We start from the raw sequence: 54940 nt of genomic DNA, 5'->3' as shown, positions 1-54940 counted from the left end.
CGGGAGGTGCCACCCCGCACTAGACTCAACTGCAAATCTATCCGTCGAACCGGGTCAACCTCAGACGGCGCTGACTCGCAACGGCGCCACGTTCTTTGGAGAACTGCGCCCTGGCCTGTTCGCATCGCTCGGTTGCAATGGCGCGGGCGTGCTGAAAGGTACGACATACGGCAAGTTGTTGGGGGAGATGGCCATGGGTGCCCAGTCCTCGCAACTGTCAGATGCGCTCAGTCTGGAGGGCCCTGGCTGGCTGCCTCCAGAGCCTATCAGGCGCATTGGCGTCGTTTCGTCGATCAGGTATCAGGCCGCACTCGCCGGACCTGAGCGCTGATTTTCCATTGCCAACGTCACTCCAGAGGAATGAAGATGCCTGAAATCAAGCGTAGCCATGTAGGCAAGCGTCTGTCTGAGGTCGCGGTCCATCAGGGAACAATCTATCTTGCAGGTCAGGTGCCCGAAGACATCACTCAGGATATGGCCGGTCAGACGCGTCAGGTGTTGGCGTCGATAGATGCGCTGCTTGCGGAACATGGATCGGACAAATCCCGCATCCTCTCATGTCAGATCTTCCTGTCTGACATGTCACAGGCCGCTGCGATGAACGAAGTGTGGGACGCATGGGTGATGCCTGGGCAGACGCCACCCCGCGCTACTGTAGGGGCGACCTTGGCGCAGCGGGAGAAATTGATCGAGGTCGTGATCGTGGCTGCTGTCTAGATTCATATATCTCGCTGGTTGTCGCCGCGCTGTGCGGCGATCGAGGCAGTTTGCACTTTGGACACGGCACGGCGGATTGGTGACTTTGCGGGCTGCAATGATGGAAAGCCGAGTAATTAGTTGGCGCCAACTGGTTTATAGTTTGGAAAACTAAATATATGTGCGGCTACTTCTCTTACCAGGCACGGCATTTCGGAACGTGCGAGGGTGTGGCAATAGCCACGTATACTGCGAAATTATGACTGCCTCGATAGGGCCGACCGGCCCCGATCTGTGGGGCCGGTCAAGGAAAAGCCGTGAGGCGTTAGAAGGCAGTGCGCAGGCCGATTCGCGCGATGGCTTGTGAAGCGCTGCTCGAGGATCCTGTTGGATCCATGATGCCGTTGATTGCCGCCTGGACGCCTGAGTTCGCGCGTTGGTAGACGCCTTGGGCGTACACCATCGTTCGCTTCGACAACGAATAGTTCAACGTTGCGCCAATCTGGTTGGCGTGATTGTTGTCGAGAACGTCGTTGCCCTTCATATACATATAGCTCGCACCGAAGGACCAGGCAGGCGTGATCTGCCAACTCGCGGCGACCTGTGCGGCGTACGCCGCAGCGCCCGAAAACGAATTGCGCACGGTCACGAAATCAGCCACGGTGTAGACGGGTCCGAGAACGTAGTGTGCTCCAACGCCCCAGTTCCAGATGGGGATTTGCGGCGAACCATTCGAGGACCCCGGATATTTCTTCTGTGTGTAGGCTGCTCCGAGTCCGAACAGACCCGCTGCGTAGTTCAGGCCAAAGTTCATCGCAGAGTTGGACCCAAACGAGCCGGCGACGCCGCCGGATGCAATCGGCCAACATGCACTTGTTGTCGATTTGCGTAACCCTGTCTGGTATCAGTGTAGTGGGCGCGCAATCAGTTCTTTATGTGCTCGCGGCCACGCGCTACCCGTTTGCCAATCGCGGCACGGGAGTAGGGGCAGCAGTCGGTGTGGGGCGGTTCGGCTCGATCGTAGGGCCGGCAGCGGCTGGGCAGTTGCTCGCGGTGGGCAAAACGGCTGCGATGGTCATTGGTGCCAGCGTCCCTGTTGCCGCCATTGCCGCAGGGGCTGCTCTGTTTGCGCTCAATTGGCCCGATGAGAGGGATTGATGTAGAGGGAGGCCGTAGCCCCGCGCTCGCCGCCAGACAAAAAAACAGCCGGAGACGACGCTAGCTCATCCAGTACTCATCTGGAATGCTGCGGTCCGCTTCGGAAAGGAAAGGGTTATCGAGCGAGAAGGTCAGCCGTGATGCGATCTTTGCACGTGCGAGCGCATCCTGAATGTATGGATGGGAGTTGAACAGTCGCATATACGCGCCATTGCGATACGCAGCGACGAGCCCGTTTTCGATCGTCTGCGCCAGCGCTTCCTCGCCCGCGGCGACATAGAAAATGAAATCCGATCGATACTTCAGCAGGAGCCGGTTCTCGACCACGAGATCCGGCTCCTGCTGATGGCGGCCATCGAGTTCGGTAAATGCTTCAACCACGCCGCGTGGAAAATAGTCGACCCGGCCACCCTCGGTCATCTCGAACATCGTGTCATAGGTCGAGGTCTGGACATTCAGGCCTGCCGCTTTCAGGATCTTCGTGTCTATCCATCCAAGTCCCTGCCCGCACATGAATGCTTTCAGATCGGAGAAGTGCTCCACCCTGTCGAAATCGGCCTGGCGCTCCTTTCTGATGACGAAGACCCGGTAGCCAATCAGTCCACGATGTATTGGAATGCGCACCACGTTCCTGCCGCGCTCGGCTTGCGCCTCCATGCTGGTCCAATGCAGATTGATCATGCCATTGGGGGCCGACAATTCGGTTAGCGCGCGAGCGCGCTCCATTTCGATGTCGGCCGAGCGCAACGTATAAGATGCGTTGGCCGTTTTCAATGCCAGGTCGAGGACCGCGAGCGCAAACGCGGCGTGCGCGTCGCGGGAAGGCCGAATGCGCGGATAGACGATATCGAAGTGGGCGGCAAGTGCAGCATGTGCGCGAAGCGTTGTACCCGCCGCTCCCAGCGCCGCCGCACCCAGCGAGGCCAGTAAAAAGCGCCTGCGATGCATGGTCGGAATGTTGTGTCGACACAGGAGTGGCGTGCCCAAATAGGCGCTTGTCCGTCCAAACTTTCCCCCTGATCGTTGTTCATCCTGGCACGTCCTGCCCACGCTGACAAATCGTGGAATCCCGCAGTCGCGGTGTACGCCGGGCGGTTCCCGACAAGGTCGGTGCATCGCGTCAAACATCGGTTGACGCTCCGCTCCGGGAAACAGACAGGTTTGCCTTTCGCGTAGCTCGTGTCGCGCGGGGGCGAAGCCCGTAGAGCCGCCACGCGTTGGATTCAGGATTTCCTGACGGCACATTCAGCAGATCTGAGCCGTATTTTTCCGGGCTTCCTGACTGTTGAACGCCATTGGCTTCCGTACGATGATTTACCGAAACCGTCTATTTCAGCAGGCCCGTTATGAACGGTCATTCAGAAAGCCGCGAAGTCGCGGTTGAATTCCTGAACACCGCGTGTGAGCGCCTGTTCGAAATCTGGTGTGAACGCAGAAGCGTCATACCGCTTAGCTACCTGCTGCACTGCTGGCCATTGCCGGACAAGGGGTACGCGTCCGTGAAACGATTGTCGGAAGGATTGCGCGAGTTGGGCCAGGCGAATCCCGATGCCCTCAGCGATCGCATCGGGCCGATCCTTGGCGAGCTCGCTTCATGTATCGAGGAGATTCTGCAGCATCCGCGGATCTGCTTGCCGCGGGCGGTAAGCGATTCGCCGTCTGTGCGGCCGCTCCAGTACGTCATTTAGATTTTCGTCAGATCGATGAGGGCGCGTTTGATCCAGATCGAGCGCCGGCGCGGCCCAGCAAAAGTGAAAGCGACTGGCGGGCCTGGTCGGGCAAATGCTGAGGCGCCATCCTGTCGATGCGGCGGCCGGCGGTTCAGTACCGCGCAGCGGCAACGAGTGCAGAATAGACGAAACTAGAACCGTAGCGCTCGCGGGGATGTATGAAGCACAATCTGTTCGACGCATGGTGGAGTTTGATCCGCGACTTCAGGAGCAGCCTTGTGTGGCGGCTTCTCGTGACCGTGCTGCTCGTCAGTTGCCTGGTCACTGTGTTGCTGACCGCGTTGCAGCTTTACCGCGACTACCACCGTGGCGTGCAGCAGATTGAAAATCGCCTTGTGGACATTGAACGCAGCAATCGCGATAGTCTTGCAGAAGCGCTCTGGCGATTGGACGGCGACCAGCTACAACTGGAGTTGAACGGCATTCTGCGTCTCGCGGACATCCGTGCGGTGGAAATTCGCGAGACGGGGGAAGACGGGCCGTCCGTCTACTTGAGCGCTGGTCAGCGCTCCGCCGGTCCTGTTGTCGCCCGCGAGTTTCCGCTTCTCTATGACGTGCAGGGCAAAGAGCGGCAGATCGGCAAGCTCTATGTCGAGGCGACGCCCCTCAACCTTTACCATGATCTGATGCGAACCGCCGCGGTGATTCTGGTCACTCAGGCTGCCAATACCTTTCTCGTCTCGCTGTTCATCGTCTACATCCTGTCGCGTCTGGTGATGCGGCACGTCGCCGCCATCGCGCGCACGGCGGAGAACTACGATTTCCGCGAAGCGCCCCAGCCGTTCAGTCTCCAGCGCCGCAAACCGCGTCAGCCAGATGAACTCGACCGTGTGGCGAACGCATTCAATGCGATGGGTGCGCGGCTGTACTACGCGCATCGCGACGAGCAGGACGCAGCGGCGGAACGCGAAGCACGCGCTCTGGCGGAAGCGGCCAACCGGGCCAAGGGTGAATTCCTCGCCAACATGAGTCACGAGCTGCGCACACCGCTGAACGGCATTCTTGGCTACGCCCAGATCCTCGAACGCGACGCCACACTGAGCGGGCGGCAGCGCGAACGCGTTGCGGCGATTCGCAATAGCGGCGAACATCTGCTGACATTGATCGAAGACACGCTTGATTTCGCGCGGATCGAAGCGGGCAAGCTGCGCGTCGAAATTGGCGACGTAGCGCTGGCCGGGTTTGTCGATATCATTCGCGAGATTATCGAGGTGAAAGCGGAGCAAAAGCGCCTTGAGTTCGTCTGCGAAATCGCTGAGGATGCGCCCGACGGAGTGCGCGCCGATGAACGACGGCTGCGGCAGGTGATGCTCAATCTGCTGTCGAACGCGGTGAAGTTCACCGACTCGGGTTGCGTGAGCCTGCGTATCTCGAGGTCCGAGTCCAGGCGCGTTCGTTTCGAAGTGCGCGACACTGGGATTGGCATCGCCTCCGATCAGCTGAATACGATCTTCGAGCCGTTCGAACAACTGGGCGCGGCCGAGCGGCGCGCGGGAGGCGCCGGCCTCGGTCTGGCCATCAGCCGGCAGTTCGTGCATGCGATGGGGGGCGAGATCGAGGTGGAAAGCCGCATCGGGCAGGGCAGCAGTTTCCGGTTCGAACTGCCGCCGGCGAGCGGGTTGCCCGGGTTGCGCAAGGCGGCGGATGCCGCGCCGATTCCGTACCTGGCGACGGGCTACGAGGGGCCGCGCAGGAAGGTGCTGGTCGTCGACGACATCGAAGTGAACCGGGCAATTGCAGTGCATCTGCTGAGTCGTCTGGGCTTTGACACCGTCGAGGCGGAAAACGGTCGCGAGGGTTTCGAAAAGGCGCTGCGTGAGCAGCCGGCGCTGATTCTCACCGACATTGTGATGCCTGAAATGAACGGACTCGATTTGACACGCAAGCTGCGTGAATTGCACGAATTCGCGCACGTCCCGATCATTGTCATGTCCGCGAGCCCTTGCGGAACCAACAAGGTCTTGACCCTCGAAGCAGGAGGAAACGCCTTTCTGCCTAAACCGGTCGACCTCGACGCGCTGCTGGCCCAGATCGCCGCACTGCTCGGACTCAAGTGGATCTATGCGTCGTCGCTGCCGCCGTCCCAGCGCGCTGCCACACCCGAAATCAGCCTTGCAGCCGTACCTCGGCAACAGATGGAGGAACTGCATCATCTGGCACGCCTTGGCGACATGCACGAAATCATCGCCTGGGCCGAGAACATGGCGGTGCGCGATTCGCGTTATCGCTCGTTCACTACACCGCTCTGCGCACTTGCCCGCGATTATCAGTCCAAAGCCATACTCCATCTGGTCGAGCGACATCTGAATGGCGAGCCCAAGCCATGAACGATGCCAATCTGGCGGCCGGCGAACGGCCAACGATCCTCATAGCCGACGACACGCCGGCGAATTTCGGTGTGATCGTGGAGAGCCTGACGGAGCGCGGCTTTCGGGTACTCGTTGCGCTCGACGGCGAAGAGGCGCTCGAACGGGCGCTGTTTTCGCAGCCCGACCTGATCCTGCTTGACGTCAAGATGCCGGGTATCGACGGCTTCGAGACGTGCCGGCGACTCAAAGCGGATCTGCGCACCCGCGATATCGCGGTGATTTTCATGACGTCGTTGACGGGCGCGGAAGACATGGTCGAGGGCTTTTCGGCAGGCGGCGTCGATTACGTGGCGAAGCCAGTCCGTGTCAACGAAATGATGGCCCGCATCGAGACCCATCTTGCGCTGCGCGTGATGCACCGGCAGCTCGTCGCGCAGAACCGCCAGCTTCTGAACGAGGTGGCGGTACGCCAGCAGGCGGAGGCCGAATTGTCGCGTGCGCGCGATGCACTCGAGCAGAAGGTCGAGCAGCGTACGAGACAGTTGGCGGAGTCGAACGTGCGGCTGTCCGCCCAGGTCGATGAGCGCCGCCGGGCCGAAGCGAACTTGCAGGCGAGCGAAGCGCGCTTTCGCACGATCGTCGAAACCAGCCCGAGCCCGCTGTGCATCACGTCGATGCCCGAAGGTGTCATCCTGTACGCGAATGAACCGCTGCGGGAACTGTTCGGCCTCGAAACGCGCACCGGCAAGCTGATCAACATCGTCGATTTCTATGTGAACCCCGCGGATCGCGACCGGCTGGTGTCGCATCTGCGCAGGGAGGGGAGCTTCAACAACCGCGAAGTTCACCTGCGGCGCGCGGACGGCTCGCCGTTCTGGGCCATGGCGACCGCGCGGGTCGCGACCTTCGGCGACGCCCCGGCGATCTACGTTGGCCTGAACGACATTACGGCGCGCAAGCGTATCGAGCAGGAGCTGTTCGAATCGCGCAATCAGTTGCGCGAGTTGTCCGGCTATATGGAAGCGATCCGCGAGGAAGAGCGCAAGCGCATCGCCATGGAAATTCACGATGAACTCGGCCAATTGCTGACGGCCTTGAAGATGGACGTTTCGCTGTTGAAAATGCGCCTCGGCAAGGACCCGGACGCGATGCGCAAAGCCGACGACATGCGCGAACTCGTCGAAAAAACGATCTGGATGGTGCGCAACGTCGCGAATCACTTGCGGCCGGTCGCGCTGAACTTCGGGATCGTGTCGGCGCTCGAATGGCTGGTCGAAGATTTCAACCGGCGTAGCGGCGTGCCTTGCCAGTTGCACATCAACGGGGGCGAGCCGGCGCTGCCAGAGGCTTGCGCGACTGCCGTATTCCGTATCGTTCAGGCGTCGCTGACCAACGTCGGCCGCCATGCCCAGGCGACGCGGGCCGACGTGACGCTGACCAGCACCGCGACGGCGCTTGACCTCCACGTGAGCGACGACGGTTGCGGTTTTGATCCGGTCGTGGCGCGTACCGGTTATTCGTATGGACTGCTTGGGATGCAGGAGCGCGCCCGCCTGATTGGCGGGGCGATGACGATCGACAGTGCGCACAGCATGGGCACTGCCATTTCCATTCACATTCCGCTTACAGGCTGGGCAAGAGATGATTGACGTACTGATTGCTGATGATCACGCTGTCGTGCGTGGCGGCCTGAAACAGATTATCGCGACCACCACGGATATCGTGGTCGCCGCCGAGGCCGCGCAAGGTTCGGAAGTGCTCGATCGGCTGCGCACGAGGCGATTCGATCTTGTACTGTTGGACATGACGATGCCCGGCATCAGCGGGGTCGACCTGATCCGGCGCGTACGTGCCGAGCAGCCGCCGTTGCCGATCCTCGTGCTCAGTATCCACAACGAGGCGCAGGTCGTGTCGCGTGCGCTGCGCGCCGGCGCGACGGGTTATGTGACGAAAGACAGCGATCCGGACGTGCTGCTCGCTGCGATCCGCAAACTGGCGGCAGGCGGACGGTTCATCGACCCGAAGCTGGTCGATGCGATGGTCTTCGAAACGCATTCCGGCGACGCGCCACCGCACGAGGTGTTGTCCGACCGTGAATTTCAGGTATTGCGGATGCTGGCCGCCGGTCAGAGCATCAACGAGATCGCCGAGTCATGTTCGCTGAGTGCCAAGACCATCAGCACCCACAAGATGCGCCTCATGCAGAAGCTCGGCCTCAACAATAACGCTGAGCTGATCCGATATGCGATCAGGCACGGTCTAGTGACGGAGTGACCGTACTGTAAGGAAATCCTGAGCCCTGAAGCAGCGTTTCCCGAATCAACAATCCGGCGCCGCTGACTGAAGAATCCTCGCCATTGTCCCACGATAGTCAAATGCGAACCTGAAGTGCGGGGGCAGATGTGGTTGCGACGGAAAGCTCATTACGCGGATTGCGGGAGAAATTGCAGGCAACGGCAGGCGAGCTGCCAGTGCATGTGCTGACGATGCATGGGTCGCCGGACGGTGCGACCTGCCGGGTATGCGTCGAAATCAGGCGGCCGGATGGCCCGATCCGGCTGTTCTTCTTCCGGCACGGCGACGGTACCTGGCACGTCTTTCCGCCGCAAGACAACCTGTGCAGGATGGGCTTCGACCGGCTCGTCGCGTGACATGACGGGGCCGGACAGGATTAGAGAAGGAGATCGAGGATGAGCGCTGGCAACCTGGGGACACTGTCGACGCACGAGACAGCATTGCGGGCGTGGTTGAGCGATTGGTACGACCACGCATTCGCGATCGGCTTCATCCGGCCGCCTTACATACTCGACGACGCGACCGCGGTGAGACTGGAAGGTTATTTCGACGTGGGGCTCACGCCTGCCGAGGGCGTCAACGCGATCTTTGGTGTAGTGCACTGAGCCGTGGCCGCGCGCTGGCCGGGCGCGTCGACCAGGTTCCACGGGGTGTTGCCGAAACGTTCGCCGAAGTCCAGCGGCGCATCCGCACGTTGAGGATGCGCTGGCCCGCGCACGCCTGTTTTCGCGTCAGTCGTGCGGACGCGCCGTCGGCGACTTGCTCACCCGGACCGGACTTTCTGTTGCCGAACGCCGCTTGCCACTTCGTCGGCGTCCTCGCTGTCTTCACTGCTTTCCTTGTCGATCCATTCACTGCTTTCCTTGTCGATCCATCGCCGCGCCCATTCGAGCGCGTATTGCTGTGCTGTCTCGCAGTATTCGAAGCTCGGACCGATTAGCCCGGAACGGGCGACTCGCCGTTCGTCCCGTACGATCTCGGCCCATCCGCGGAACTGGCCGTTCGCCAGCCGATCTGCGGCAAAGTAGATGACGTAGCCGCGCGGATCGGACCCGGTTTGGCCTTTCGACGGCAGGCCCATCCACGGCAAGATAGTCCGGTGAATTTGATGGGGGGGCGCCGGGGCGCGGGATTCGACGCGCTCAGGTGCCGCATGCGCGGAATCAGGCCGCTGCGGCGCGACTTGCCTGAACGTATCCGCCGTATGGGACGGCTGCCATGCGTCATGCGGGTTCTGCCAGGATGCCTGGTCTTTCCAGAGCACCTTGCGAAGTTCTTCATAGCGGGTCCGGCGGGCAATGGTGTGCGCGGGGACATGCCGGTGTCCCAGCAACAACTGCGGGCCGCAACGGAACTTGCGTCCGGTGCTCGACAGAATCCGGTACATCTCCGCAAGAGCACCGCTCGAACGCCACGTCTCGAAGCGTTGCCGGCACGTCGGCGCCGACGGATAGCGGCTCGGCAGCATCGACCAGGATTCGCCGGTCGTCAGTACCCACAGCACGGCGTTGGCCACGATGCGAACCAGTGCACGCGGCCGGCCACGCCGCCGTTGAGCAGCGGGGGCGTCCGCCAGGACAGGCGCGATCAGCAGCCACTCTTCGTCACTGAGTTCATTGAAATGCACGCTGTCCTCCACACACCCATTGCATTGCGCGGGCTCGGGTGTCGCCGCACGCGCTACCGGCCGCTCGTCGCCCATGCCGGGAGGGACGCTGGAGCCAGCAGTTCCTCGACACAATCCGATAGCTCGCAGACTTTCTGAAACGATGCATCGTTGGAATCGTGCAGATGTTCTCGTCTGAGGTCGCGCAACGCGGTTCCAAGACGCCGGAGGGACTCGGGGTCGCTGTTCATCAGCGGCCAGCCTCTCAATAGATGTCTCAGCGGCACGACGCTTCTGGCCTCGCACCACCGATCGAAGAGCTGCAAGCACATCACGTTGATGTGCTCGATCTCGTTTTCTCTCCCGGACAGGTGGGGAACCATGGCGACACTCGGATAAAAGACGATCAACGGTCGCTCATCGTATGCGACCAGTTTTCGGGCTGCTGTCAGGAGATCAAGAAAAACCAATGGGTGTCATGCTGAACTTCGCGTCAGGGAATCCTTATGTGGAGCTTTTTTCGGTTGACGCTGACGCGCCGCGTAGCGTCGGCGCTGGGCTCCTGGCCGACGCAACTCCCCTGGCGAGGTCTTCCATATCCCGGAGCCGCGACGGATTGGCGCCACGTTAAGTGGGCGCGGATATTATGGTATTCCATAATATTGAAATGCTTGCTCTGGGAGCTCCGGTGGAATACCGTAATACCAACCGCAGCACATCGGCGGCCGACACGAGGCGACAGCATTCCTGACGGAGAGCTGTCGTGGCAGGACCCACTCTCCAGCTTTCTGAAGACAGGTCGATCATGAAATTCTCGCTGTTCCTCCACATGGAGCGTTACGAAGCCTCGACGCCCCATCGGCAACTCTTCGACGAGTTGACCGAACTTGTTCAGATTGCGGAAAAGGGCGGTTTCGAAACCGCCTGGATCGGCGAACATCACGCGATGGAGTTCACGATCGCGCCGAACCCGTTCGTCAATCTTGCCTATCTGGCCGCGCGCACCGACAGGATTCGCCTCGGCACCGGCACGGTGATCGCGCCGTTCTGGCATCCCGTGCGTCTCGCCGGCGAAGCCGGCATGGTCGATGTCGCGAGCAACGGGCGGCTGGATCTCGGCATCGCACGCGGCGCTTACTCGTTCGAATACGAACGGATGTTGCCGGGGCTCGATGCGATGGGCGCAGGCGCACGGATGCGCGAACTGGTTCCCGCGCTGCGCCAGCTTTTCAAGGGCGACTACGCGCATCAGGGCGAGTTCTGGTCGTGGCCGTCGACCACGCCGGTGCCGCGCCCGATTCAGCAGCCGCATCCGCCACTGTGGCTCGCCGCACGCGACCCCAACTCGCACGAATTCGCGGTGCGCAACGGCTGCAACGTGCAGGTCACCTCGCTCGCCGCGGGCGACGGCGAAGTCGTCAGCCTGATGGAGCGCTTCAACGGCGCGTGCAAGGCGAACCTGGACATCCCGCGTCCGCAGATCATGATGCTGATGCACACCTTTGTCGGCGCCGATTCCGCCGAGGTCGATGCGGCCGTCGCAGACCTGGCGCGTTTCTATTGTTATTTCAGCAAGTGGTTCAAGAACGAACGCCCGGTCAAGCAGGGTTTTATCGAACCGCTGAGCAACGCCGACATTGCGTCATTCCCGCAATACGCACCGGAGCAGATTCGCAAGAACCTGGTGATCGGCCAGCCGGGCGAGGTGATCGATCGGCTCAAACAGTATGAAGAACTCGGCTTCGACCAGTACAGCTTCTGGCTCGACAGCAACATGAGTTTCGAGCGCAAGCGCCGCTCGCTCGAACTGTTCATTTCGGACGTGATGCCCGCGTTCGCCGCGCTCGCCTGAGCGCCGCCATCGAACCGACGTTCCACACCCGGGAGCCGAAGCCATGTTGAAGTCGTTCCAGCATTACATCGACGGTGAATTCAGCGATGCAGCGACCACCTTCGAGAGTGTCGATCCGGCGACGGGCGTCGCATGGGCGACCATGCCGGCCGCCAGCGCGGACGATGTGGACCGCGCCGTCAAGGCCGCCGACCGCGCCCTGTTCGCGCCCGAGTGGGCCGGCCTGACGGCCAGCCAGCGCGGCAAGCTGCTGTACAGGCTCGCCGATCTGGTAGCGGCCAATGCGCAGGAACTCGCGCAACTCGAAACGACGGACACCGGCAAGATCATCCGCGAGACACGCAGTCAGATCGGCTATGTCGCCGAGTACTACCGATATTACGCGGGCGTCGCGGACAAGATTCAGGGCGCGTGCCTGCCCGTCGACAAGCCCGACATGGACGTGTTCCTGCGACGTGAGCCGGTCGGCGTGGTGGCGGGCATCGTGCCGTGGAATTCGCAACTGTTCCTGTCGGCGGTGAAGGTCGGGCCGGCGCTCGCCGCGGGTTGCACGATCGTGCTGAAGGCCTCGGAAGAGGGGCCTGCGCCGTTGCTGGCGTTCGCGCGCCTCGTCCACGAAGCCGGCTTTCCGGCGGGCGTGGTCAACATCCTGACGGGGTTCGGCGCCGACTGCGGCCGCGCGCTGACGAGTCATCCGTTGGTATCGAAGATCGCGTTCACGGGCGGTCCGGAAACGGCACGCCAGATCGTGCGCAATTCGGCGGGCAACCTCGCGGCGACCTCGCTGGAACTCGGCGGCAAATCGCCGGTGCTGGTGTTCGACGACGCGAACGTGGACAGCGTCAGCAACGCGGTGATCGCGGGCATCTTCGCGGCGAGCGGACAGAGTTGCGTCGCCGGGTCGCGGCTGCTCGTGCAGCGCGGCATTCGCGACCGTCTGCTCGCGCGGCTCGTCGAGAAGGCGCAGGCGATCAGGATCGGCGATCCGCAAGAGGTGGACACCGAAATGGGGCCGCTCGCGACCCGCAAGCAGCGCGATCACATCGAAGCGGTGCTGGCCGCCAGTCTGCAGGCAGGCGCCACGTTGCTGACGGGCGGCGGCCGTCCCGCAGGACGCGGCGAAGGCTTCTTCTTCGAACCCACCATCGTCGACTGTCCGACGTCCACCGTGCCGAGCGTCGCGCAGGAACTGTTCGGCCCGGTGCTGAGCGTGATGACGTTCGACACCGAAGCGCAAGCGATCGCCCTCGCCAACGACACGAAATATGGTCTCGCGTCGGGCGTATTCACCCGCGACCTGACGCTTGCGCATCGGCTCACGCGCCGTCTGCGCGCCGGCATCGTGTGGGTCAACACGTATCGCGCGGTATCGCCGATCGTGCCGTTCGGCGGCTACGGACTGAGCGGGCTCGGACGTGAAGGCGGCCTCGACGCCGTGCTCGAGTACACCCGCACCAAGTCGGTCTGGATTCGCACGTCGGACGAGCCGATCGCCGATCCGTTCGTGATGCGATAGGCCGCACATAACACGCAACCTGTTCAAGAGGTCCCATGTACTACGAAATCCGCACGTACAAGATCAAGACCGGCGCTGTGCCTGCGTATCTGAAGCTGGTCGAGGAAGAGGGCATCGAATTGCAGAAGCGCTATCTGGGCGAACTGGTCGGCTACTTCTTTTCGGAGCTCGGCCCGCTGAACCAGATCGTGCATATGTGGGCCTATCCGAGTCTCGACGAACGCGAGGCGCGTCGTCAGCGTCTCGCGGCGGATCCCGCATGGCAAGCCTTCGTGCCGAAGATCCAGGCGCTGATGGAAACCATGGAAAGCAAGATCATGAAGCCCGCCGCATTCTCGCCACTGAAATAGGCAGCGTCGGAAAGCCGAACTCACTTTTTCACTCTTCGTCCTCTCGAAGCCAGCCGTATCCTTTTTTCAAGGAGCAGTCGTCATGAAGCAAGCGCTTGGTTTGCCCTTCCGGGCACGCGCGATTGCCGTCGCAGTGACCGCCACGATCGTGGTTGCGTCGGCGTTGCTGAGCCACCAGCCGGTACACGCGGCCACTGCGCCGATCGTGTTCGCCAGTTGGGGCGGTACCACCCAGTCGGCACAGCAGAAAGACTGGGCGCAGCCGTTCACCCAGGCATCCGGCATTCAGGTGCTGATGGACGGCCCGACCGACTACGGCAAGCTGAAGGCGATGGTGGAGAGCGGCAACGTGCAGTGGGACGTGGTCGACGTCGAAGGGGACTTCGCGTATGCGGCCTTGCGTGACGGTCTTGTCGAGCCGATCGATTACTCGGTGGTGAACAAGGCCCAGCTCGACCCGCGCTTCACGTCGCCGGGCGCGGTGGGCAGTTTCTATTACTCGTTCGTGCTCGGCTACAACAAGGCCACGTACAAGAACGGCACGCCTTCGACTTACGCGGACCTGTTCGACACCAAACGCTTCCCCGGCAAGCGCACGTTCTACAAATGGTCCGCGCCCGGCGTGCTGGAAGTGGCCTTGCTCGCCGACGGCGTCGCGCCGGACAAGCTCTATCCGCTCGATCTCGACCGCGCTTTCAAAAAGCTCGACACGATCAAGAGCCAGATCGTCTGGTGGAGCGGCGGCGCGCAGTCGCAGCAGTTGATGGCGTCCGGCGAAGCACCGATCGGCGTGTTCTGGAACGGCCGTTTGCACGCGTTGCAGCAGACGGGTGTGGACGTCGGCGTGTCGTGGAACCAGAACCTGACCGCCGCCGACATGCTGGTCGTGCCGAAGGGTTCGAAGCATAAGGCCGAAGCCATGAAGTTCCTCGCCAGTGCGACGGGGCCGCAGGCGCAAGCGAAGTTCGCCGCGGAAACCGGCTACGCGCCGATCAACCTGAAGTCCGCCGCGCTGTTGCCGGCCGATGTCGCGAAGACCCAGCCGGATCAGTACAAGGCGACGCAGATCAACCTGGACATGAAGTACTGGGCCGATCACCGCGACGAAATCGCGAAGCGCTGGTACGCGTGGCAGTCGAAGTAACGTGGCCGCCGGTCCAACCCAGCGAAGGAGTCATCATGTCGAATGCAGTCAGTACCATCGCGGAGCCGCCGGTCGTGGCGCCGAAGACGACCGCGGCGTTGCGCAAGGCGCGGCTGATCGCGCCCGCGCTATTGCTGCTGGTCGTGTTCTTCCTGCTGCCGGTGTTGTCGCTGCTGTTGCGCAGCATCCTCGAACCGGCGCCGGGCCTGCAGAACTACGCGCAACTGTTCGCTTCGAGCACGTATCTGCGCGTGTTCGGCAACACGTTTTTCGTGGCTTCGGTGGTGACCGTCGTGACGATCGTGATCGGTTTTCCGACCGCGTGGCTGCTGGCCATCGCGCCGCGCTGGATCAGCAAGCTGGTGTTCGCGATCCTGCTGTTGTCGATGTGGACCAACCTGCTGGCCCGCACGTTCGCGTGGATGGTGCTGCTGCAACAGACCGGTCCGATCAACCGTCTGCTGATGGGGCTGGGCGTGATCCACGAGCCGCTGATACTGGTGAATAACCTGACCGGCGTGACGATCGGGATGACCTACATCATGCTGCCGTTTCTCGTGATGCCCTTGCACGCAACCCTGCGCGCGATCGATCCGACCACGCTGCGCGCCGCCGCGATTTGCGGAGCGAGCCGCTGGCAGGCGTTCTGGCGCGTGCTGGTGCCGCTCGCGATGCCCGGTATCGCCAGCGGGGCGTTGATGGTGTTCGTGATGGCGCTCGGCTATTTCGTCACGCCCGCGCTGCTCGGCGGCCCGGAGTACATGATGCTCGCGGAACTGATCGCGCAACTCGTCCAGCAGTTGTTGAACTGGGGGCTCGCGGGTGCGGCTGCGTTCGTATTGCTGCTCGTCACGCTGTCGCTGTACGCCCTGCAATTGCGTTTCTCCGGCCGCACCGGGGACGTTACTGGAGCCCAATGACATGTTGCTCGATTTCGATCGTCTTGGTCCGTTGCGCTGGCTGCTGGTCGGCGTGGGTGGTGCGGTGTCGCTGTTTCTGCTGCTGCCTGTGCTGTTCATCGTCGCGCTGTCGTTCGGTAATTCGCAGTGGCTGATGTTTCCACCGCCGGGCTGGACGCTGCAGTGGTACAGCATGCTGTTCTCGGACCCCGGCTGGTTCGACTCGCTGATGACGAGCGTCGAACTCGGACTCGTCGTGATGGTGCTGTCCGTCGTGCTCGGCCTCTTCGCGTCGCTGGCGCTGACGCGCGGCGACTTTCGCGGACGCGCGCTGCTCAAGTCATTTTTCCTGACGCCGATGGTATTGCCGGTCGTCGTGCTCGCCGTCGCGCTGTATGGCTTCTTCCTGCGCATTGGCTTGACCGGCACGCTGGTCGGCTTCGTGATCGGGCATCTGATCATCGCATTGCCGTTTTCGATCATCGCGATCAGCAATTCGCTGGAAAGCTTCGACACGTCGCTCGAAGACGCGGCGTTGATCTGCGGCGCGAGTCCGTTCGAAGTGAAATGGCGCGTCACCTTGCCGGCCATTCGCCTCGGCCTGTTCGCGGCGGCGATCTTCTCGTTCCTCGCGTCGTGGGACGAAGTGGTGGTGTCGATCTTCATGTCCAGCCCGACCCTGCAAACGCTGCCCGTGCGCATCTGGGGCACGCTGCGGCAAGATCTGACGCCGGTGATCGCCGCCGCGTCGTCGTTGCTGGTTGGACTGACCGTCGTCCTGATGTTGCTGGGGCTTGTACTCAAGAGAGGTAAATCGTGAGCTCACCGTTTCTGCAGATTCAGCGTCTTCGCAAGACCTACGATCAGGTGGTCGCCATCGACCACGTGTCGCTCGATATCAGGAAGGGCGAGTTCATGACCTTCCTCGGCCCTTCAGGTTCGGGCAAGAGCACGACGCTGTATATCGTGGCGGGTTTCCAGTCGCCTACCGAGGGGCGCGTGCTGCTCGACGGCAAGCCGCTGCTGTCGGTCGCGCCGAACAAGCGCAACATCGGCATGGTGTTTCAGCGCTACACGCTGTTTCCGCATCTGACGGTCGGCGAGAACGTCGCGTTTCCGCTGCGCGTGCGGCGTTTGGCCGACGCAAAGGTGCGCGCGAAAGTCGATGAAATGCTCAAGCTCGTCCATCTCGCCGATTGTCGCGACCGGATGCCGGGTCAACTGTCGGGCGGCATGCAGCAGCGCGTCGCGATTGCGCGCGCACTGGCGTACGATCCGCCGGTCCTGTTGATGGACGAGCCGCTGTCCGCGCTCGACAAGAAATTGCGCGAGGAATTGCAGACGGAATTGCGCCGGATTCATCAGCAAACCGGCGTGACGATCCTGTACGTGACGCACGATCAGGAAGAGGCGCTGCGCCTGTCCGACCGGATCGCGGTGTTCAACAAAGGACGGATCGAGCAGGTCGGCACGGGCGAAGAGTTGTATCGCAAGCCGGCGTCGCGGTTCGTCGCGAGCTTCATTGGCAATTCGAACTTCCTGCCGGTGACACTGGCGGGCGGCCATACCGATACCCATGCACTGTTCCCGAACGGCAAGCCGGTGCCGATTGCCGGGTGCGATCACGCGATCAACGCGGGCGATGGCGGCGCGCTGATGCTGCGCCCGGAACAGATCCGCATCCGCGCGCAGGCGCCGCAGGCTGCCAATGACGGACTACCCGTGGTCGTGCGCGACATCACTTATCTGGGCGACACGATGCATTATTCGGTGGCGACGCCGTGGCAGCAGGAAATCGCGGTGCGTGCCGCCGCGGGTTCCCACGAAGCGGGTCTGGCGATCGGCGCGCAAGCCTGGCTCGACTGGGATCGCGGGTACGCGCAGGTATTTCCCGCGTGAGAAGCCGCACGGCTGTGCGATACTATGGGATTCCAAAAACCAACCGGCTCAGGTGATTACCTGGGAACCTCGTGGGAACCTCGTCATGATCGAACAGATGCGCGTTGACCGCAGTGCACCGACGCTACGCGAACTCACGCTGGAGAAGTTGCGTGACGCCATCGCGCAGGGTTTTTATCGTCCCGGCGACCGCCTGATCGAACGGACGTTGTGCGATCAGCTGGGCGTGAGCCGCACCGTGGTGCGCGAAGTGCTGCGTCATCTGGAGACGGAAGGGCTCGTCGAAACGGTCGCGCATTCCGGTCCGATCGTTGCGCGGCTCGATCCGGAGCAGGTGCAGGAAATCTACGAAATTCGCGCGCTGCTCGAATCGGAAGCGGCCCGTGCGTGCGCCGAGCACGCGACGCCCGCGCTCGTAAAGCAGTTGCGCGAAATCCGCAAGGAGATCGAGGACGCGTTCGACCAGACCGATTTCCGCCGCGTGCTCACTTACACCGAACGGTTCTACGAGGCGATGTTCGCGGGCGCCCACAAGCCGATGATGCACCAGGTGGTGAAGTCGCTGAACGGGCGCATCAACCAGCTTCGTTCGGTGACGATTTCATCGCCGGGGCGCGGCGCCGACTCGAATCGCGAAATGAACAAGCTGCTCACGGCGATTGCGAAGAAAGACGGCGACGCGGCGGCCGCGGCGTCGCTCGAACACGTGCGCCGTACCGCCAGCATCGCGATGGCCGCGCTTGCCGGGCAGGTGTCCGAGCAGAAAAGTGCCTGATTGACGAGCGGTCCCGCGCGGACCGTTGCCGCTCTGGTTGTCACGGAAACCGTCGCTTGCGACGGTTTTTTTTCGTCCGTGGCGCACGTCGCGGCACGCGGCGTACTGGGCATATTTCGCGCAGGTCTATTGCGTGTCTGGCAGCCCGTCCGGTCTCGCGCAGTCTCGCCTGGTCTCGCGCAGTCTCGTCGTAAACCCGCCATCGTGTCTAAAGAGCTTGCATACGCTAATATGGAATACCATAATATCCATACGCGTCGCGCATTGAGCCAGGGCGCACCTGTCACCGGAGGAAGTCTTTATGAAGCTCGAGATTCGCAAGCTGGTCACGTATGTGGAAGACACGTTCATCGAAGGTGGCAAGGTTGCGCAGCGGCCGCTGAAGCTCTTTGCGGCCGCTGCGGTGCTGCGCAATCCGTGGGCCGATCGCGGCTTCGTCGAAGATCTGAAGCCTGAGATCCACGAGCTCGCGCCGCAACTGGGCGAAATCCTCACGGCGGAAATCCTGCGCGTGGCGGGATCGGGCGAAGCGGTCGAGGGTTACGGCAAGGCGGCCATCGTCGGCACCTCCGGCGAAGTGGAGCACGCGTCGGCGCTGATCCATACGCTGCGTTTCGGCAACAAGTACCGTACGGCGGTGGGCGCGAAGAGCTATCTGAGCTTCACGAATCTGCGCGGCGGCCCGAACTGCCCGGTGACGATTCCGCTGATGCACAAGGACGACGAAGGCATGCGTTCGCACTACCTGACCATCCAGTTCTCGATCATCGACGCGCCCGCGCCGGACGAACTCGTGATCGCGCTCGGCGCATCGATCGGCGGACGTCCGCATCACCGGATCGGCGACCGCTATCAGGATCTGAAGGAGCTCGGGTCCAATGAAGCATGAAACGGAAATGGCAGGCGCGGTTCTCAGCGGCACATTCGACGGCACCGCTTACAGCGTGGCGGGCGAGGGCGAAACGCTCGTTCTGATTCATGGCGTGGGCATGAATCGGCGCGTGTGGGAACCGCAGGTCGAAGCACTGCGGACGCAGTTTCGCGTCATCAGCTACGACATGCTCGGGCACGGCGGCAGCCGGCTTCCGGCTGCGTCGCCGCAACTCGGTGACTACGCGGCGCAATTGCTGGCGCTGTTGGACCACCTCGGCGTTCAAACCGCGCATGTGGTGGGCCATTCGATGGGCTCGCTGATTGCGCTCGAATTCGCGTTGCAGTATCCGTCGCGGGTCGCGAGCGTGACCGCGCTCAATGCCGTGTACGACCGCACGCCGTCGCAGCGGGCGGCTGTGATGCAGCGCGCGGCGTCGCTGAACAGCGGGCTGGATCAGCCGAGTATCGACGCCACGCTCGCGCGCTGGTTCGACGATCCGGTGCCGGGTCACCTGGCCCAGGTTGCGGATCTCGTGCGCTCGTTGCTGGAGAGCGTCGATCTCGAAGGCTATGCTCGCACGTATCGGCTGTTCGCCAGTTCGGATCAGGCGCACGTCGGCCGCTTGCCGCAACTGGCGATGCCCGCGCTTTTCATGACCGGCGAGTGTGATCCGAATTCGAGTCCGGCGATGTCTGAATCGATGGCGGCCGCAGCGCCGTTGGGCCGCGCCGAGATCATCGCGAGCGAGCGGCACATGATGAACGTCACCGCGCCGTCGATCGTCAACCAGCGGCTCTTGCACTTCATTCGCGATGTGAACCGCCAGTCCCGAGGAGCAGCATCATGACCGAATCTTCTTTCGATGTCGTCGAGTTTCGCCGTGCGCTCGGTGCGTTCGTCACCGGTGTGACCGTGGTCACGACGATTCAACCGGACGGCTCGCCGCGCGGCTTTACGGCGAATTCGTTCACGTCGGTGTCGCTCGATCCGGCGCTGATCCTCGTGTGCATCGCCAGGACGGCGTCGAGTCATCCGGTGTTTTCGCAGACGCAGCGGTTCGCCGTCAGCGTGCTCGCCGAAGATCAGCGCTCCGTGTCGGGCGTGTTCGCGTCGAAAAGCGCGGACAAGTTCGCGCAGGTCGCGTGGCATGCGCGCCGCACCGGCAGTCCGGTAATGGACGGCGCGGCCGCGAGTTTCGATTGCGAGACGCATCAGGTGGTGGATGCAGGCGACCACATCATCCTGATTGGACGTGTGGTGGATTTCACGCATTCGAGCGCGACGCCGTTGGGCTACTGCCGTGGTGCTTACGTGGACTTCAGCCTGTCGCAGGACGCGCTCGCCGCGACCGACCAGCGGGCACAGGTCGGTGCGATTCTGGAGCACGCGGAAGGCCGGGGCCTCGTGCTGATCAGGACGCCAAACGGTTTGACCTTGCCCACCGGCACGCGGCTCGAACCGCAGTCCGATGCGGCTAGCTTGCGGGGCGTGCTCGGTGGATTGCAATTGAATGCGAACCTGGACTTTCTGTTCGCGGTGTTCGAGGCGAAGGGCGTCACGCACATTTACTATCGCGGACGCGTGGTGGACGATGCGCCTGCTGCGCCGAATGTCCAGTATGTTCCGCTCGATGCGATTCCGTGGGATGAGATTCGCGATCCCGCGGTGCAATCGATGCTGCGCCGTTACGTGAAAGAGCGCACCGAAGATGCGTTTGGCATTTATGTCGGCGATGTTGAAAAAGGCACCGTGCAATCGCTGGTTGGGAGCACGTGAGCGTGCATGACCAAAAGGAAGCGGCTTCGAGTTGCAGTTTCGAAGCCGCTTTTTTTTTGCTGCGTGAAATGTGAAGCGTGATCAGCATTTGCAGTTGATAGTCGCGCAATGTCGACGCTTTGGATATGATCGTCGCCAACGCACTTTGACTACCGGCGAAGTGGACTCCGTTCGACTTCGACCTGCCGGGTGGGCCGACCCCCGCAAATCGCTGAGAATGCAATGAGTGATACCACGCAACGACCGTTTTCCATTCTCTTCGTCGACGACGAGGAGATGTCACGCAACCACTTCGCCCGCGCGATCCGCGCGGACTACTGTGTGCATGTCGCACAGAGCGCGGATGAAGCGATTGCCGTACTGAGCCAGTACGGCGCCGAGATTGCCGTACTGGTGACCGACTACCGCATGCCGGGGCGCGATGGCGACGATCTGCTGCGGCAGGTGGCGCAGGAGTATCCGCAAATCGTGCGCATTCTCGTGACCGCGTATGCCGACAAGGACATGCTGCTGAAGACCGTCAATACCGGCGACGTCTTCCGTATCCTCGAGAAACCGCTGCGCACGGAGAAGGTGCGTGAGGTCCTGCAACTGGCGATCGCGCGCTACGCCGAACGGGAAACGCGTCAACAGCGGCTATTGGCGATGGACGAGACGCTGGCTTTTCTCGCGCACGAACTGAATACGCCGTTGGCAACGATCTCGCTTTTTGCGCGCTCCGTCGAGAGCGACGTTGCGGAGCAATACGATCCAGAGCGGCAGAGAGAGATTGGCGACGCCGCAAGATCGATGCTGAACAATGCGCAGTTTTGCCTGACGCTGATCTCGTCTTTCTGGGAGACGGTGCACAAGAGCGGTGGCCGCCAGTCCGCCCTGGAGGCAAGCGGCCGCGAGGTCAGAGCGACGCAACTGATCGCCACGCTGCTCGATACCTATCCGTTTGCAGGATCGCAGCGCGATTGGATACGAATCGACGCGCAGGGGGATTTCGTCGTGCGCGCGATGCCCAATTGCGTGGCGCTCGTGCTTTCTTCGCTGTTGTCCAATGCGCTGCGAGCGCTTGGCGATACGAGTGCGCCATCGCTGTGCCTCGAAATCGTGGAGAGCCCCGAGCCCGAAATCCGGATTCGCGACAACGGCCCGGGGATTGCACCCGAGATCAAGGCGCGTCTGCTGCTCGACCCCGTCACCACTTACGCGGGTGCTGGCGGGCACGGCATGGGCATGATCTTTTGCAATCGCATCATGCAGTCGTTTGGCGGGTGCCTGCGCGTCGACTCCGCGCTGGGTGAGGGAACCACGGTTACGATGGGTTTTCCCGCATCGAAGAGCCGAATGAACCCCAGCGACGGATGAGATGCGCAGGCTCGTGCTCGTGCTCGTGCGAAATCCGCTTGGCCAGCGCCCACGGTCCCTCGTACTGGCGCTGGGCAATCAATCGCTCAGTGCGTTGCGATGGTCGCGACGTGCCTTGGCCGAAGCGTAATACGTCTGCAACGCTCGCGCTGAACGCTCGCCCAATGTGGAAATCTGGCCGAGCCAGTCGGGCTCTGCGGGCCATTCGCGTTCAATCACGCGCGGATAGATTTGCCTTGCGAATCCATGCAGCGCTTTTGCGCCGATATTGCCGCTGACTCCAAGCAGGGCGTGCAATGCGGCGTGCGTCGATTTGAGGTCGTGGGCCGCTGCATGGGTCGCGAGTCGCGCCACCTGCAAGCGGATCTGCTCGATGCCGTTGACGAACGACTCGTCGAGCAAATCGAGCGAGACCAGTTCTTCGAGGCGTTCTTCATCGAGCAGAGCGTCGTGCGCGACTGCCGCCAGATTGCCGGCCGCCGTCGCAGACGCCGGTGATGACTCCGGTTTCGTCGCGGCCGTCACCGCGCGTTGCGGTGCAAACTGCCTTGCGAGGCACGCGTAAAGCGAGCCGGCCTGCACCGGTTTGATCATGACTTCGTTCATGCCGGCAGCGAGGCACGCGCGCACCGATTCGATATCGGACTGGCTGGTCAACGCGATGATCGGCACCGTGGCATACACGTCGGTGCGGGCGCGAATCGACGCGGTGGTGTCGATGCCGGTCATTCCCGGCATGTTCATATCCATCAGGATCGCGTCGATCATATCGTCTTCCCGCAGCCGGGCCAGCACGGCCTGGCCGTGTTCGGCCTCGACCACATTCGCTCCGCAGCGCTCCAGATAAGCCTTGGCAACCAGCCTGCTGTAGGTGTCGTCGTCCGCCACCAGGATCGATTTGCCGGCGAATCCGTCGGATCGCGGGTTCAGCGGATGCCGGTCGCCGTTTTCGAAGCGTGCCTGCAGCGACGTTATCAACTCCTGCACGCCGGAAGACTTGCTGATGATTTCGTCCATGCCGGCTCGTCGGGCGTGCACGCGTACCGCATTGCCGGGCTCCGCCGTGTAGGCCACGATCAGCACGCTGCGGTTCGGACATTGATGGTCGGCGCGGATTCTTTCGGTGGTGGCATAGCCGTCGAGCACCGGCATGCTGATGTCCATCAACACGAGGTCGTAGTGCGATGACCGCCGCAGCGTCGTCAACGCCATCGCGCCGCTTTGCGCCTCGCTGACGTCGGCCCCGGCCTTCGTCAGTACGCGACGGGTTCTCGAGCGCTGACCGGCGTCGTCATCCACGATGAGAATGCGCTTGCCTTTGAAAACTGGCGCGGCGCGTTCGAAAATCTTCTGCTCGTAGTCGGCGATTTCCTCTTTCGATACGACGGGAAACCGCAGCGTGAACGCCGTGAACTTGCCGACTTCCGACTCGCAACCGATGGTTCCGCCGAACGCGCGCATCGCACGCTGGCAGTATGCGAGGCCCAGCCCCGTGCCACCCGGATTCTTCGCGGTGCGAAATGGCTCGAACAGATGCGCCAGGATCTCGGGCGCAATACCGTTGCCCGTGTCGCGCACAATCACGCACTGCCGGTCCACCGTGAGCGTGAGCGTCGCCGAAGGATGCGCGGCGATGTGATAGAGCGCGTTCTTGATCAGATTGAACAGGGTGAACAGGTAGACGGTTTCGTCGGCCTTGAAGATGAAATCTTCGCGCACCACGAGGTTGACCTTGCCACGCTCCTTTTCATTGTCGAAGCCATATTCTTCCACTGCCTTACGTGTGGTCGCCGCGGCATTCAGATAGCTCAGGCTATCCGGGCGGATCGATTTGGCACTGACTTCGTCGAGCGTCATCGCGATGATGCGCAAACCTCGCTCGATCGACAACTGGCCGTGCGCGAGATGGCCATACAGCGCGGCCGTACTGTCGGCGTACTGGCGATCTGACGGGGTCGTCGCGGGCAGCGCTTCTTCCACCCGATCCAGAACGTGCCGCAACTGGCCGAGCGGATTGCGCATTTCGTGTGCGATCGAGCCCGCGAGCGCCTGCAAGGCACGGTTCTTTTCGACCGAGATGCGCCCCTTGCTGATCGCATGGCTGAAGGCCATGCTGCACAGGACGACCACCGGCATCAACGCGAGATTCGCCATGTCGGCCGCCTCGAGGACGACCGGCGCGGGAGCGGTGAGCACCGCGGCGAGCGAGCCGGAAGATACGCCAATGCCGATACACGTGAACAGTAAAAGCGGATTATCGATGCACAGCGCCATAATGAAAATCATCATGACGTCGGTCATCATCCACATCGTGGAGAATGAATTCCTGACAGTGAGGAATGTGCAAACAAATGGCAATACGTAGATCAGACAGCAATGCCAGTAAATCAGCAGCAAATGGTTGAATCGCCTCGGCCAGTACGTCTGGAAAAGCAATGGGATGCAGACGGCCGCCGCGCTCAGCCGAAGCGGAAGATTGTCGTAAGGCTGCGGCAGGATATAGGTCCATACGACGTAATAGATGGGGTGGCACAGGAGGCCAAGTGCGCCTCCCCATCGAATTGCAAACCTGCTTCGTTCCAGCATATCCCGCATACTTTCGCGCGGTATCGCCATCAGGCCTCCGTTGATATTTACGACCCTATCAATTCATGTTTGCTGCGGTGCTGCACTTCCAGCTCGATCGGCGAGCCGTTTTTGCCGTGAAAAGGCCCGACCGAAAACCCGTATTTCTTCAGCAAACTGTGAGTATAGGAGACTGACCATACGGGCGGGCTACCGATGATGAAATCGGATGCGATGCCTTCCTGCCAGGCAGAATAGCCTTCGGCGAAACAGGTATAGCAATCGCGGGTGCTCGGCAGTCTGAACGGAAACGTCGTGTCGAGTCCGGCGGGGCCACGCGCGAAGCACTCAATATATAGTGTATGGCCGCGTGACGCGAGTTCGGCTTCGACGCTCGCCGCCCGGGGATGGGAGTCGTCGATCCAGAACTGCGCGCGTTTCAGGTCGGCGGCGCTGAGGTAGGGCACGCTGGTGCTGCTCGCGAGAATGGCGCCGTCGAAGTCGGGCAACGGCGTGTCCGGGCTGAACGTATGCACCGAAACCCGGGAGTTGCCCAGCAGGTCGGACGCCAGCAGCTCCTTCGCCTGTTCCGTGAGCAGGTTGACCTTGTCAGGCAGATCGATCAGAACAAGCTCTTTCGGCGCATCTTTATAGAGCAGATACTTGGCGACTGTCGTGCCCAACCGTCCGGCCGCGCCAAAAAGCGCGAGTTTCGTGTTGCCGAAATCGAGGTCGAGTTCGTTGCAGCAATGCACGGCCCAGTCTTTCAGCATCGCCGCGGTGGCCGCGTGCCCGGTGGTGATATGAGGCGGCTTGGTATGGCGCGGCAGCGCCCCATAGTTGCATGCGTACGGTGTGGACGCGCCCATGGCCACCATGTTCAGCCCTGCCTGTCTGGCCAGCTCCAGGGCCGGAAAGAATTGCGTCTCCCTGAATCGCTTGATGCCGCGCGGGCTTCCAAGCCACATTTCGAGTGGCACCGGGCAGGCGATATTGGCGCCTATGATCTGAGATCCGAAATAGATCGGCGATGCAATAAAGGGCTTGGTGTTCCAGAGTTCTTCTTCAAATGATGCGTCTCTGTTTTTGACATTGTGGAAAGAAAATGAAAGCGTATCCCAGTCCGTGGCGTGAAACAGAAACCCGACGCCGCCTTGACCCGCGGGCAGGTTATCCCGGATATATTCCGAATGAATAGTATGTTTGAGCACCAGCGGTGCACTATTCAGATGCAACTGGAGGCCGGTTTGCGGAATGGATCTGGTCCCCACTTCCTTGTGCAGAGAAGTTTTCATTGCTTTTCCCATAGGTTGAACGACGCTGGAAAGCCAGCGCAGTGTTGCCGGTCCGGATTGACGGGCTACCTTCAACTCTAGAGAAATCCGCTGTTCTGTGCCCGGCTGTTAGTTCGCTAATAATTGGCACACTAAGAATTACCGATGCCGGCATTCATTCCGCACAGGGCAAGCGGTCAGGTGCGAGGCGACCGATGTCCTGTCAGACCGCGGAAGTGACCGATTGGTAACATGGTTGCACGGGCGCGAGAGCCCATCCTGCAAGGCCACGCCGCGCCGGCTGCAAAAATAGAAGGGCCACCCAGGCGGCGCTTCGTATGCGTGCCGCGTGCCCGGTCGTCGTATCGGCAACGGGCCAGTTGCTACGCCAACTACCGTGCAACGCTGTACCCAATGCGCGCAATCGACCGATGCTTGTTGTAGTCGAGAATATCTTCTCCATAGCCGGTGAAGAAGCCGATCCAAAGGAATCCGCCCCACGAGCTATTGATCAGCTTCGCCAATGGATAGGTGAACTGCGTGTCGATGCTTCCGTAAGTGGACTTGGTGCCCTTTCTCAAGGTCGCGGCCAGTTGCCAACCGTCAGTGCTGCCGTATTTCAGCAATAGGTCCACGTAGCCTCGATAGTTGGCAATATCGTGGTTCTCTGCCGCAATGTGCGCGTAGTAGTAGATCTTCGGCGACACGGTCAGGTGATTGCCACTCAGGTCGCCAAACTCCCACGTGGGGCGCACGAATAAGATGTCGATACCACGCGATTCGGGACCGTCGCGCCCATTCGATTCGTGGCCGTACCCGGCCATTATTCCCATCCTGCTGAATAGCGGACTCTTCCAGCCGGTGTCCTCGAGGTAGTAGAACAATTGCGGCATGTAGCTCGTGTCCCGGAACGGCGCGGAGTGCGCGCCCAGGTCCCACAACGAGGCCTGCGTATAGCCGAAGTACAGGTTATCGACAAAGCCTCGCGAGCGCGGATCATCCGGCACGACCAGGCGGAATTTGAAGCTCAACTGGAACTTCGCGAGATTTTCTCCGTTCGAGCCGTCGGCGAAATACATGGGCTCGAAGGTGGAGAAACGGCTGAAGAAGCTATTCACTTCCGGCGTGGGCGCATTGGGCCGGGCGGGTGTCGGGGAAGTCGCAATCAGGCTCGCAGGCGGCTGCGCCATACCCGACGATTCGCCAGCAGCGGCTTGCGACGAAGCCAGCGCCTCCTCTTTGCCGGAGCGCGGCGGGCGGGTGAGCAATACGAAAGAGGGTGAAACGTCGAGCTCGGGCCCGTCGATCTTCATCGCGCCGCGCGCCCAGTCGGGCCAGGTTCCGCTATAGCGGATCGCCTTGAGTTCACCCATACCGAGCTTGAGATGGTCCGGCGCGCCGCTCTCGCGCGTGAGGGTCAACTGCTTCGGTATGACATCGGCGTTGCTGACGGCGATGTTCAATTGCGCGGGAACGTTCACTTCGGTGCCGTCCGGCTGGTCGCCGGAATAGACGATCGTCACGACGAGCGGTGTGTTGGAGAGCGCTTCGCGCGGCGGACGCAATACCGAAATCCCCGCGAAACTGTAGACAGGGTAACTGGCGCAAAGCACCAGCATGCTAATGCCAAGAGATAGCCCAAATACGTGCGAGTGATTGCCGCGGACTACGGAAATGCGGAGTTTCTTTACTCGAGGCATCAATCGATTCCACACATGGGACTCCTATTGATCTACGAATTCAGGTTGCAGAGAAAAGATAGCTTCAAAGCGAACAAATGGGTAGAAGAATGGGCGGAAAAAATCGGCCACACGCGATGGCGCGCGCAAGCGGCAGCGAATGGGCGATTAATCGGCATTGCCGCCAGTTGACGATTTGTCGAAAGCTCACGAAGGCTGACTGTATTCTCGTGCCGTCGATCGAGTTATCGATTGACGTTCTCGCAGCCTGTTGATGAGAACATTCTGCCAACTGTGCCAATGAACTGCGCTAGTGGAAAAGATTCGCAGTGCTACGGTGAGAGGGAGGCGGGAGCGCGGCCGGCGACAGAACGCCACCGTCGTACAGGCTCAGTATCAGTCGCTGCGCAACGACGAAGAGCGGATCGGGACGCGCGGGCATGCAGACATCTCCGTATGGTTATCGCTTGCGCCCATGTCGGCCTTTCCCGATCACGCAAGCGGCAGTCCGGTCAACGGCGCTCAAGTCCAGCGCTCGGTCCTGCCGCTCACTCCATCGGCGACGCAAGCAGCGATACCGGCACGCCATCGCAGTCCACCTTCGCCAGCACCGCCACGCCGAGTCCGGCACTGGATTTCGCGTGCGCATCTGCCGCGCGGGCCTGCTTTTCGACCCGCAGAATGTTGATCGGCCACGAAGGCCGGGACAGCCGTTCGTGCGCAAGGGCACCGAGCCACAGCGGCGTGGCGGACGTGCCGTTCGCGACCGCATAGCCGCTTGGCCAGAAGCGCAGCACGTCGCGTTCGTCGCGCCCCTCGCCGGGGCGCATGAAGACCAGCGATGAAGGCACCCCATTGTTGAGCTTCGGCAACACCGGCAGCGACACCGCCGCGACGTCCGGCGAAGCGAGCGAGAGCAGGCTGTGCACGGACACGTCCGTGCCCTCGACCCATCCCTGGGCACGCAGTTGTTCGCGGATCGAATCGAGGTCCGATACCCACTGCAGCGTGAGCGGCTCCTTGCGGTCGCCGCCCATATCCGAGCGATAACACGGCAGCTGCTTCCACACGTCGAGGGTCCACGCCGATTGCGTGACCACCACGGGCGGCGCGGGCGGCGACTTGCCCGGCGGCGGTGCGGGCAGGTTCAGGCCGAACTGCACGGCCACGCTGACCAGCATGACGATCAGCACCACGGCGGGCATGAACACGCGTTCCGGCGGCGGCTGCGGATGCCGCCACATCGCCGTCAGCGCGACGAGGGCCACCCACACATACGCGAGCGCGGCGCCGCCGATCGCATCCGACAGCCAGTACCTGCCGAAGTACACACCCGCGAGCGCGACCACGATCACCACGATCGTGCTCGCTGCGGCGACGAGCACGCCTTCCAGCATGCCGACCCGCCGCGCGAGCAGGAATGCGAGGAAGCCGTACACGATGACGGTCGCGGCGACGTGATTGCTCGGAAACACGTAGTGGCTCGTCATCAGCTCGTTGGGCGGCGGGCGCTGCATCGCGAGCTGCAGGCCGAGAATCAGCAGTTGCGAGAACACGACTGCCGCGAGCCAGTAGCCAATGGTCCGCCAGCGCCGCTCCCACACCATCCACAGTGCGACCGTGACGATCAGCGCGATCAGCGTGATACCGCTGCCGAGCGTCGCGAGCCCGCCGAGGACCGCGTCGCTCCATGGCGTGCGCACCGATTGCAGGAAGTGATAGACGGAGACATCGACGGCCGTCAGCGGATCGCCGCTGACGACGTCTTCGAGGACCCCGATAAAAAGCGCGCCGGCCACCAGCACGATCAGCGAAGTCACGAGGATGTGGGTCGCATCCGGCGTCTCGGGATCGAGCATCTGGCGCGCGACACGGCCAAGCGGGCCGGGATGCCGGCACGCCCAATCGCCCAGATGGCGGCCCGCCGCGCTCGACCACGCATTGGCGTGCGAAAGCAGGAAGCCCGCGCCGCGAAAGCTGAACCAGACGATGCAACCGAGCAGCACGATGATCACGACGAGGCGAAACGACACCGCGCCGGCGAGCAGCACCGACGCGCCGAACACTACGCCCGGCAGGATATGGGCGGGCGCCCAGAGCAGCGCCGACAGCACGTTCATCGCGTAGAAGCGCACCGGCCGCATGCCCAGCATGCCGGCCACGACCGGCACAATGGCGCGCAACGGGCCGATGAAGCGGGCCAGCACGACGCTCTTCGCGCCATGTTTGCGAAAGAAGCCCTTGCCCGCGTCGAGTACCTCGGGATGTCTGCGGAACGGCCTCAACTGAACTATGCGTTCCTTGTAGCGCCCGCCCAGCCAGAAGCTCATACCGTCCCCGGCAATGGCGCCGACGATTGCCCACATCAGGACCCAGCCGAGGCTCAGCGATCCGGTGCCGGTCACTGCGCCGGCGAGGAACATCGCGGTGCTGCCGGGGATGAAGGTGCCGATGACGGCGATCGCCTCGAGGAAGGACGCCAGAAAGACGACCGTGAGCATCCATGCCGAATGGCCGGCTAGCTGGTGCAGAAGGTGGATGTACGCGTGCTCCATCGTGCTCCATCGTGCGCGGTCGGCGGTTCTGGCGTAACGATCGATCATAACGCGCATTGCGTCAGGCGGCCGGTGGCGAACGCTCGTGCACCGTCCTGTAGCACGCTGGACCACGGCACACGTCGTCCGGGTGACCGTCCTTGAATAGAGCGGGCGATTATCGCTGATCGCGCGTCGGCCGCCGATTTTTCGCGCGTGAACAAAGCGGGACGCACGACGTCATACTGCGTGAGGGGTTGGTCGCGCGCACGCCGCGCCAGCGGCAACGCAATGATGTGATGGAGTAGGTCATGAAGATCGTAACGGGCAGGGTCGCAATGTCGGCGTTGATTGCGGCGGTGATGATCGGTGGGTTGGGTGCGGCCTGCGCGCAGCAGTGGGGCAACGCCACCGGCGGCGTGAATGGCGCGCAGGCGGGCAGCGCGGGCAGCGCGGGCAGCGCGGGTAACGCGGGTAACGCGGGTAACGCGGGTAATGCGGGTAATGCGGGTAATGCGGGTAATGCGGGTAATGCGGGTAATGCGGGCGCCGCCGCGGGAACGAGTGTGGGCACCAGTGCCGGCCGTGGTCCAGTGCCTGGCGTAGGCACGCCGGCCGGCGTAACGCGTGGCGCAGACGTGGCACCGGCGCCGATCGACAGGCGCGCCAACGGCACGAGCCTGTACATGAACCCCGATCCGCGCGCACCGAACGTGACCGGCCGGCCGGCACCGCCTCGATAGTGCGTCACGGGCGGCATGGGCGGGTCCGTTCGCTGTGTTTAAAATGCTCGTCCGGCAACAGAATCCGGTTCGACAACGAGGAGGAAGGTATGGCGTACGGCGAGCACAAATACAAGGTATCGGTGCAGTGGACGGGCAACCGCGGTAGCGGCACATCGGGTTATCGCGACTATGGTCGGGACCATGTGATCACCGCGGGCAACAAGCCGGCTATCGCTGGCTCGTCGGACGCCGCTTTTCTCGGCGACGCCGACCGCTGGAATCCGGAAGACCTGCTGGTCGCCTCGGTTTGCGCGTGCCACAAGCTCTGGTATCTGCATCTTTGCGCGGATGCCGGCGTCGTGGTGCTCGACTATCGCGATGACGCCGAGGGCACCATGCTCGACAGCGCGCAACAAGGCCGCTTTTCGCAGATCGTTCTGCGGCCGCGCGTCGTCATTCGAGCCGGCGGCGATGTCGAACTGGCCACGCAGCTGCATCATGTGGCGCACGAGAAGTGCTATCTCGCGAACTCGGTCAACTTTCCGATTCTCTGCGAGCCGGTCATCGAAACGGACGCACGTTGACGCGCAGGTGGCGCGAGCTGTTCGCCGTCGACGGGGCAGCGCTGCGCCACTGTGATTGAAAGTCGAAATGCTTCGTTGATCGAAGCATTTTCTGTTCTGGTTGCGCCGGACGTCGCGCTGGAAACGCGTGGGTACTGCCGCCGCCGGTTTGCCGAAATGCCGCACGAAGCCGCACGAGCCGCACGAAGCCGCAAAGTCACAAAGCCGCAAAACTCCGGACTCAAAGCTCCAGATCCGCGATCCTCGCGGCTAACCCTCTCTCAACGATTACCGTCGAGCAGATCGCCGAGCAACTCGTCGAATGCCGCTTGCGCGTCTTCCAGTTCCTGCAACGCGGCGTCGAACGTTTGCAGTGCGAACTGTGAAGGCTTGCCGTTGCCGGCCGGCGGGAATTGCGATTGCAGCGACGCAAAGGCCGTCTGCACCCGTTTGGTCGCGGTCAATACGCGCTCCATCGCGGCTGATTCTTCGGCTCGCGCCTTGTCGTGGTCCATGAAAACTCCGTGTTGGTCGGGACGGCTTTCGCCATATCAAAGGGGTGACTATGCCACGTTCGCGCTCAGGAGAGCGGCAAGCCCCCGTTGGCCTTCACTTCGCGCAACGACAACGCCGACTCCACCGACGTCACGCCAGGCAGGCTGCGCACGACGTCGCGCATGAACGTGCCGTAGTCGTCGAGGTCGCGCGCCACCACTTGCAGGATGTAGTCGGCGCTGCCCGACACGTTATGACACGCGAGGATGCGCGGGAGCGCCTGCACCTCGCGCTCGAAGCGGGTCGCCACGGTGCGGTCGTGCACGGCAAAGCGCACGTAGACGAACGCCACCACGCCGAAGCCGAGTGCCGAGCGCGAGAGCATCGCGCGGTACTGGTCGATATAGCCATCGTTTTCGAGCCGCTTCAGACGGCGCGCGCAAGGCGTCTCGCTAAGGCCGACCGTTTCGGCCAGCCGCGCGTTCGACATGCGGCCATCATTCTGCAGCGCGGCGAGGATCGCACGGTCTGTTTTATCGAGCTCGGTCGTCATGGCTTCGGAGTGGCTGCGACAGATTAGGGGAAAACATGAAGGAGAGTCTGAATATTAGCGCATTCCTCCAAATCATCAGCGCATGAGCCAGTAAATCGCCAGCAAACCCTCCGTCGACGATAGCAACATAGAGCCATTGAAAACAAGGAGAACTCGATGATTTCCGCACACCTGCTGGCCGTGTACATTGCCGCGCTTTTCGTCGTCTATGCGGTGCCTGGGCCGGATATGGCGCTGCTGCTGCAAACCAGTATCGGGCGTGGCGTGCGCAGCGGTTTCGCGGCCGCCGGCGGGCTGGGCGTGGCCCGCGCCACACATGTGACGCTGTCGGCTTGCGGCGTGGCGGCACTGTTGCGCAGCGCGCCCTGGCTTTATGACGTCGTGCGATATGGCGGCGCGGTTTATCTCGCGTGGGTGGGGATCCAGATCTTCCGCTCGCCGGTGTTTGCGCTGCGAGCGGTCGGCGATGCGCGCGGCGGCGAGGCGGGCAATGAGGCAGGCAATGAGGCTGGCAATGAGGGCGGCAATGAGGGCGGCAATGAGGGCGGCAATGAGGCTGGCAATGAACGCGGCACAGCGGCCGGGACCGCGAGGTCCCAGCCGCTGCGAGCCGCTTTTATCAAAGGCTTGTTGACGAACCTGCTGAACCCGAAGGCGCTGCTGTTCTGCTCGGTGCTGCTGCCGCAATTCGTGCGTCCCGACGCGGGACCGATTGCTCTGCAGATGGTCGAACTCGGCCTGGTGCTGCTCGCGATCGGCGCATGTTTCGACGCGATGTATGTGATCGGCGCCGCACGGATCGCGCGCTGGATGCGAGCTCATCCGCTCGCGCAGACGGTGCAGCGCTGGGCGTTTTCGGTCGCGCTGATCGGTTTTGCGCTGCGGCTTTCGCTGGATTGAGGGCGAACGGTTCAGCGATCCTCGAACGATGCGCGCGGGGCGGTGCGCCCCGGCTGCGCTGTCCCGCTCATCGTTTGAGCTTGTGTTCGCGACTCGGACGGTCGTCGATAATCTTCCTGCGATGCTTGTCCTTCATCTTCTTCCAGCTCTTGCATTCGTCGCGCGTGCGCATGCAGCCGATACAGAAACCGGTTTTATCGTCGAACTTGCAGATGTCGATGCAGGGTGATGCGATGCTCATGAGCGATAGCCATCAGGCAACAGGGTGCGGCGACTGTCGCGCGGTCCATGCCCACCGCGCAAAGTGATTGTGTTAATAAAGCCGATAGGAAGCCGCGTGCCAGTTCGCGGCGACACAACCCTTTGTCCTTGTCCATCGATGAAAACGTTTCTGCTATATGTCGTGACCGCAGTTGCCGAGATTGTCGGCTGCTATTTGCCGTGGCGCTGGCTGAAGGACGGCGGCTCCGTCTGGCTGCTGCTGCCCGGCGCGCTCAGCCTCGCGCTGTTCGCGTGGCTGCTGACCCTGCACGGCACCGCCGCGGGCCGCGTCTATGCGGCTTACGGCGGTGTGTATGTCGCGGTGGCGATCGCCTGGCTATGGTGGGTCGACAAGGTGCGACCTACGTCGTGGGACGCGGCTGGCGTTGCGTTGACGCTGGCTGGCATGGCGGTCATCGCGTTCCAGCCGCGTATTTAGGCCACTGCGTAGGCCACCGCGCAGGTCACCGCGCAGGTCACCGCGCAGGCCACCGCGCAGGCCACCGCGCAGGCCACCGCGCAGGCCACCGCGCAGGTCACTGCATAGGCCACCGCGCAGGTCACTGCGCAGGCCTACCGCATAAATCACGCGCAAATCACGCGTAGGTCGCCGCGGCAGCCGCCCCGTTACTTGATGGCGCCCAGATAGTCGAGCTTGCCGAGTTCGACGCCGTTGTGACGCAGAATGTCATACGCCGTCGTGACGTGAAAATAGAAATTCGGCAGCACGAAACCGAGCAGATACGACAGCCCCGTGAACTCGATCGGGCCCACGCGCATCTTCAGCGTGATCGCGCGTTCTTCCGAGCCGTCTATCTGCTCGGGCTTGAATTCTTTCAGATAGTCGATCGTCTTTTGAAGGCGGGCCTGCAGCTCTTCGAAGGTCTGCTCGACGTCTTCGTATTTCGGCGCTTCAACACCGGCCAGACGCGCCGCGCAACCCTTGGCGGTATCGCTCGCGATATAGATCTGGCGTACGAGCGGCAGCATGTCAGGGGCGAGCCGGCCGTTCGTGAACACCGAGGGTTCGATCTGCTTCTCGGCGGCGTGCGCTTCGGCTTTGCCCAGGATGGCTTGCAGGTTCGTCAGGCCGCGAATCAGCACGGGCAGTGAAGCTTGATACATCGAGATTGGCATGGGAGTTCCTCTGATTCCTGGATCGTGCGCGCGGGCAGCGCGCGAGGCAATGTAACGGCTGGATTGCCGCTGCAGCATCATAGCGCGAGCGGCGCACGATGCGCATGGGTGCAGCCCGGCGTTAGCCATCCGGATAACTGCCGCGCACCCCGGAACTGTGTTCGAATGCTTTGGTCGGATGGTTTGACGCAGTTCTTGGAACAGCAACCCGCCGCCAACCGTCAGGCAATGAGGTTGGGCAGGCGCGCGCCGTGTCTCGGGCCATTTGCGCTCCGCGCGGCACGCTAACAGGAGAGTCGACACCATGGTCAACAAGTACCCGTTGCCGGGAAGCGAACGAACCGTCGAACCCGGTTCGCAGGTTGTCGGGCAATGCGACCCAGCGCAGCGGATCGAGGTTTTCGTGATACTGCGCCGTCAGCGGCAGGCCCAGTTCGATGCGCTGATGAGCCGGATCGAAGCGGGCGACGCGAGCGTCAAGCCACTGTCGCGCGAGGCGCTCGCCAATGAGTACGGCGCCGCGCCGGACGACATCGCCAAGGTCAAAGCTTTTGCCGCCGGGCATGGCCTCGCGGTGGCGCGTGAAGACGCGGCGGCGCGCTCGGTGGTATTGAGCGGCACGATTGCCCAATTCGAGAGTGCCTTCGAGGTCAAGCTGGAACGCTATCAGCATCACGCGGCCGGGCAGTTCCGTGGCCGCACTGGCGCAATCAGCGTGCCGGACGATCTGCACGGCGCCGTGGAGGCGGTGCTCGGGCTCGACGACCGGCCCCAGGCGCGGCCACACTTCCGGATCCGGCCGCCATTCGTGCCGACCCTTGCGCCTCAGGTGTCCGCTCAGGTGTCCTTTACGCCGCCGCAACTCGCGTCGCTTTACCAGTTTCCGCAGGGCGATGGCGCCGGGCAGTGCGTCGGCATCATCGAACTCGGCGGTGGCTATAACACCGCGGATCTCACGTCCTATTTCGCGAGCCTCGGCGTCGCGTCGCCCACGGTGAAGGCGGTCGGCGTCGACCAGGGCCGCAATCAGCCGAGCGGCGACCCCAACGGGCCGGACGGCGAAGTCACGCTCGACATCGAAATCGTCGGTGCGATCGTGCCGCACGCGACCATCGCGGTGTACTTCACGCCGAACAGCGACGCCGGTTTCATCGACGCGGTGAGCCGCGCTGTGCACGACACGACCAACAAGCCTTCGGTGATCTCGATCAGTTGGGGCGGACCGGAATCGCGCTGGACCAACCAGTCGCTGCAGGCGTTCAACAGCGTGTTGCAGAGCGCGGCGGCGCTCGGCGTGACAGTCTGTGCAGCGTCGGGCGATAGCGGCTCGAGCGACGGCGCGGGCGTCGATCAGGTCGACTTTCCGGCGTCGAGCCCCTATGTGCTGGCATGCGGCGGCACCACGCTGAGCGCGTCGGGCACGTCGATCTCGCACGAAGTGGTATGGAACGACGGCATCGACGGCGGCGCGAGCGGCGGCGGAGTAAGCCAGGCTTTCCCGGTGCCGGCGTGGCAGAACGGTTTGTCGGCCACGTCGACGGGCGGCGGCACCGCACCGCTTGGCGGGCGCGGTGTGCCGGACGTGGCGGGCGATGCATCGCCCGCCACCGGCTACGAGGTGTTGATCGACGGCACGCAGACGGTGGTCGGCGGCACCAGCGCGGTCGCGCCGCTGTGGGCCGCGCTGATTGCGCGGATCAACGCGGCCAAAGGGCAGCCAGCCGGCTTTATCAACCCGAAGCTGTACAAGACGCCGGGCGTGTGCAACGACATCACACAGGGCAACAACGGCAGTTTCGCGGCGTCCGTGGGTTGGGACGCCTGCACGGGACTCGGCAGTCCCAATGGTCAGAAAGTGGCCGCCGCACTATAGTCTGCAACACACGCCCCGAAGGAAGTCCTCCTGGGGGGCGTGACCTACAAGACGTGAACGAACCCATGGAGCGATCATGACGAACATAGAGTCAGCTTCCGGTAGTCCGCAGTCGCCGCACAATTCTCATCCTTCGGCGCCCACCGCCGCCTCTGCGCCGGCCAGCGCGCCGCACAAGGCCGGGGATCAGCCGTTCTTCGATCCGGTCGCGTATGGCAACGGGCCGGACGATTCGGTGACCGACGTCACTGAAACCGCGGCGATTACACATCATTCGGTGACGATCGGCGGCACCAAAATCAACTACACGGCGACGGCGGGTCATCTGGTGATCGTCGACCCGAGCAGTTCGCTGCCCGAAGCCCGGATGTTCTACGTTGCGTTCACGCAGGACAAACAGAAGGAGGAAACCCGCCCGGTGACGTTCTTCTACAACGGTGGGCCAGGGTCATCTGCCGTGTTCGTGCTGCTGGGCTCGTTTGCGCCGCGCCGCATCAAGACGTCGATGCCGGGCTTTACGCCGCCCGCGCCCTACTCGATGGAGGACAATCCGGACAGTCTGCTGGACCGCAGCGATCTGGTCTTCATCAATCCGGTCGGCACCGGCTATTCGGCGGCGATCGCGCCGAAAAAGAATCGCGACTTCTGGGGTGTCGACCAGGACGCCGATTCGATCAAGCAGTTCATCAAGCGCTTTCTGACCAGGAACAACCGCTGGAATTCGCCGAAGTACCTGTTCGGTGAATCCTATGGCACGGCGCGCAGTTGCGTGCTCGCGTACAGGCTGCACGAAGACGGCGTCGATCTGAACGGCATCACGCTGCAGTCGTCGATTCTTGATTACACGCAATCCGGCAACCCGGTGGGCACGTTGCCCACGGCGGCTGCGGACGCCTGGTATCACAAGAAGCTCGGCGTCGCGCCGCGGCCCACCGATCTCGGCGCCTTCGCCGAAGAAGTCGCGCAATTCTCGCGCACCGATTATCTGGCGGCGCTGCGCAAGTTTCCGACCACGGACTCGGCTACCGTCGAAAAGCTCAGCGAGTACACCGGCATCGACAAGACGACGCTGCTCGCGTGGAGTCTCGATATCGCCGCATACGACAGCCGGGGCAATTCGCTTTTTCTGACCACCCTGCTGAAGTCGCAAGGTCTCGCGCTCGGCGCGTACGACGGCCGGGTCACGGCGATCGACACGGGCATTGCCGGCAAGATCGACCCGAACTCCGGCGGCAACGATCCAACCATGACGGCGGTCTCAGGCGTCTACACGACGATGTGGAACGTGTATCTGAACGAGCAGCTGAAATACACGTCGAATTCGGCGTTCACCGATCTGAACGATCAGGCCTTCAAATACTGGGATTTCGGCCACATCGATCCGACCGGCGCGCAGAAGGGGCTCGACGCGCAGGGCAACATCGTTCTGTACACCGCGGGCGATCTTGCCGCCGTGATGGCGCTCAATCCCGATCTGAAGGTGCTGTCGGCGAACGGCTTCTTCGATTTTGTGACGCCGTTCTATCAGACCGTGCTCGATCTGCAGCAGATGCCGCTGCTCAGTCAGCAGGTCCGGGAGAATCTGTCGGCGCGATTCTATCCGTCGGGGCACATGATTTATCTCGACGGCGGCTCGCGCACCGCGCTGAAGGCGGATCTGGCGAAAATGTATGACTCGACGGTGGCCAATACGCAGGCGCTCGCCCGTATTCGCGCGTTGCAGGCCCGGGTGGCGAAGTAGCGATCAATCCGCGACGCGCGTTGCATTGCGCAACGAAGCGGCGCAATGCGTGGCGTCGCTGGATTGGCAAACACGAAGGCCGCGACGAGCGGACGGGGAGGGTTGCGTGCGAGCAGTAGCCGCAGCTCCTACCCGTGTCCGTCGCGCAGGCGGCTTGCTTACCTGCCGGATGGCCTGCCGGTATGCCAGATCGCCGACGATGGTGTCGACGATCCGTCCGCGGTGCTGGTTCAACTGCCGCACGGCAAGAATACGTGGTGGGTGAGCGCGGCCAACGTGCAAGCAGCGGACTGATCCCGTCGACCAGTCCGCGCCTCGCGCACTTCCCCGCAGGATGCCGTGGCGATGCAAGTCGCGGGCCGGTTCTTGCTTTCGGCACGGATTGCTGACGCGTTGACCGCCCCCGTGCGCTGCTGAACGAACGGATATATTGCTATTTTCGGTCCGCTTTATTCAGATGCAGTGCATTAACGGAGATTTCCCGTCCGCTTTTCGACACTGTGTTGCATCGCTTTTGCAGTCGGATATGGCTATCCTGAACAAAGGACGAAATTCGCAGGGGAGATTTAAATGATTACCTTCTATCTGTCATTGGTCGCTGTGGGCGCCGCCGGTGTTGTCGTGATTCGCGAAGTCGCCGCCGCTCGGGCGAAACAGCGCGCCGCGCTGCGTCCAGTGCGGGTGCGGGTCACGGATCGGGGCACGGAACGTCAAGCGCGTCGGAGATAGGCAGCATGAACCTGATCGTGCGCAATATCGCGGAATCGTGCAGCGAGCAGGACGTGCGGGAGTTCCTCAAACATGAACTCGGGCATTATGCGAAAAATGTCGAAGTGGTCGACGCTGGCAAACCCGGCGCCTATGCCACGGTCGAACTGGACGCCGAAGTGCCTTACGTGGGCGAAGTGATCGCACGGCAGATTCACGGCAAGCATTTGGGCGGCCAGGCGCTCGAGGCGACTGCCGATTTATTCAGCGACGAACCGCCTGCCCGGTGATCGGCTGCGGCTAGACGCTGCGAAGGCGGCACGAGCCGCGCGCATGTCGGGTGGTGAGTTTCATGCCGCGCGTGCCTGCTGCGACGGCCGTCGCTACGGCTGCCATCATGGCCATCCCGACCTCGCTGCATTCCCGCGGCTTCCCCACTGTTTTGCCTGGCTCATTGCCCGTCCGTTTGTGTCGGCCAGTCAAACGGCGTGTACGGCAGCGCCCGCTTGTGACGCGTCACTTCGTAGAACTGCAGGATGGTGGCGCGGGCGACATCACTCACCGGTTTGCCTTCCAGAAAGTCGTCGATCGCGTCGTATGGGATGCCATAGGCGTCTTCATCGGGACGAAGCGGGCGCAGCATTTCGAGGTCTGCGGTCGGCACCTTGTGCGCCAGCGCCTCGGGTGCGCCTAGTGCCTTCGCCACCGCACGCACGCGACGCTTGTTCAGCCCGGCGAGCGGCAGCACATCGGCGCCGCCGTCGCCGAACTTCGTAAAGAAGCCCATCACCGACTCGGCCGCATGGTCAGTGCCGATCACCACGCCGGCCCGCGTGCTGGCTACCGCGTATTGCGCAATCATGCGCTGGCGCGCCTTGATATTGCCGTGCACGAAATCCCGTTGCGATTCGTCCTTGAATGACACGCCGCTGTGATCGAGCGCGGCGAGCATCGCATCGGCGGCGGCTTGAATGTCGATCGCGAGATTTTCGTCGGCGCGAATGAAGCGCACTGCCTGTTGCGCGTCGGCTTCGTCCTGTTGCTCGCCGTAAGGCAGGCGTATTGCGACGAATTGCGCGTCGTAATGATCGGCGCGCAACCGCTCGACGGCGAGTTGAGCAAGTCGCCCGGCGGTGGTCGAATCGACGCCGCCGCTAATCCCGAGCACATAAGTTTTCAGGCCGCTGCTGCGCAGATAGTTCGCCAGAAAAGCAACCCGGCGCTCGATTTCCCGGCCGGCGTCAAATTCGCCGGCGACGTGCATTTCCGCTGCGATACTTGCCTGGCGGTCGACTGGATCGTGTTGTGTCATCATTTGATGGTGCTCCTTTGCGCGCTTGCATATTGTTCATAACGAACGCTCGCATGCCGATGAGATAAATGGCGAACCCGCGAGAAGGATGGCTCCGACGCGGTTTCATTCGCATCCGCAATGGACCGGTCTCGCGTTTTAACACCGATATTGGCTTTGAATCGCGGATTACATTGCCTTTAAACCGCTGCGCAGATTGACAAAAATGCTCGGCATTTCAGTGAAATTGACTAATTCGCCGCGTCTTTATCGACAGATCGCAATACGCTTAGTAACATCCTCGTTCCGGGCGCCACAGCAACCGGCGAAAAATCAATAATAATCAGCTTTGCTCAACTACGCGATGAACTACCCAGATCGGCCCGGCCAGCCTGGATTGGATCGCCTGACGTTCACATCGGTAGATCGTCGGCGCAAGGCGGGTCGCATGCCGTATACCTGCTGCATGTCGCGCGTGATCCGCGCCGTGCTTGCTCCGCGCATTCTGACGCGCGTGCTGGTGGCTGCGTTGTGCGCATCGACATGCACCGCTGCGATGGCGGTCTCGGCTCACGAACCGGTTCCGGCGAGTGCAGCGGCAGCGGCGAAAGCAGTTGCCCCGTTGCGCCGTCCATCGGTTGCCGTCGACGCATCCGCGCTTGCGGCGCCCGATGCAGCGGGTGTCGTCGATCCACGTCGCGCGTTTCTGCTGCGCGACGTGTTCGCACACAACGTCACGCGCCGCCTCAAGGTGCCGGCCGCCGAGCAACGCGCCGATGCCGATCGCCTGCAAGCCGCGCTCGCAGCGAACGCACTGGGCAACCTGTCGGGCGAGTATGTCGTGCTGGTCGATCGCAACGCCAACGTGCAGGCGCTCTTCATCTACTTTCGCGCCGTCCCGTCCGACGCCTGGCAGATGATTGGCGCGTCGCCGGTTTCGACGGGCAAGCCCGGCGAGTACGACCATTTCATCACGCCGCTCGGCGTGTTCGAACATACGCCTGCCAACATGGATTTCCGCTCCGAGGGCACGCAGAACGAAAACCATATCCGCGGCTATGGCAAGCGCGATATGCGGATCTTCGACATCGGCTGGGCGCAGGCCGAGCGCGGTTGGGGCAAGGGCGGCATGTCGCAGATGCGCTTCCAGATGCATGCTACCGATCCCGACCGGCTCGAGTCGCTGCTCGGCATTCGTCACTCGAAAGGCTGCGTGCGGATTCCCGCGTCGCTCAATACGTTTCTCGACCACTACGGCATTCTCGATGCCGAATATGTGACGCTGGTCGACTCCGGGCAATCGCTGTGGGTGTTGAAAAGCGATCGCCAGATTCCGCCATGGGCGGGGCGTTACATCGTGGTGGTGGATTCGGAGCGCAAGAGCCGGCCGGCGTGGGCGCCGGCGCCCGGCGGCAAGGCGCGCGCCAAAGTGCCAGCCGGCGCGGATACGGCCGATTGATTCACGGCCTTGCTGGTTGCGGCTGCCGCTTTGCGTTTCGTGTCTCACGACCGTGCCAGCAACACGCCCACCAGCGCGACGGCAAATCCGGCGATCTGTACCGGCAGCAACGTTTCGCCGAAGCCGAGATAGCCTTCGAGCGCGGCGAGCGGCGGCGCGAGAAACATCAGCGCGGTGGCGCGCGCCGCGTCGCCGCGCCTGACCATCCAGACGAGCAGCGTGACGCTGATGCCGGAGAGCATCACGATGCCCCAGGCCAGTGAGCCCCACAGCGTAGGCGACGCAATCCAGCGATGCTCGCCGAGCGTCAGTGCAAGCACGGCCGCGACGCACGCCGCGCCGAGATTCTGCACCGCGCTCGCGCTGCGAATATCGGCCTTTGCCAGCGAAGTCTTCTGAAACAGCGTGCCCGCCGTGATCGCGGCGACCGCGCCGATCGAGACGAGCACGACCAGCCACGCCGGCGCGTTGCCCTGCGAGGTCGACGGCGCGGCGGACGCGAGCTTCGGTTCGAGCACCAGCACGACGCCGGCGAGGCCGAGCGCCATGCCGGTCCAGCCGCGCGGCGCAAGCCGCTCGCCGAACAGCGGCGCTGCGACGGCGGCGGTCGCGAGCGGCTGCAGCGCGCCGAGCAATGCCATCACGCCGGCGCTCAGGCCTTGCGCGACGGCCCAGTAGCCGGCGCCGAGATAGACGCCTTGCAGCAGCGCGCCTGCTGCCAGATGTTTGCCGAAGTCGCGGCTGCTCGGCCACGCCGCACGCGCGATCACGGCGGCGAGCGCGAAGATCAGCGCCGTGCCGCCGAAGCGCGCCAGCAGAAAGAGATTGGGATCGGCATATGGTGTGATTGCGCGGGCGACCACGAAACCGGTCGACCACAGCACGACAAAGACAGCGGCAATGAAGGAAGCGAGCATCGGCAGGGATGACGTGAAAAGCCGTCATCTTGTCGCGATAGGTGCGGCGCGTCTTGTTCGAAGCTGCAATCGGTGCAAACGGCGCAAACGGTGCAAACGGTGCAAACGGTGCAAACGGTGCAAACGGTGCAAACGGCGCAAACGGCGCAAACGGCGCAAACGGCGCAAACGGCGCAAACGGCGCAAACGGCGCAAACGGCGCAATCGGTGCAATCGGTGAGAGGCGGGAGGCGGGAAGCGGGAAGCGGGAAGCGGGAAGCGGGAAGCGGGAAGCGGGAAGCGGGAGGGGGAAAGCGGAAAGCGGGAGGCGCGTCGGCGGGGGCTGCGTGCGCGTCGCGCAAGGGGTGTCTCGTGCGGCCGTCGGCGGGCGCCGTTACCACATCAACAGTATCGTCCCCGCGCCAAGCGCGCCGCCGCACAACACGCATGCCCACAGAAGCGCCCGCGTGCGCCGGTACTCGCGGCCGATCTCCGCGATCAGTCGCGCGTTTTGCTGCGGCGTACGTGCGCGCTCGTGCTCATGCTGCAGATAGCGAACCGCCAGATGCGGCACGCGCGGCAGCATCTGCGCGAGATGTGGCAGCTCGCGCGAGATATGCCTGATCCAGCCGCGATGATCGGTGTCGCGCCGCGCGATATCCGCAAGCACGTCACGCGTGATGGTCCACGTATCGACGCCCGGATGCAGCGCACGCGCCAGCATTTCGGCCTGCTGCAAAGAGCGTTGCGCGGTGGCGAGGTTGCCGGGCACGGCGCCTTCGAAGGGCTGCACCGCGTGCAGCAGATGATGAAACAGCGAGCCCGCCGAGCGGTCTTGCGCAGCGGGCGCGAAGTGCGCTTCGGCGCCGATGCGCAACTCGGCTTCGAGCATCTCCGCACGCGTGTCGTGCGGCACGTGTCCGGCGTCGCGATGCAACTCGGCGAGCCGCCCGTAGTCCTGGTCGAATAGCGCGGTCGCGCCGTGCACGAAGAACTCGCGCTCGCCGGTGGACAGCGTCGACATGATCGAAAACTCCGCCAGCACGACGCGCCCCAGCGTGTCCGGTTCGATGCTCACGCGCACGCGGCGCCCATCGAGTGTGGCATGGAAGAAGCCATGCTCGAACGCCTGCTCGGTGACGACTTCGACGATGTGCGCGGCGAGCGGCGCGAGCTTGACATGATGCGCATGCAGGCCGGGCAGATCGCTCGCCGGCAACGTGCTGATGCGCTGCATCGTCAGCGTGTGGTTGGTGCACAGGTCCCAGATAACGGCCGGCACGACGATGCGCGCGTCGCCGTCGAAGTGATGGCCGGTCTGGCTCAGGTTGGCGGCTTCGGCGCGCAGATCGAAGCGGCGCAGGATGTCGTCGGTGAAGGTCTGGGCCAACGCGCGCACTTGCAGGCGGCGTGCGGTGCGTGACAGCTTCTCCAGCCAGCGCGCGACCCAGCGCAAGAGCGCAAGTTCGTCGCCGATCTGTTGCAACTGGTCGGCGCGTACCAGCTTGATCGCCACCTCGTGATGGCCCTTGATCGGGCTCAGCAGGCGTGCGAAATGCGTCTGCTCGGCGAAGCCGCTGCCCACCGGCACCAGATCCACCGCACTGAACAGCGTGGCGAGCGGCCGACCGAAAGCGCGCGCCAATGCCTGTTCGGACTCGTGAGGCGGCAGTGGGGTTTCCAGGTGATCGATCGCGTCGATGGCGTCGTGCAAGGTGCCGGTCGCAAGTTCGGGTCGCGTGGCGAGCGTCTGCGCGAAGCGGCTGGCAAGCGGTCCCAGCATCGGCAGCACGGCATGCAGGCTTTGGCCGCTGCTTTCCGATGCATGCACGCGGCCGATCAACTCGATTACCCAGCGCAGTTTGTGCCCGGGCGGCGCGGCGAGCCAGATCAGGCGCGCGCCGTAACGCAGCGCGTGAAACAGCAGCAGTAGTCGGCGAAACAGTGGCGGCATCGGTAGTTCGGTAAGCGGACCGGGCAGTATCGGCAAGGGGCGACCCGACATCGGCGCGCGGCCAAGGCATCAAGGTTAGCAGGTAAGTGGGGGATAAGTCGCCAGGCAGGTTGGCAACCAGGTTGGCAGATAAGTCGCCAGCCAGGCACGCCGCGAGGAGCGTAGCCGCGCAACGCGTAATACAATACGGCGGCTTTCTCCACCGTGGCGAAACCCAGGTGTGCCGGCTTCCGGCCTTCTAAAGATGCTCGCAGAACAACGTCATCAATACATCCTGGCGCAAGTCGCCAAAGCCGGCGCGCTGTCGGTCGCCGAGCTGGTGCGCGAACTGAACGTGTCGCGCGAGACCATCCGCCGTGATCTGAACGCGCTGGCCGGGCGCGGTCTGCTCGTCACCACTCACGGTGGGGCGCTGTCGAGCGACCGGCGCGAGCCCGACCTCGATACGCGCGAGGCCGCGAACGCCGGTGCGAAGCGTGCGATCGGCGAGCGTGCGGCCGAGTTCGTGCCGGACGGCGCATCGCTGATCATCGATTCGGGCAGCACTACCCAGGCGGTAGCGCGGGCGTTGCTCGACCGCCATCGTCTCGTGGTCTACACCAACGACTGGCGCATCGCATTGCTGCTCGGCCGGCGCAACGACAACCGCGTCACGCTGCTCGGCGGCGAACTGTCCGATATCGAAGACGCCACCTTCGGGCTCGACACGGTCCAGCAGCTCACGCAATACCACACGGACTTCGCCTTCATCGGCGCTGGCGGGATTTCGCCGGACGGCTATCTGACCGACTACAGCCGCATGGCCGCCGAGGTGCGCAGCCGCATGATCGCGGCCGCGGACATGGTGGTGATCGTCGCCGACCATTCGAAGTTCGGCCGTGTGACGCCGGTGCGCATCAACGGTATCGAATCGGCGCGTTATCTCGTGACCGAACTGGCGCCCGAGCGCGCGCTCGGCAAGGCCATCACGGCGCACGGCCCGGAAATCCTGATCGCCTGATCGACTGGCTGCCGATGAACGGTGGCTGCGCCGGCGAGCTGATACACGTTGCAGCTCGCGACTTCGTGCGCATGCAGTGCCGCACACAGTGACGAAACGGTGGCCAAACGGTGACGCTCGGGAATTGGCGAATTGTGTCGTTTTGTGGAATTCGCCAGAATAGTCACGGCGTTGTCACCGAAACCTGTGATTCTTGCTCTGCCAGTTCAGGCAGGGCGGACAGCGCGAATGTCGTAGGTGGGCTGTGAGTCAGGCTGGAGAAAAAGCAGCCGGGTTGTCGGCAATCTGCAATCCGCGCAGACCGGCACGACGACTGACTGCGGGCAACACGTAAGCGGCGCGGCGCGACTGCCGTTCAATCACAACAGGTATCGGGTTATCCTTGGCGTTTGGTTATTTGCCTTTCGGAGAAAACGACATGACAACGACGAATTCCCTTCAAGCAACGGCCGGCCTCGTGCGCAAACTGCTGCCGGCGCTGGTCGCCGCGGCGGCCTTCGGCGGCACGGCGATAGAGGCGCACGCGGCCGACGCCGTGGTGCTGTACACCGCCGACGGCCTGGAGAACCTCTATAAAGACGTGTTGCCGGCCTTCGAAAAGAAGGAAGGCGTGAAGGTCAACATCGTCACGGCGGGCAGCGGCGAAGTGGTGAACCGCGCCACCATCGAAAAGGATCAGCCGAAGGCCGACGTGATCGTCACGCTGCCGCCGTTCATCCAGCAAGCCGATCAGAACGGCTTGCTGCAGGCTTACCAGAGCGCCAACTACAAGAACGTGCCGGCGATTGCCAAGGCGCCGAACGGTGCGTGGGCGACCTTCGTGAACAACTACTTCTCGTTTGCGATCAACCCGGAGATCACGAAGAACCAGCCCAAGACCTTCGCCGACCTGCTGCATCCGGACTACAGCGGCAAGGTCGCCTACTCGAACCCGGCCACCGCGGGCGACGGCATGGCGGTGATCATTCTGACCTCGTCGCTGATGGGCGAGGACAAGGCGTTCGACTACCTGAAGAAGCTCGAGCAAAGCGCCAAGTTCCACACCAAGGGCACCGGCTACCTCGACGTGCTGCTTTCGCGTAACGAAATCGCCGTCGCCAACGGCGACCTGCAGATGGATATGGACGACGCGGCCAACGGCGGCCTGTCGCTCAAGCCGGTATTCCTCGCCGCCGAGCCCGGCGGCCAGCCGACCACCTTCCAGTTGCCGTACGCGATCGGCCTGATCAAGAACGGTCCGAACCAGGCGGAAGGCAAGAAGCTGATCGACTATCTGATGTCGACGGAAGTGCAGGCGAAGGTGCCGGACATCTTCGGCATTCCCGGCCGCACCGACGTGCCGCTTGCCGGCAAGAACGGCGAAGCGGTCAAGCAGGCCATCGCGGGCGTGAAGCTGATTCCGGTGGACTGGAATCAGGTGATGGCGAAGAAGGCCGACTGGACCGCGCGCTGGAAGAACGAAGTGATCGGTTCGTCGGGCAAGCAGATCGACGTGGTCAAGCCGAAGTAAGCCGCCGTTCGACCTGGTTGCAGTCACTGCGTCGGGCAGCGTCTCCTGGTCTCGCGAGGCGCTGCATCAGCACCAATCTCGTTGGAGGATGAACCCGGTGAATTCGGCCAGTCTCGTTCACCCCAGTGGGCTCGACGCATCGCCAGATGCGCTCGATGCCGCGCGTGCGAACGCACCCGGCGGCGTGCAGATCGATCATCTGACGGTGCGCTTCGGTACGCGCACGGTGCTCGACGATCTGTCGTTGACCATCCAGCGCGGCGAGTTGCTCACCGTGCTCGGCCGCAGTGGCTGTGGCAAGACGACCTTGCTGCGTTTCATCGCCGGCTTCATCGAGGCCGACGGGCTGGCCGGCACCTTGACCGTGGCCGGCCACGATCTTACGCACGTGCCGCCACACAAGCGCAATCTCGGCCTGCTGTTCCAGAGCTACGCATTGTTCCCGCATCTGTCGGTGTTCGAGAACGTCGCGTTCGGTTTGCGCGCACGCCGCACGCCGGCGAAAGACGTGGCCAGACGTGTCGCCGATGTATTGAAGCTGGTGCAGCTAGGCGACGCCGGCCATGTGATGCCCGAGCAACTGTCGGGCGGCATGCAGCAGCGGGTGGCGCTCGCCCGCGCGCTCGTGATCGAGCCCGACGTGCTGCTGCTCGACGAACCGCTTTCCGCACTCGACGCCAATCTGCGCGCGTCGGTGCGCTCCGAACTGAAGGCGCTGCACGAGCGCCTGCCGAACCTGACGATCGTCTGCGTGACACACGATCAGGACGACGCGCTGGTGCTGTCCGACCGCACGCTGCTGATGTGCGAAGGCCGCATCGCGCAACTCGGCACGCCGCAGCAGTTGTACGACACGCCGGCGGACGGCTTCGTCGCGCGTTACCTGGGCGCGGCCAATCTGCTGCCGCCGCAGATCGCGTTCGGCATGGACGACGTGCGCTACGGCGAGCGCGACCGGGTGGCCTGTCTGCGTCCCGAGGCGCTGCGCATCGTGCCGTTGGGGGAAGGGCAGTTGCATGGCGCGATCGCGTCGGTCGAGTGGTACGGCGCGGTGCTGTCAGTCTCGGTGATGCTGGACGCACTACCCAGCGAGCCGGTGCTCGTCACCATGCAGCGCAGCTTCGGCATGATGCCGGAGAAGGGCGCGCGGGTTTCCCTGCGTTACGAGGCTGACGATGTCGTTCTTATCAAGCCCTGATACGCCCAAGCCGCTCGCCGCGGTGGCTGCCGATAGCGCCGCCGATGTCTGCGCCGACGCCTCAGCGGACCTCGCCGCCAACGCGCGCCGCAGTGCCAGCGCCGCGGCGCACGCGGCCGCGGTGAAGCGCCGCGAACGGGCGGCGCAATGGCATCTGCTGTTCATTGCCGTGGTGGTGCTCGGACCGCTGGTCATCTATCCGCTCGTGCGCCTCGTGATGCTCAGCGTTACCGGCTCGCACGGTCTGAGCATGCACGCTTATGCGGCGTTCTTCGGCAATCCCGAAACGCGCGGCGTGATCGGCACGACCTTGTGGATTCTGTTCACGAGCGCCGGTCTGGCGTCGCTGCTCGGCGTCGCGCTGGCGTCGCTGCTGTTCTTCAAGCCGTTTCCGGGCGCGCGGATGATCACGCGCTTTCTCGAACTGTTCGTCGCGTTCCCGTCGTTTCTGGTCGCTTTCACGCTGATCTTTCTGTATGGCTCGCAGGGCTCGGTCAGTATCGGCTTGCAGCGGCTCTTTCATCTGCCGGCGCCGCCGCTCGATTTCCTGTTCGGCGTCGGCGGCGTGATTCTCGCGGAAGTGGTGTTTTACGCGCCGTTCGTCGTGCGTCCCACGCTGGCCTCGTTCGCGATGCTGGACCAGCGTCTGATCGAAGCCGCCCGCAGCCTCGGCGCGAACAGCCTGATGGTGGCGTTCAAGGTGATTCTGCCGCTCGCGTGGCCGGGCATCGCGGCGGGCACGATCCTCTGTTTCCTGCTGACGCTCAACGAGTTCGGCATTCTGCTCGTGCTCGGCAGCGCGCATCTGATTACGCTGCCGGTGGCGATCTACAGCGCCGCCACGGTCGACCTCGATCTGCCGACCGCCGCCGCCGGCGCGGTCGTGATGCTGATGATGTCCCTGTCGCTGTACGCGCTGTATCGGCGGGTCAACCGCCGCAGGGTGAAAGGAGCGGGCCATGGCCGTTGAACTCGACCCGACCGTATTGCCGGTCATGCACAAGAAGGCGCGGCCGGTGCGCCGCAGCCTCGCGGCGCGCGTGCTCGGCGGCCTGCTGCTCGGCTGCGCCGCGCTGCTGTGCTTCTGGCTGTTCGTGTTGCCGGTGCTGGTCGTGGCGCTGTCGAGCGTGGCGGCGCACTGGTCCGGCACGATCCTGCCCGACGGGTTCAGCACGCGCTGGTTCGAGCGTCTTGCCTCGAGCGACTTCGACGCGCTGAGGACCAGTCTCGCAGTCGGTATGGGCGTCGCGGTGCTCGGCACGATGCTCGGCCTGTGGCTCGCGCTCGCGCTCGAAGGACGCGACCGGCGTGGCCTCGGCGCGTTCGTCGACACCGTCGCGATGATGCCCAACGGCGTGCCGAGCGTGGTGCTTGGGCTCGCGGTGCTGATCGCCTATCACAAGCGGCCGCTGGACCTGTCGAGCTCGGCGGCGATCGTCGTGTTCGTGCAGCTCGCGCTGGTGCTGCCGTTCTGCTATCGCTGCGCCGCCGCGGCATTGCGCCCCGAGCTGACGGTTTTGCGCGAAGCGGCGGCGAGTCTCGGTGCGCCGCCGTCGATGGTGTTGCGCCGCGTCGTGCTGCCGCAACTGGTGCCGGCGATCCGCGCCAGTCTCGCGCTCGGCTTCGCGCTGTCGCTCGGCGAACTTGGGGCCACGCTCACCGTGTATCCGCCGGGCTTTGCGACCGTGCCGATCGTCGTCGTCGGTCAGGTGGAGCGCGGCTATTACCTGCCGGCGTCCGCGCTGTCGCTGATTCTGCTGCTGGTCTCGCTGGCCGCGCTGCTGTTGATCGCGGCGCGCGTTCCACGCCGTCGGATGGACTGACGAGCAATTGCGATGTGGGTGTTTGCGTGTGACGTCGCGCGCAAATGCTCATCGATGTGGCAAAATTTGTCAAAATGACCGAACATATGCACTCTGCTTCTATCGATCCGATCGAGGTCGTGCGCCGGCATTCGCTGACGACGCTGGTCCGCGACGCGATTGAACGGCATATCGTCGAAGGGACGCTCGCGCCCGGCGACAAGCTCAGCGAAGCCGATTGGGCCGCGCGTTTGCGGGTCTCGCGGGGGCCGGTGCGCGAGGCGTTTCGCGCGCTGGAGCAGGCCGGCCTCGTGCGCACCGAGAAGAACCGCGGCGTGTTCGTGCGGACGGTGTCGCTGGCGGAAGCGGATGAGATCTACGCGGTGCGCGCCGTGCTCGAAGAAGCGGCGTGCCGGCTGCTGGCGGCGAGCATCGACGCCAGCAAGCTCGCGGTGTTGCGCGATCGGCTCGACGCGATGCGCGCCGCGCTCGAGGCGCACGATCGCGACGCGTACGCACGCGCGAACGTGGCGTTTCACGATGCGCTGGTAGCGGCGTCGGGCAACCGGAAGCTGTACGAGACGTATCGGAGGCTCGCGAGCGAGTTGAGCCTGTTTCGCCGGGCCGCGCTGGTCGTGCAAGCCGACGCGATGGAGCGCTCGCTAGCCGAGCATCGCGCGATTCTGACCGCGCTCGCTTCGCGCGACGCGGACCGTGCCGCGATGTTGATGCGCGCGCATGTGAACGGCGGCTTGCAGCGCGCCCATGCGGCGTGCGAATTGGCCGACCAGGCCGACCCGGCCGACCCGCCAGGCGGCGTGCGGAGCGCGTCGATGCCGGGCGATTGAGCGCGCTCGAGCGCGATCGAGACTGGCTGCAACCGATTACCACCGCACGCGTGCCAGGCACGCATGGAAGGCGACGATGGCAAACTCAAGCGAACACACGATCGAAGTCAACGGCCGCAGTTATCGGCTACCTTCGCAACCGACCGTCGTGGTGTGCGTCGATGGCTGCGAATTCGACTATCTCGAAGCCGCGGTCGCGGCGGGCGTCGCGCCGTTCATCGGCAAGATGCTCGAGGGCGGTGCGGCCTTCAAGGCCGACTGCGTGATTCCGTCGTTCACCAACCCGAACAATCTGTCGATCGTATGCGGCGTGCCGCCTTCAGTGCACGGCATCTGCGGCAATTACTTCTGGGACCCCGACGCGAATGGCGGCGCGGGTGGGGAAGTGATGATGAACGATCCCGCTTATCTGCGCGCGGGCACGTTGCTCGCCGCCGCCGCCGAGGCGGGCGCCGCGGTTGCCGTCATCACCGCGAAGGACAAACTGCGCAGGCTGCTCGGCTGGCAACTGAAGGGCATCTGCTTCTCGGCGGAAAAAGCCGACAAGGTGACGTGCGAAGAAAACGGCATCGACGACGTGCTTGGTCTGGTCGGCTTGCCGTTGCCCGATGTGTATAGCGCAGGGTTGTCCGAATTCGTGTTCGCCGCCGGCGTACGGCTCGCGCAAACCCGCAAGCTCGACCTGATGTATCTGTCGACCACCGACTACATCCAGCACAAATGGGCGCCGGGCACGGATGGCGCGAATGCGTTCTACGCGATGATGGACGGCTACCTGGCGAAGCTGGACGCGCTCGGCTGGGTGATCGGTCTGACCGCCGATCATGGCATGAACGCCAAGCACGATCCGACCACGGGTGAGCCGAACGTGATCTATCTGCAAGACGTGCTGGACGACTGGCTCGGTGCGAAAGTGGCGCGAGTGATCCTGCCGATCACCGATCCGTATGTCGTGCATCACGGCGCGCTGGGATCGTTCGCAACCGTCTATCTGCCGCGCGATGCCGATGCCGCACAGGTGATCGAGCGGATCGGCAGGTTGCAGGGGATCGAAGTCGTGCTCAACCGGCGCGCGGCGTGCGAACGTTTCGAACTGCCTGAGGATCGCGTCGGCGATATCGTCGTGGTCAGCACCAAACATGTCGCGCTCGGCACGCGGCGCGATGAACATGACCTGTCGGGGTTGACCGTGCCATTGCGCTCGCACGGCGGGATTTCCGAGCAGGAAGTGCCGCTGCTGTTCAACCGGCGCGTTCAGTCGCTGCCTGCCGGTAGCGGTGGTGGCGGTGGCGGTGGCGGCGGTGGCAAGCGGCTGCGCAACTTCGATATCTTCGACGTCGCGTTGAATCGCGTCTCGGCATCATGACCACCCCGCTGCGGGACCATCCGGCCTTCCGGGCCGAAGCGCTGCGGCTGCGAGGCGAGCGCGCGACGCGTGCGCGTACGTTCGACGTGTTCGATCCTTATACCGGCACGCGCGTGGGCACGGTGCCGCTCGCCAGCGTCGACGATGTACGCGCCGCGTTCGACTATGCAGCGGCCTATCAGCCGACGCTCACGCGCTACGAGCGTTCGCAGATTCTCGAACGCGCGTCGGTGCTGCTGCGCGAGCGGACCGAGGCGGCATCGGATCTGATTTCGCTTGAATCGGGTTTGTCGAAGCAGGATTCGCGTTACGAGATCGGTCGCGTGGCCGACGTGTTCAAGTTCGCGTCGATCGAAGCGTTGCACGACGACGGGCAAAGCTTCTGCTGCGATGTGACGCCGCATGGCAGGAAGCGGCGGGTGTTTTCGCAGCGCGAGCCGCTCGCGGGTGTGATCGTCGCGATCACGCCGTTCAATCACCCCATGAACCAGGTCGCGCATAAGGTCGCGCCGGCGATCGCGACGAATAATCGGGTGGTGCTGAAGCCGTCGGAGAAGGTGCCGCTGTCGGCCCTTTATCTGGCCGATGTGCTGTACGAAGCCGGTTTGCCCGCGCCGATGCTGCAGGTGCTGACTGGCGATCCGCGCGAAATCGCCGATGAACTGATCACGCATGCGTTGGCGGAACTGGTCACGTTCACTGGCGGCGTGGCGATCGGCAAGTACATCGCAGCGAAGGCGGCGTACCGACGCGTGGTGCTGGAACTCGGTGGCAACGATCCGCTGATCGTGCTCGACGACGCCGATCTCGAGCGCGCGGCGACGCTCGCCGTGCAGGGCTCGTACAAGAACTCGGGGCAGCGTTGCACCGCGGTCAAGCGGATGCTGGTGCAAAAGCGGGCTGCGGCGGAGTTCAGCGATCTGGTCGTGGAGAAGACGCGGGCCTGGTCGTTCGGCGATCCGTTCGATGCGTCGAATCAGATGGGCACGGTGATCGACGTCGCCGCGGCGCAACTCTTCGAAGCCCGCGTGAACGAAGCGATCGCGGGCGGTGCGCGGCTGCGCTTTGGCAACCAGCGCGACGGCGCGTTGTATTCGCCGACGGTGCTCGACGGTGTCGATCCGTCAATGACGCTGGTGCGCGAGGAAACCTTCGGACCCGTGTCGCCGATCATCACCTTCGACTCGCTCGACGACGCCATCCGGATCAGCAACGGGACGCCGTTCGGCTTGTCGTCGGGAGTGTGCACGAACCGGCAGGATGCGATCACGCGCCTCATCAATGAATTGCGAGTGGGCACGGTCAACGTGTGGGAAGTGCCTGGCTACCGTATCGAGCTGACACCGTTCGGCGGCATCAAGGACTCCGGGCTTGGCTACAAGGAAGGCGTTCAGGAGGCGATGAAGAGCTTCACCAACCTGAAGACCTTTTCACTACCGTGGGAGTAAGAGTGTGGCGTTGAATCCGAACGACATCCGCGCGCTCTTCGAGCAGTACGGCAACCTGGCTTATAGCGGCGAGCCCGTGACGCAGCTCGAACATGCGTTGCAAAGCGGTGCGCTGGCTGAAGAAGAGGGCGCCGGCGACGAGCTGGTCGCCGCCGCGTTTCTGCACGATCTTGGGCACCTGCTGAATCTGCAAGGCGACACGCCGACCGAGCGGGGCATCGACGATCTGCATCAGTATTTCGCGCTGCCTTTTTTGCGGCCGGTGTTCCCGGTTGCGGTGCTGGAGCCGATCCGTTTGCATGTAGACGCCAAGCGCTGCCTATGCGCTATCGACGACGCGTATTTTGGCCAGTTGTCCGCCGATTCGGTGCGAAGTCTGGCGTTGCAAGGCGGCATCTTCAGCAGGGCGGAGGCTGAGGCGTTCCTGCAGAAGCCCTATGCGGAAGACGCATTGCGGCTACGTAAATGGGACGATTGCGCAAAAGAACAGGGCCGCGCGACGCCGGATCTTAATCACTATTTAGGCCTGGTCGAGCGGGTCATGCGCAAGCACGCGGCTGTGTGAGCGAGGAGTACTTCTGGCGCTCGGCCCGTTCTTCGCGTCGCTGCCCGTGTAGCAATTCCAGTGCGGTTCAGTCACGTCAAAATAACGCTTGCAAGCCCCATCTGGGCTCGCTAGAATCTCGCTCTTTCGTGCTCCGGAGACCGGCGCACGGGGAAGCGGGAAAGCCAGCAGTGGCAAGGCTTTCGGCGGCGCGGGCAGGGCGGTGAGTCAGAAAAAACCTGTTGACGGCGTAGCGAAAGTTCTCCATAATTCTGCTGCTGATGCAGCGACGCAGACCGAAGCAGTGCCAGGTGGTGGTTGAGCCGGGTGCGGTCGGGTAGGCGGATCGATCTTTAAAAACTAACAGCCGATAAGTGTGGG

54 protein-coding genes and 2 pseudogenes are annotated in these 54940 nt (G+C 63.2%); 40 read left to right on the top strand and 16 right to left on the bottom strand.

All coding sequences use genetic code 11. The features are described from left to right. Both BN2475_RS34980 and BN2475_RS05795 read left to right on the top strand, forming a co-directional pair. Positions 1 to 331, top strand: a pseudogene (locus BN2475_RS34980) (NAD(P)/FAD-dependent oxidoreductase); the annotation flags it as partial. 35 nt (positions 332 to 366) lie between these two features. Next, a complete protein-coding gene (locus tag BN2475_RS05795; RefSeq protein ID WP_094778616.1) occupies positions 367 to 717 on the top strand; it encodes a RidA family protein in 351 nt (116 codons plus the stop codon). Between the two features lie 304 nt (positions 718 to 1021). On the opposite strand, the pseudogene BN2475_RS05790 reads toward BN2475_RS05795, so the two are convergent. Further along, positions 1022 to 1546 (bottom strand): annotated as a pseudogene (locus tag BN2475_RS05790) (porin); the annotation flags it as partial. Between the two features lie 2 nt (positions 1547 to 1548). Here BN2475_RS05790 and BN2475_RS05785 point away from each other — a divergent pair. Continuing rightward, positions 1549 to 1854, top strand: coding sequence for a hypothetical protein (locus tag BN2475_RS05785; protein WP_143325735.1), 306 nt, complete (start codon positions 1549 to 1551; stop codon positions 1852 to 1854). 60 nt (positions 1855 to 1914) lie between these two features. Here the strand turns inward: BN2475_RS05785 and BN2475_RS05780 are convergent, their stop codons facing one another. Then, positions 1915 to 2802 (bottom strand): hypothetical protein, encoded by an 888-nt coding sequence (locus tag BN2475_RS05780; RefSeq protein ID WP_094778606.1) that lies wholly within the window; start codon positions 2800 to 2802, stop codon positions 1915 to 1917. Positions 2803 to 3200: 398 nt separating this feature from the next. Between BN2475_RS05780 and BN2475_RS05775 the strand changes: the two genes are divergently transcribed. From BN2475_RS05775 to BN2475_RS05750, 6 genes are all read left to right on the top strand, one after another. Next, a complete protein-coding gene (locus BN2475_RS05775; RefSeq protein WP_094778605.1) occupies positions 3201 to 3542 on the top strand; it encodes a hypothetical protein in 342 nt (113 codons plus the stop codon). A 200-nt stretch (positions 3543 to 3742) separates the two neighbouring features. Continuing rightward, positions 3743 to 5911 (top strand): hybrid sensor histidine kinase/response regulator, encoded by a 2169-nt coding sequence (locus BN2475_RS05770; protein WP_094778604.1) that lies wholly within the window; start codon positions 3743 to 3745, stop codon positions 5909 to 5911. After that, positions 5908 to 7542 carry a response regulator gene (locus BN2475_RS05765; RefSeq protein ID WP_094778603.1) on the top strand — a complete coding sequence of 545 codons (1635 nt, stop codon included), beginning with the start codon at positions 5908 to 5910 and terminating at the stop codon, positions 7540 to 7542. The genes BN2475_RS05770 and BN2475_RS05765 overlap by 4 nt, the downstream gene beginning before the upstream one ends. Further along, entirely contained in the window at positions 7535 to 8167 is a 633-nt protein-coding gene (locus BN2475_RS05760) for a response regulator (RefSeq protein ID WP_094778602.1), read from the top strand. The genes BN2475_RS05765 and BN2475_RS05760 overlap by 8 nt, the downstream gene beginning before the upstream one ends. Positions 8168 to 8337: 170 nt before the next feature. Continuing rightward, positions 8338 to 8544: a hypothetical protein gene (locus BN2475_RS05755; protein ID WP_094778601.1), complete on the top strand. Its 207-nt coding sequence runs from the start codon at positions 8338 to 8340 to the stop codon at positions 8542 to 8544. 39 nt (positions 8545 to 8583) lie between these two features. Beyond that, a complete protein-coding gene (locus BN2475_RS05750) occupies positions 8584 to 8793 on the top strand; it encodes a hypothetical protein (RefSeq protein WP_094778600.1) in 210 nt (69 codons plus the stop codon). A 158-nt stretch (positions 8794 to 8951) separates the two neighbouring features. Here BN2475_RS05750 and BN2475_RS05745 read toward each other — a convergent pair whose 3' ends face one another. Together BN2475_RS05745 and BN2475_RS05740 are read right to left on the bottom strand one after the other, a co-directional pair. Continuing rightward, on the bottom strand, positions 8952 to 9815 hold the full coding sequence (locus BN2475_RS05745; RefSeq protein WP_245841156.1) for a transposase: 864 nt from the start codon (positions 9813 to 9815) through the stop codon (positions 8952 to 8954). Between the two features lie 53 nt (positions 9816 to 9868). Beyond that, on the bottom strand, positions 9869 to 10204 hold the full coding sequence (locus BN2475_RS05740) for a hypothetical protein (RefSeq protein ID WP_245841155.1): 336 nt from the start codon (positions 10202 to 10204) through the stop codon (positions 9869 to 9871). Positions 10205 to 10599: 395 nt separating this feature from the next. On the opposite strand from BN2475_RS05740, the gene BN2475_RS05735 reads away from it, so the two are divergent. From BN2475_RS05735 to BN2475_RS05680, 12 genes are all read left to right on the top strand, one after another. Next, entirely contained in the window at positions 10600 to 11646 is a 1047-nt protein-coding gene (locus BN2475_RS05735) for an LLM class flavin-dependent oxidoreductase (RefSeq protein WP_094778599.1), read from the top strand. 43 nt (positions 11647 to 11689) lie between these two features. Further along, the gene (locus BN2475_RS05730; protein WP_094778598.1) at positions 11690 to 13162 is read left to right on the top strand and encodes an aldehyde dehydrogenase; all 1473 of its coding nucleotides are present in this window, start codon (positions 11690 to 11692) and stop codon (positions 13160 to 13162) included. A gap of 35 nt (positions 13163 to 13197) precedes the next feature. Beyond that, the gene (locus BN2475_RS05725) at positions 13198 to 13512 is read left to right on the top strand and encodes an NIPSNAP family protein (protein WP_094778597.1); all 315 of its coding nucleotides are present in this window, start codon (positions 13198 to 13200) and stop codon (positions 13510 to 13512) included. 82 nt (positions 13513 to 13594) lie between these two features. Next, on the top strand, positions 13595 to 14656 hold the full coding sequence (locus tag BN2475_RS05720) for an ABC transporter substrate-binding protein (RefSeq protein ID WP_094778596.1): 1062 nt from the start codon (positions 13595 to 13597) through the stop codon (positions 14654 to 14656). Between the two features lie 35 nt (positions 14657 to 14691). Next, on the top strand, positions 14692 to 15576 hold the full coding sequence (locus BN2475_RS05715) for an ABC transporter permease (RefSeq protein ID WP_094778614.1): 885 nt from the start codon (positions 14692 to 14694) through the stop codon (positions 15574 to 15576). Between the two features lies 1 nt (position 15577). Further along, positions 15578 to 16375, top strand: a complete 798-nt coding sequence (locus BN2475_RS05710) for an ABC transporter permease (RefSeq protein ID WP_094778595.1) — start codon at positions 15578 to 15580, stop codon at positions 16373 to 16375. Next, positions 16372 to 17454, top strand: a complete 1083-nt coding sequence (locus BN2475_RS05705; RefSeq protein WP_094778594.1) for an ABC transporter ATP-binding protein — start codon at positions 16372 to 16374, stop codon at positions 17452 to 17454. Before BN2475_RS05710 ends, BN2475_RS05705 begins: the two co-directional genes overlap by 4 nt. Positions 17455 to 17539: 85 nt before the next feature. After that, positions 17540 to 18229: a GntR family transcriptional regulator gene (locus tag BN2475_RS05700; protein WP_094778593.1), complete on the top strand. Its 690-nt coding sequence runs from the start codon at positions 17540 to 17542 to the stop codon at positions 18227 to 18229. A gap of 301 nt (positions 18230 to 18530) precedes the next feature. Continuing rightward, on the top strand, positions 18531 to 19118 hold the full coding sequence (locus tag BN2475_RS05695) for an amino acid synthesis family protein (RefSeq protein ID WP_094778592.1): 588 nt from the start codon (positions 18531 to 18533) through the stop codon (positions 19116 to 19118). Then, positions 19108 to 19950 carry an alpha/beta fold hydrolase gene (locus tag BN2475_RS05690; protein ID WP_094778591.1) on the top strand — a complete coding sequence of 281 codons (843 nt, stop codon included), beginning with the start codon at positions 19108 to 19110 and terminating at the stop codon, positions 19948 to 19950. Before BN2475_RS05695 ends, BN2475_RS05690 begins: the two co-directional genes overlap by 11 nt. Next, positions 19947 to 20879 carry a flavin reductase gene (locus tag BN2475_RS05685; protein ID WP_094778590.1) on the top strand — a complete coding sequence of 311 codons (933 nt, stop codon included), beginning with the start codon at positions 19947 to 19949 and terminating at the stop codon, positions 20877 to 20879. Before BN2475_RS05690 ends, BN2475_RS05685 begins: the two co-directional genes overlap by 4 nt. Before the next feature lie 222 nt (positions 20880 to 21101). Beyond that, positions 21102 to 22235 carry a hybrid sensor histidine kinase/response regulator gene (locus BN2475_RS05680; RefSeq protein WP_094778589.1) on the top strand — a complete coding sequence of 378 codons (1134 nt, stop codon included), beginning with the start codon at positions 21102 to 21104 and terminating at the stop codon, positions 22233 to 22235. Between the two features lie 78 nt (positions 22236 to 22313). On the opposite strand, the gene BN2475_RS05675 is transcribed toward BN2475_RS05680, so the two are convergent. The 4 genes from BN2475_RS05675 to BN2475_RS05665 all read right to left on the bottom strand — a co-directional run bounded on the left by BN2475_RS05675 (position 22314) and on the right by BN2475_RS05665 (position 27693). Continuing rightward, positions 22314 to 24524 carry an ATP-binding response regulator gene (locus BN2475_RS05675; protein WP_245841154.1) on the bottom strand — a complete coding sequence of 737 codons (2211 nt, stop codon included), beginning with the start codon at positions 24522 to 24524 and terminating at the stop codon, positions 22314 to 22316. Continuing rightward, complete coding sequence (locus BN2475_RS35285; protein ID WP_245841153.1) at positions 24490 to 24744, bottom strand: hypothetical protein; 255 nt, start codon at positions 24742 to 24744, stop codon at positions 24490 to 24492. Before BN2475_RS35285 ends, BN2475_RS05675 begins: the two co-directional genes overlap by 35 nt. 124 nt (positions 24745 to 24868) lie before the next feature. Continuing rightward, on the bottom strand, positions 24869 to 26095 hold the full coding sequence (locus BN2475_RS05670; RefSeq protein ID WP_174641876.1) for a Rossmann-fold NAD(P)-binding domain-containing protein: 1227 nt from the start codon (positions 26093 to 26095) through the stop codon (positions 24869 to 24871). 371 nt (positions 26096 to 26466) lie between these two features. Then, positions 26467 to 27693, bottom strand: coding sequence for a phospholipase A (locus BN2475_RS05665; protein ID WP_245841152.1), 1227 nt, complete (start codon positions 27691 to 27693; stop codon positions 26467 to 26469). A 96-nt stretch (positions 27694 to 27789) separates the two neighbouring features. Here BN2475_RS05665 and BN2475_RS34175 point away from each other — a divergent pair, with 96 nt between their 5' ends. After that, on the top strand, positions 27790 to 27945 hold the full coding sequence (locus tag BN2475_RS34175) for a hypothetical protein (RefSeq protein ID WP_159444524.1): 156 nt from the start codon (positions 27790 to 27792) through the stop codon (positions 27943 to 27945). Positions 27946 to 28301: 356 nt separating this feature from the next. Here BN2475_RS34175 and BN2475_RS05660 read toward each other — a convergent pair whose 3' ends face one another. Next, entirely contained in the window at positions 28302 to 30308 is a 2007-nt protein-coding gene (locus tag BN2475_RS05660; protein ID WP_094778611.1) for a bifunctional DedA family/phosphatase PAP2 family protein, read from the bottom strand. 290 nt (positions 30309 to 30598) lie between these two features. On the opposite strand from BN2475_RS05660, the gene BN2475_RS05655 reads away from it, so the two are divergent. Together BN2475_RS05655 and BN2475_RS05650 are read left to right on the top strand one after the other, a co-directional pair. Further along, positions 30599 to 31030: a hypothetical protein gene (locus BN2475_RS05655; RefSeq protein WP_094778587.1), complete on the top strand. Its 432-nt coding sequence runs from the start codon at positions 30599 to 30601 to the stop codon at positions 31028 to 31030. Between the two features lie 89 nt (positions 31031 to 31119). Beyond that, the gene (locus BN2475_RS05650; protein WP_094778586.1) at positions 31120 to 31596 is read left to right on the top strand and encodes an OsmC family protein; all 477 of its coding nucleotides are present in this window, start codon (positions 31120 to 31122) and stop codon (positions 31594 to 31596) included. Positions 31597 to 31856: 260 nt separating this feature from the next. Here BN2475_RS05650 and BN2475_RS05645 read toward each other — a convergent pair whose 3' ends face one another. Next, positions 31857 to 32090: a hypothetical protein gene (locus BN2475_RS05645; RefSeq protein ID WP_094778585.1), complete on the bottom strand. Its 234-nt coding sequence runs from the start codon at positions 32088 to 32090 to the stop codon at positions 31857 to 31859. Between the two features lie 65 nt (positions 32091 to 32155). Next, on the bottom strand, positions 32156 to 32623 hold the full coding sequence (locus BN2475_RS05640; RefSeq protein WP_094778584.1) for an Lrp/AsnC family transcriptional regulator: 468 nt from the start codon (positions 32621 to 32623) through the stop codon (positions 32156 to 32158). A 156-nt stretch (positions 32624 to 32779) separates the two neighbouring features. On the opposite strand from BN2475_RS05640, the gene BN2475_RS05635 reads away from it, so the two are divergent. After that, positions 32780 to 33523 carry a LysE family translocator gene (locus BN2475_RS05635; RefSeq protein ID WP_094778583.1) on the top strand — a complete coding sequence of 248 codons (744 nt, stop codon included), beginning with the start codon at positions 32780 to 32782 and terminating at the stop codon, positions 33521 to 33523. Between the two features lie 67 nt (positions 33524 to 33590). On the opposite strand, the gene BN2475_RS05630 is transcribed toward BN2475_RS05635, so the two are convergent. After that, positions 33591 to 33764, bottom strand: a complete 174-nt coding sequence (locus BN2475_RS05630) for a DUF1289 domain-containing protein (RefSeq protein ID WP_094778582.1) — start codon at positions 33762 to 33764, stop codon at positions 33591 to 33593. Positions 33765 to 33902: 138 nt separating this feature from the next. Between BN2475_RS05630 and BN2475_RS05625 the strand changes: the two genes are divergently transcribed. Further along, positions 33903 to 34223, top strand: a complete 321-nt coding sequence (locus BN2475_RS05625) for a YnfA family protein (protein ID WP_094778581.1) — start codon at positions 33903 to 33905, stop codon at positions 34221 to 34223. 188 nt (positions 34224 to 34411) lie between these two features. Here BN2475_RS05625 and BN2475_RS05620 read toward each other — a convergent pair whose 3' ends face one another. Continuing rightward, a complete protein-coding gene (locus BN2475_RS05620; protein ID WP_094778580.1) occupies positions 34412 to 34921 on the bottom strand; it encodes a DUF1993 domain-containing protein in 510 nt (169 codons plus the stop codon). 304 nt (positions 34922 to 35225) lie between these two features. On the opposite strand from BN2475_RS05620, the gene BN2475_RS05615 reads away from it, so the two are divergent. The 4 genes from BN2475_RS05615 (at position 35226) to BN2475_RS05600 (ending at position 39533) form a co-directional block, all read left to right on the top strand. Further along, positions 35226 to 36794, top strand: a complete 1569-nt coding sequence (locus tag BN2475_RS05615; protein ID WP_094778579.1) for a S53 family peptidase — start codon at positions 35226 to 35228, stop codon at positions 36792 to 36794. A gap of 76 nt (positions 36795 to 36870) precedes the next feature. Continuing rightward, positions 36871 to 38535: a S10 family peptidase gene (locus BN2475_RS05610; protein WP_094778578.1), complete on the top strand. Its 1665-nt coding sequence runs from the start codon at positions 36871 to 36873 to the stop codon at positions 38533 to 38535. A 45-nt stretch (positions 38536 to 38580) separates the two neighbouring features. Further along, positions 38581 to 38829 (top strand): hypothetical protein, encoded by a 249-nt coding sequence (locus BN2475_RS05605; RefSeq protein ID WP_094778577.1) that lies wholly within the window; start codon positions 38581 to 38583, stop codon positions 38827 to 38829. A gap of 440 nt (positions 38830 to 39269) precedes the next feature. Then, a complete protein-coding gene (locus tag BN2475_RS05600) occupies positions 39270 to 39533 on the top strand; it encodes an RNA-binding protein (RefSeq protein ID WP_094778576.1) in 264 nt (87 codons plus the stop codon). Positions 39534 to 39694: 161 nt separating this feature from the next. Here the strand turns inward: BN2475_RS05600 and nadE are convergent, their stop codons facing one another. Beyond that, complete coding sequence (nadE, locus tag BN2475_RS05595; RefSeq protein WP_094778610.1) at positions 39695 to 40555, bottom strand: ammonia-dependent NAD(+) synthetase; 861 nt, start codon at positions 40553 to 40555, stop codon at positions 39695 to 39697. A 427-nt stretch (positions 40556 to 40982) separates the two neighbouring features. On the opposite strand from nadE, the gene BN2475_RS05590 reads away from it, so the two are divergent. Next, positions 40983 to 41993, top strand: coding sequence for a L,D-transpeptidase (locus BN2475_RS05590; protein WP_245841151.1), 1011 nt, complete (start codon positions 40983 to 40985; stop codon positions 41991 to 41993). A 44-nt stretch (positions 41994 to 42037) separates the two neighbouring features. On the opposite strand, the gene BN2475_RS05585 is transcribed toward BN2475_RS05590, so the two are convergent. Then, a complete protein-coding gene (locus tag BN2475_RS05585) occupies positions 42038 to 42910 on the bottom strand; it encodes a DMT family transporter (protein WP_094778575.1) in 873 nt (290 codons plus the stop codon). 373 nt (positions 42911 to 43283) lie between these two features. Beyond that, positions 43284 to 44843, bottom strand: a complete 1560-nt coding sequence (locus BN2475_RS05575; protein WP_094778574.1) for an ABC1 kinase family protein — start codon at positions 44841 to 44843, stop codon at positions 43284 to 43286. Between the two features lie 244 nt (positions 44844 to 45087). On the opposite strand from BN2475_RS05575, the gene BN2475_RS05570 reads away from it, so the two are divergent. The 9 genes from BN2475_RS05570 to BN2475_RS05530 all read left to right on the top strand — a co-directional run bounded on the left by BN2475_RS05570 (position 45088) and on the right by BN2475_RS05530 (position 54580). Beyond that, complete coding sequence (locus BN2475_RS05570; RefSeq protein ID WP_094778573.1) at positions 45088 to 45843, top strand: DeoR/GlpR family DNA-binding transcription regulator; 756 nt, start codon at positions 45088 to 45090, stop codon at positions 45841 to 45843. Between the two features lie 418 nt (positions 45844 to 46261). Further along, on the top strand, positions 46262 to 47353 hold the full coding sequence (gene phnS, locus BN2475_RS05565) for a 2-aminoethylphosphonate ABC transporter substrate-binding protein (protein WP_094778572.1): 1092 nt from the start codon (positions 46262 to 46264) through the stop codon (positions 47351 to 47353). 97 nt (positions 47354 to 47450) lie between these two features. Further along, on the top strand, positions 47451 to 48551 hold the full coding sequence (gene phnT, locus BN2475_RS05560) for a 2-aminoethylphosphonate ABC transport system ATP-binding subunit PhnT (RefSeq protein WP_094778608.1): 1101 nt from the start codon (positions 47451 to 47453) through the stop codon (positions 48549 to 48551). Beyond that, positions 48529 to 49521: a 2-aminoethylphosphonate ABC transporter permease subunit gene (locus BN2475_RS05555; protein ID WP_174641874.1), complete on the top strand. Its 993-nt coding sequence runs from the start codon at positions 48529 to 48531 to the stop codon at positions 49519 to 49521. The genes phnT and BN2475_RS05555 overlap by 23 nt, the downstream gene beginning before the upstream one ends. After that, positions 49511 to 50374, top strand: a complete 864-nt coding sequence (phnV, locus tag BN2475_RS05550; RefSeq protein ID WP_094778570.1) for a 2-aminoethylphosphonate ABC transport system, membrane component PhnV — start codon at positions 49511 to 49513, stop codon at positions 50372 to 50374. Before BN2475_RS05555 ends, phnV begins: the two co-directional genes overlap by 11 nt. Positions 50375 to 50448: 74 nt before the next feature. Next, a complete protein-coding gene (locus BN2475_RS05545; RefSeq protein WP_245841150.1) occupies positions 50449 to 51201 on the top strand; it encodes a phosphonate utilization associated transcriptional regulator in 753 nt (250 codons plus the stop codon). A gap of 76 nt (positions 51202 to 51277) precedes the next feature. After that, entirely contained in the window at positions 51278 to 52567 is a 1290-nt protein-coding gene (gene phnA, locus BN2475_RS05540; protein ID WP_094778569.1) for a phosphonoacetate hydrolase, read from the top strand. Next, positions 52564 to 54015: a phosphonoacetaldehyde dehydrogenase gene (gene phnY, locus BN2475_RS05535; RefSeq protein ID WP_162494321.1), complete on the top strand. Its 1452-nt coding sequence runs from the start codon at positions 52564 to 52566 to the stop codon at positions 54013 to 54015. The genes phnA and phnY overlap by 4 nt, the downstream gene beginning before the upstream one ends. 4 nt (positions 54016 to 54019) lie before the next feature. Then, a complete protein-coding gene (locus BN2475_RS05530; RefSeq protein ID WP_094778567.1) occupies positions 54020 to 54580 on the top strand; it encodes a phosphonate degradation HD-domain oxygenase in 561 nt (186 codons plus the stop codon). The last annotated feature ends 360 nt before the right edge of the window (positions 54581 to 54940 follow it).

Source organism: Paraburkholderia ribeironis (genome assembly GCF_900019265.1).
Taxonomy (GTDB): domain Bacteria; phylum Pseudomonadota; class Gammaproteobacteria; order Burkholderiales; family Burkholderiaceae; genus Paraburkholderia; species Paraburkholderia ribeironis.
This window is presented reverse-complemented; position numbering and strand designations above follow the sequence as displayed.

Bases quoted from the DNA above. Each gene is read 5' to 3' on its own strand.
- BN2475_RS05795 (WP_094778616.1), top strand. From the start codon at position 367: ATGCCTGAAATCAAGCGTAGCCATGTAGGCAAGCGTCTGTCTGAGGTC.
- BN2475_RS05785 (WP_143325735.1), top strand. From the start codon at position 1,549: ATGCAATCGGCCAACATGCACTTGTTGTCGATTTGCGTAACCCTGTCT.
- BN2475_RS05780 (WP_094778606.1), bottom strand. From the start codon at position 2,802: ATGCATCGCAGGCGCTTTTTACTGGCCTCGCTGGGTGCGGCGGCGCTG.
- BN2475_RS05775 (WP_094778605.1), top strand. From the start codon at position 3,201: ATGAACGGTCATTCAGAAAGCCGCGAAGTCGCGGTTGAATTCCTGAAC.
- BN2475_RS05770 (WP_094778604.1), top strand. From the start codon at position 3,743: ATGAAGCACAATCTGTTCGACGCATGGTGGAGTTTGATCCGCGACTTC.
- BN2475_RS05765 (WP_094778603.1), top strand. From the start codon at position 5,908: ATGAACGATGCCAATCTGGCGGCCGGCGAACGGCCAACGATCCTCATA.
- BN2475_RS05760 (WP_094778602.1), top strand. From the start codon at position 7,535: ATGATTGACGTACTGATTGCTGATGATCACGCTGTCGTGCGTGGCGGC.
- BN2475_RS05750 (WP_094778600.1), top strand. From the start codon at position 8,584: ATGAGCGCTGGCAACCTGGGGACACTGTCGACGCACGAGACAGCATTG.
- BN2475_RS05735 (WP_094778599.1), top strand. From the start codon at position 10,600: ATGAAATTCTCGCTGTTCCTCCACATGGAGCGTTACGAAGCCTCGACG.
- BN2475_RS05730 (WP_094778598.1), top strand. From the start codon at position 11,690: ATGTTGAAGTCGTTCCAGCATTACATCGACGGTGAATTCAGCGATGCA.
- BN2475_RS05725 (WP_094778597.1), top strand. From the start codon at position 13,198: ATGTACTACGAAATCCGCACGTACAAGATCAAGACCGGCGCTGTGCCT.
- BN2475_RS05720 (WP_094778596.1), top strand. From the start codon at position 13,595: ATGAAGCAAGCGCTTGGTTTGCCCTTCCGGGCACGCGCGATTGCCGTC.
- BN2475_RS05715 (WP_094778614.1), top strand. From the start codon at position 14,692: ATGTCGAATGCAGTCAGTACCATCGCGGAGCCGCCGGTCGTGGCGCCG.
- BN2475_RS05710 (WP_094778595.1), top strand. From the start codon at position 15,578: ATGTTGCTCGATTTCGATCGTCTTGGTCCGTTGCGCTGGCTGCTGGTC.
- BN2475_RS05700 (WP_094778593.1), top strand. From the start codon at position 17,540: ATGATCGAACAGATGCGCGTTGACCGCAGTGCACCGACGCTACGCGAA.
- BN2475_RS05695 (WP_094778592.1), top strand. From the start codon at position 18,531: ATGAAGCTCGAGATTCGCAAGCTGGTCACGTATGTGGAAGACACGTTC.
- BN2475_RS05690 (WP_094778591.1), top strand. From the start codon at position 19,108: ATGAAGCATGAAACGGAAATGGCAGGCGCGGTTCTCAGCGGCACATTC.
- BN2475_RS05685 (WP_094778590.1), top strand. From the start codon at position 19,947: ATGACCGAATCTTCTTTCGATGTCGTCGAGTTTCGCCGTGCGCTCGGT.
- BN2475_RS05680 (WP_094778589.1), top strand. From the start codon at position 21,102: ATGAGTGATACCACGCAACGACCGTTTTCCATTCTCTTCGTCGACGAC.
- BN2475_RS05675 (WP_245841154.1), bottom strand. From the start codon at position 24,524: ATGATGATTTTCATTATGGCGCTGTGCATCGATAATCCGCTTTTACTG.
- BN2475_RS35285 (WP_245841153.1), bottom strand. From the start codon at position 24,744: ATGGACCTATATCCTGCCGCAGCCTTACGACAATCTTCCGCTTCGGCT.
- BN2475_RS05670 (WP_174641876.1), bottom strand. From the start codon at position 26,095: ATGAAAACTTCTCTGCACAAGGAAGTGGGGACCAGATCCATTCCGCAA.
- BN2475_RS05665 (WP_245841152.1), bottom strand. From the start codon at position 27,693: ATGCTGGTGCTTTGCGCCAGTTACCCTGTCTACAGTTTCGCGGGGATT.
- BN2475_RS34175 (WP_159444524.1), top strand. From the start codon at position 27,790: ATGGGACTCCTATTGATCTACGAATTCAGGTTGCAGAGAAAAGATAGC.
- BN2475_RS05660 (WP_094778611.1), bottom strand. From the start codon at position 30,308: ATGGAGCACGCGTACATCCACCTTCTGCACCAGCTAGCCGGCCATTCG.
- BN2475_RS05655 (WP_094778587.1), top strand. From the start codon at position 30,599: ATGAAGATCGTAACGGGCAGGGTCGCAATGTCGGCGTTGATTGCGGCG.
- BN2475_RS05650 (WP_094778586.1), top strand. From the start codon at position 31,120: ATGGCGTACGGCGAGCACAAATACAAGGTATCGGTGCAGTGGACGGGC.
- BN2475_RS05645 (WP_094778585.1), bottom strand. From the start codon at position 32,090: ATGGACCACGACAAGGCGCGAGCCGAAGAATCAGCCGCGATGGAGCGC.
- BN2475_RS05640 (WP_094778584.1), bottom strand. From the start codon at position 32,623: ATGACGACCGAGCTCGATAAAACAGACCGTGCGATCCTCGCCGCGCTG.
- BN2475_RS05635 (WP_094778583.1), top strand. From the start codon at position 32,780: ATGATTTCCGCACACCTGCTGGCCGTGTACATTGCCGCGCTTTTCGTC.
- BN2475_RS05630 (WP_094778582.1), bottom strand. From the start codon at position 33,764: ATGAGCATCGCATCACCCTGCATCGACATCTGCAAGTTCGACGATAAA.
- BN2475_RS05625 (WP_094778581.1), top strand. From the start codon at position 33,903: ATGAAAACGTTTCTGCTATATGTCGTGACCGCAGTTGCCGAGATTGTC.
- BN2475_RS05620 (WP_094778580.1), bottom strand. From the start codon at position 34,921: ATGCCAATCTCGATGTATCAAGCTTCACTGCCCGTGCTGATTCGCGGC.
- BN2475_RS05615 (WP_094778579.1), top strand. From the start codon at position 35,226: ATGGTCAACAAGTACCCGTTGCCGGGAAGCGAACGAACCGTCGAACCC.
- BN2475_RS05610 (WP_094778578.1), top strand. From the start codon at position 36,871: ATGACGAACATAGAGTCAGCTTCCGGTAGTCCGCAGTCGCCGCACAAT.
- BN2475_RS05605 (WP_094778577.1), top strand. From the start codon at position 38,581: ATGCGTGGCGTCGCTGGATTGGCAAACACGAAGGCCGCGACGAGCGGA.
- BN2475_RS05600 (WP_094778576.1), top strand. From the start codon at position 39,270: ATGAACCTGATCGTGCGCAATATCGCGGAATCGTGCAGCGAGCAGGAC.
- nadE (WP_094778610.1), bottom strand. From the start codon at position 40,555: ATGACACAACACGATCCAGTCGACCGCCAGGCAAGTATCGCAGCGGAA.
- BN2475_RS05590 (WP_245841151.1), top strand. From the start codon at position 40,983: ATGCCGTATACCTGCTGCATGTCGCGCGTGATCCGCGCCGTGCTTGCT.
- BN2475_RS05585 (WP_094778575.1), bottom strand. From the start codon at position 42,910: ATGCTCGCTTCCTTCATTGCCGCTGTCTTTGTCGTGCTGTGGTCGACC.
- BN2475_RS05575 (WP_094778574.1), bottom strand. From the start codon at position 44,843: ATGCCGCCACTGTTTCGCCGACTACTGCTGCTGTTTCACGCGCTGCGT.
- BN2475_RS05570 (WP_094778573.1), top strand. From the start codon at position 45,088: ATGCTCGCAGAACAACGTCATCAATACATCCTGGCGCAAGTCGCCAAA.
- phnS (WP_094778572.1), top strand. From the start codon at position 46,262: ATGACAACGACGAATTCCCTTCAAGCAACGGCCGGCCTCGTGCGCAAA.
- BN2475_RS05555 (WP_174641874.1), top strand. From the start codon at position 48,529: ATGTCGTTCTTATCAAGCCCTGATACGCCCAAGCCGCTCGCCGCGGTG.
- phnV (WP_094778570.1), top strand. From the start codon at position 49,511: ATGGCCGTTGAACTCGACCCGACCGTATTGCCGGTCATGCACAAGAAG.
- BN2475_RS05545 (WP_245841150.1), top strand. From the start codon at position 50,449: ATGACCGAACATATGCACTCTGCTTCTATCGATCCGATCGAGGTCGTG.
- phnA (WP_094778569.1), top strand. From the start codon at position 51,278: ATGGCAAACTCAAGCGAACACACGATCGAAGTCAACGGCCGCAGTTAT.
- phnY (WP_162494321.1), top strand. From the start codon at position 52,564: ATGACCACCCCGCTGCGGGACCATCCGGCCTTCCGGGCCGAAGCGCTG.